Raw genomic sequence first — 57,050 nt, 5'->3', positions numbered from 1 at the left:
TCCCGTGCCCTACCGGCTTTCGCGATCACCCCAGCTGCGGAACGCCACGCGCGCGGGCGTCACCCCGGTATCGATCAGCGCTTCCTCCTCCAGCCGCACCGAATCGATGGAGACCACCTGATCCAGCAGGAACCAGCGGCTGCGCACCTGCACCTGGCCAAGCGGAAGCGCGCCCGTCGCACCGGACGCGGCCCCCAGCCGCGCAGTCGCTTCCGCCGCGCTGGCATAGCCCGCTGGCGGCCGTCCCACGACCAGCGCGCGGGCGCGATCGGGGGTAATCGTCGCGGGGGCAAGCATGGTCAGCAGGCGAATCTGGTCCAGCCGCAGCGTGTTGACATTGACCGGTGAAAGCTCCGCCGCTGGCAGCGCACAGAGCCAGGGCCGCAAGCGCTGGTAGAGCACCGGCGTCATCCCCCGCACCGCGCGCAGTTCGCTAACATCGCCGACCAGCCGGTTGGGCGTGCGGTACGGAACCGGCGCGGCGCGATAGACATCGTCCTCCGCCCCGTTCGGCGCGGGCCGCTCGTCGCTGTCGATCCAGTCCGCCATGGCATCGCTCAGGCGGACCGCCTCGTTCGCTGGCACGGCCAGCCCCGCCATCAGCGCCCGCAACTGCATGAGCGCCACGGGCCGCAGCGTGAACGTGCCGTCCACGCCCTGCTGGACCAGCGAATTGACGTTGAAGCAATTGCCCGCGTCGTCGATCCGCACGCGCGCCGCCCCTCGCGGCAGCGGCAACGGGAACTCTCGGCCCAGCAGTCCGATGCGGTCGACCGTGCGGCGATCGTCCGCATCGACCAGGGCCTTGAGCCGGGCCATGGCCACCGTTTCCGCGCTGGTGGCGGCAAGGCGCGCCTGAGTCATCGCCTGCCCGTTGCCGGCCAGCCGCGTTGCCAGGTTGAGCCGGTCGAGCATGACCGCCGCGATCACAGCCATGACCGCCACCAGCAGCAGCACCGACAATAGCGCCGCCCCACGTTCGTGAGGAGGACGATCCCGCCTCACTGGTAGTTCACCCCGACCAGCGAGACGATGCGCAACGGCTCGCCTCCCGGCTGTGGTAGCAGCACTTCGATCGCCACCGGCAATTCGCCCATGCGCTGCGGCTCCCACCGCCCCTGCCATTGCCCGTCACGGCCGCGGAAGCGCAAGGCCGGCGGCCCCGCCAGCGGCAGGACGGCGGCACCCGGCTCGGGCGCGGCGCCATCGGGGAACGGATAGCCGGCGCGGACCAGCGCCTTGCCGTCCCAGCGGTATTCCACCTTCTGCAGACTGGGCCGCGCCGCCCCGTCCGCGTTGGACCAGCCGCTGCGGGTGAAGCGCAGCACCATGCCGCCCGCTCCACCAGCTTCCAGCGCGGGATGAACCGCGCCGCTTTCGTCCCGCGCCAGACGCGGCGTGATCTGCGCCAGATCGGCTGTCCACACCGACAGGAAGCGCCGGCTGGCGGCGATGCGGTCAGTCCCGGCGCGGCTTGCCAGTTCGGCATCGACGCTGAAGCGCAGCAACGCCAGCGCGCCGCCGGCAATCATCGCGAAGATCAGCAACGCCACCAGCATTTCCACCAGCGTGAAGCCGTTTGCCGCATGCGGCCATTCACGATGATCGCGCACTGGCGTCATGACGCCGGCAACCGGGCAAAATCGAGCGTGATCGCCTGGCTGGCGCGGCCCGGCGTTACCTCGCGCACGGTCAGCGTGATGGCCAGTACGCCGAAGTCCGCCTGCGGCGCGACGTGCCGCGTCCATGCGAACTGCCGGCCGGCATTGCGGATCGTGCCATTGGCGTCGCCTATCGCGGGGGGCACGGGATCGGTCAGGATTTCCGCCGCCATGTTCTGCGCCACAATCTCGCGCAACAGGCGCTGGTCCAGATCGGCGGTGCGCGCGATGCTGGCGCCTTCCATCCTGAGCAGGGCCAGCGCCGCCAGCGCGAACACCGCCAGCGCGATCATCAGTTCCAGCAGGGTGAAGCCCGCTTCCTCGCCGCCGCCGTCACGCCGCATCGAGCGTGACCTTCCCATCGCGCGCGATGCGCAGGACCAGATGCCGGTCCCCGCGATCCAGCCGGACCGCGCCATCGCCGCTGGCAAGCCCCAGCGTATCGAACACGATGCGCCCCCGTCCGCCCGGCTGGGCGACCGTGGCCCACGTGCCCTGCTTCCACGCCGCCAGATCGAACCCCTTGCCGGGAAGCGCCTGCCACGCGCCGTCGACGCGGCGCTGGAAGTAGTACCCCGCCGGCCCCACCACCAGCACCACCGGCGCGCCGCCGACGATCGCTTCGTCCCGCGCCGCGATGGTGCGCGCGGCGAAGCGCTCCGCCTCGTTGCGCAGGATGCGCTCGTCGCCGGGCAGCGACAGCACCACCACCGCCGCCAGCAGGCCGATCACGAACAGCACCACCAGCATCTCGACCAGCGAGAAGCCGTTGGCACGCGCGGACGACGGTGCGCAAGGAGACGACGACGGAGCCATGCGATCCCGATAGCAGGCCGGACGCCCGCATCCTATGGCTGCCGACACATCGCGCACAGCCGATGTTGGCGTTCGGTGCCGGATCGGCTACCCAAATGATCATGGACGCACCCGTCAACGAAGCCTCGCTGGACCGGCTGCTCGCAACGCCGGGCCTCGTTCGCGTCCCCACCCCGCGCGCCGACATGGTGATCCTGCGCGATTTCCTGACAGCAGAGGAATGCGCGGCGCTGATCGCCCGGATCGAGGCGGATCGCCGGCCCTCGACCATCGCCGACCCCAACGGCGATCACTATTTCCGCACGAGCGAAACCTGCGATCTGCCGATGGCCGCGCCCGACGTGTTGGCGCTCGACGAACGTTTTTCCGCGCTGTGTGGCATCGACCGGCCGTTCGGTGAACCGATCCAGGGCCAGCGCTATGCCCCGGGACAGGAATTCAAGGCACACACCGACTATTTCGACGAACACGGCGCCGATTTCGACCGCTATTGCGCCGTTTCCGGGCAGCGCACCTGGACCTTCATGGTCTATCTCAACGCGGTGGAAGCCGGTGGCGCCACGCGGTTCAAGGTTCTCGACAAGCTGATCCATCCCGAACCGGGCAAGCTGGTGGGCTGGAACAACCGCCGGCGCGATGGCAGCGTCAACCCGGCGACGATCCATCACGCCATGAAAGTGCGTAAGGGGCTGAAATACGTGGTGACGAAATGGTATCGCGAACGCCCCTGGCAATAAGCTGGCCCTAGCTCAGCCCTCGGGTTCGGTACCAGTGCCGCGAATCGTCGGCAGGCATCGCAACAGCGTTTCCACTTCGCCCGCGGCAAGCTGGGTGACGAAGCGCGCTTCATGCGCCGCAATGCGCTGATTGGCTTCGTCCGCCATTTTGCGCCCCTGATCGGTCAGGGTGAGCGCGTGCGAGCGGCCGTCGGCCCGGGTGCGCGCAACAAAGCCCCGGTCCATCAGGCGCGCGATGATCGGCACCATGTTGGCGCGCTTGATGGCCAGCGCATGCCCCACCTCGGTTTGCGAGCAATCGGGGTTTTCGCCGATCACCAATAGCGTGGTCACTTCCGCAGGCCGCAGGTCAAGGTCCGCCAACTCGCGCGCGAGGTCGGCCATCATCACCGCGGAAGCGCGGCGCAACTGATAACCCAGGCGGCTTTCCAGCGCGTTGGTCAGGGTGGTCATGGCGATACTCTAGAACGGCTATCGCAGATAGCAATGCCACGCACCGATACGGACGGATCGCTGCGAAACGCTTTAACGAAAGGGCGAAAACGAAAAGGGCGGCCGAAGCCGCCCTGCCCGTCTGGCTTTTCGCGCGCGATCAACGCTTGAGCGAAAGACCGCCGAACCGCTTGTTGAACTGCGCAACGCGGCCGCCCTGATCCATCTGACGCGTGCCGCCGGTCCAGGCCGGGTGCGAGGTGGGATCGATGTCGAGCGCCAGCGTGTCGCCTTCCTTGCCCCAGGTGGAGCGGGTTTCGAACACGGTGCCGTCAGTCATCTGCACCTTGATCATGTGGTAGTCGGGGTGGATATTGGCCTTCATCGGTCTTGCTCCGCTTGGCGACCGGTTCCGACCGGTCTTCGGGAAACTGGAAAGCGGCGCCCCTAATGGATACCGCGCGATTTGTCGAGTCCCTGGTCGGACGCCCCCGGCATCCGTCGGGAGCCTGCTCAGCTGTCCGCGATCATCGCGGTGAAGCTGACCTCGCAGGTCACCTTGCCATCGACCATGGCCTTGCCCGCGAACTTGCAGACGCGCGCGCGCTTCTGCGTGAATTCGACGTGCAGGTGCAACAGGCAGCCAGGCTCCACCGGATTGCGGAACTTGGCGCCCTCGATCGCCATGAAATAGACGAGCTTGCCGGTGCCGGCGAGCCCAAGCGTTTCCACCGCGAGCACGCCGGCGGCCTGCGCCAGCGCCTCGATCTGGAGAACGCCGGGCATGATCGGCCGGCCGGGGAAGTGCCCCTGGAAGAACTGCTCGTTCATCGAGACAGCCTTGACCGCGTGGATCGATTCATCGGGCACAAGGCCCAGAACGCGATCGACCAGCAACAGGGGATAGCGGTGCGGAAGCGCCGCCATCACCTTGGTCACGTCATAGTCGAACGGTGCGGCACCCGCGCCGTCCGTCTGATCTTCCGCCATGCTGCCCCCGTATGCCCCTGTCCGACGCGGACGGCCTTAGCGGCCGACCGGCGCCTTCTTGTTGTCCGGCTGGGCGGCAGCGGCCTGCGCCGCCTGCTGCTGGGCCTGCTGTTCACGCTGCGCGCGCGGCAGCCAGCCGGCCGGCGGCACGAGCTGCGCCGAGGGGATCAGCGCGTTGAGTTCGGTCAGGATGTCCTGGTTCAGGTTGTACGCCTGGTCCGCCTTGATCACCGATTGCGAATCGAGGACCAGCGAAATCTTGCGCTTGGTCATCGCGCTCTGCGTGGCATCGTCCAGCTTGTCGCCGATCTGTTCGAGAACGTACTGTTCCGAAAGCTGCAGCGGCTCCAGGATTTGCTGGATTTCGCGCTGACCGGCCTGTTCGATCTGCTGGATCTGCGCGTACTGCTGGCGCAGCGCGGCCTGATCGGGCTTGGGCGCCTTCGAATCCGCTTCCAGCTTGGCGTACAGCGGCTGAAGCTGCGCGGTGATCTGGTTCTTGCGCGTGTTGGCCTGGTCGATCTGCGCCTTGTAGGTCACCGGGCGCTGCTGCTGCGCGGTCTGGTAGGCCGAGGACGAAGCGACGATCGCCGGGGGGTTGGCCACCGCGACGCCGGCGGCGACAACGCCACCGGTAGCGGCCGGAGCGGCCGGCGCGGCGGCCATGGCCTGCGGAGCAACCGAAACGAGAAGGCCCGCGACAAGGGCCGATGCAATGCGCGTGATCATCAGAACTGGGTTCCTACGTTGAAAGTGAATGCCTTGGGGTCGTCGCCTTCGACCTTGCTGAGGACTTTGGCGAAATCGATGCGGAAGGGACCGAACGGCGAGTTCCAGTTAACGCCGATACCAACCGAGATGCGCGGTTTGGGACTATCGCCCACGAAGACCTCGTCGTACTTCTGCGCAACTTGGTTAACCGCCCCGCTGGAATCCTTGCTGGAAGTGGTCAGCTTCTGGGTCAGGTTATCGAGATACAGCAACGTTCCTGCCCCCGTTGTCTGTGGATGCGCCACACCAAACACGGCGCCCGCGTCAACGAAGATCGAAGGCCGCAGCCCCATCTCACGTGCGCCCGAGCCCAGCGGAATCTCGACCTCGGCGTGGGCAAGGTAGTAATATTTGCCGCCCAGCGCGTCATCGACCCACTGGTTGCGATCGGTCGAAACCGTGCCACCCGCGCCGGTCTGCTGATCATACCCGGAATACTGCTTGCGCAGCACGCGGGGGCCGACGCCGCGAATGTCGAAGCCGCGGATCTGGGGTTCGCCCAGGAAGAAGCGGTCGGTCAGGCGCACGTCGTCGATCGACGGATCGTTGGAGCGGCTGCCCAGCGCCTTGATCGCGCCGCCTTCACCGCGCAGCGAGAAGATGAAGCCATGGCCCAGCGGTACATACTTCGAGGCGTTGGCCGTGAGGCGGGCATACTTCACCGAACCGCCAAGCCCGGCGATGTCACCACCCAGCACCAGCGAGGAGCCGCGCGTCGGCCGCAGGCGGTTGTCGCGCGTGTCATAGACTAGCGACACACCCAGGATCGAGCTGGTGCGCTTGCCGATGGCGTCGCACAGATACCGACCGGCCAGCAACGGGCTGCACTGGCCGTTGAGGTAGTAGGTATCCTTGTCGAGCGTCACGTTGTCGAAGTTGAGCGTGTAGCGCCCGATCAGCGAGGTATATTCGGTCAGCGCCACGCCGATGCGGGCCTGGAAGCCGGTGGTGGCCTGCCGGTAGGTCGTGTTGCGGTTGCTGTTGAAGTAGTTGAAGCTGTTGTAGTCGCGCCGATAGACGTCCATGCCGAACGACACGTTCCGGTCGAACAGGTAAGGCTCGGTAAAGCTCACCTGCACCGCGCGCGAATAGCGCGAATAGTCGACGCTGAGGCCGACGGTCTGGCCACGGCCGCGGAAGTTGTTCTGCTGGATCGAGGCCTGGAAGATGAAGCTTTCAAGGCTGGAGAAGCCGGCGGAAAGCTGGAGCTGGCCGGTCGGCTTTTCCTCGACGTTGGCTTCCAGCACGATGCGGTCGGCCGCGCTGCCGGGCTTCTGCTCGACCTCGAACTTTTCCTGGAAATAGCCCAGCGACTTGATGCGGTTGGTGGAGCGCTTGATCTGCAGGCTGTTGAAGGCGTCGCCCTCGCCCAGGCGGAACTCGCGGCGGACCACCTTGTCCTGCGTCAGCGTGTTGCCGTTGACGTCCACGCGCTCGACATAGACGCGTGGTGCTTCCGCCATGCGGAAGGTCACGCTCATCGTCAGGTCGTCCTTGTCGCGCTGGAAGTCGGGACGGACGTCGGCGAAGGCATAACCGAAGCTGCCGGCGGTTTCGGTGAGGCTGTCGACCGTGTCTTCAACGGCCTTGGCGTTGTACCACTGGCCCTTCTTGATGCTCAGCCGCTCGGCCAGCTTGTCGCCATCGAAGTCGCGCAGCTGGCTGTCCACCTTGACGTCGCCGAACTTGTAGCGCTTCCCCTCTTCCACCACGTAGGTGATGATGAAATCGCGCTTGTCGGGCGTCAGTTCGGCCACCGCCGAAACCACGCGGAAATCGGCATAGCCGTTGGTCAGGTAATACTGGCGCAGCTTCTGCTGGTCGAAGGCGAGGCGATCCGGATCGTAGCTGGTGCCCGAGCTGAACAGGCGGAAGAAGCGCGACTGCTTGGTCACCATCTGGCCGCGCAGTTCCCCGTCGGAGAACTTCTCGTTGCCGATGATGTTGATCTGGCGGACCTTGGACTTCGGCCCCTCGCTGATCTCGAACACGATATCGACGCGGTTCTGTTCGAGCATGACCATCTTCGGTTCGACCGAAGCGGCGAAGCGGCCCTGCCGCTTGTACAGCTCGATGATGCGGGCCACGTCCGCGCGCACCTTGGAACGGGTGAAGATCTGGCGCGCCGAAAGCTTGATTTCGGGCAGGATCTTGTCTTCCTTGAGGCGCTTGTTGCCCTCCAGGATGATACGGTTGACGACCGGGTTCTCCTTGACCTGGATCACCACGTCGCCGTTGTTGTTGCGCAGTTGCACGTCCGAGAACAGCTCGGTCGCGAACAGGTCCTTCAGCACCTGGTCAGCGGCGGCCTGGGTATAGCGATCGCCTTCGCGCAGGCGGATGTAGGAGCGGATGGTATCCGGCTCCAGCCGTTGCGCGCCATCGATCGTGATCGTCTTGACCGTGACTTCCGCAACCACTGGTGGCGCGGCGGGCGCCGGCGCAGGGGTGGCGGGAACCGGAACCGCGCTGGCCGGCGCGGCTTGCCGGGCATGTTTGCCGAACAGGGCCGAAGGCTTGCGCGCGGGCTTCTGATCCGCCTGGCTCTGCTGCGCCGCCGCCATTTCGGGCACGCCGGCCATGCAGGTGGTGACCATCAGGGCAATAGCCACCGACGACGCCCGTGGCGAGGCAGGAACGGTCCGGCCCGAGTTACGTCCAATCATCACCAAGCGCCATCCCGTGTGTTCTTGCGGCAAACCCTTTTCAAGGACCGGCCGCACCAGCAATCGCCGCCATCTGCCCGAAGCAGCCCCGCCAATCAAGCAAGCAGGCTGTCCAAGCGTTCGATCGCCCCGCAAATTGTGGAAAATCCGGCCCCCGCGACCGGATTGTATCCCCTACCCCCCGAACACTTTCAGCGACGCAACGTCATTGATCGTAACAAAGAGCATCAAACCGACAACAAACGCCAACCCGGTCCGGAACGCCCATTCCTGGCCGCGCCGGCTGACCGGCTTCCTGCGCACCGCCTCGGCGGCGTAGAAAGCGAGATGACCTCCGTCCAGCACCGGAATTGGCAGCAGGTTAATGAACCCCAAGTTAATCGAGATCAGCGCGACGAACCATGCGTAGTTGCGCCAGCCCGATACCAGTTGCTCGCCGGAATACTTGGCGATCTTGATCGGCCCACCAAGCTCCTTCACCTCGCGCCGGCCGGTCACGATCTGGCCGATGCCGGTCACCATCATCCCGATGATGTCGCGCGTCTGCCCCACCGCGTCGGCCACGGCATCCACCGGTCCGGCGCGCACCACGTCGAAACGGGCCGGGCCGATGCCCAGATAGCCGATACGCTGTTCGTTTCCGAAAGCATCGGACATCACCTTGGCTTCGGGCGTGACCTGCATGGGCAATTGCTTGCCATCGCGCTCGATTACCAGATCCAGCGGTTCGGCGGGGTGCTGCGACACTTCCATGCGGATTTGCAGGAAATCGTCGATGCGCGCACCTTGCAGCGACACCACGCGGTCGCCCGCGCGCAGCCCGGCCTTGTCGGCCACCGAGGTCGGCTGGACCACGCCCACCACCGGCGAGGCAACAACACGCCCATCGATCATGTTGAACGCCGCCAGGATCAGCACCGCGAAAACCAGATTGGTCACCGGCCCGGCCAGCACGATCAGCGCGCGTTGCCACAGCGGCTTGGCCTGGAACGTCCGCTCGCGTTCGGCGGCGGGCAGCGAAAGCCAAGCGGGATCGGGCTGGCTCGCCGGGTTCATGTCGCCCGCGAACTGGACGTAACCGCCCAGCGGCAGCATGGACAGCTTCCAGCGCGTGCCGCGCTTGTCGGTCCACCCCGCCAGTTCCTTGCCGAACCCGATCGAAAAGCTTTCCGCCTTCACGCCGAACAGGCGGCCGACAAGATAGTGCCCCAGTTCGTGGATGAACACGAGCGGCCCGAGCACGAGAACGAAGGCCAGCAAAGTCACCAGGATCCCCGGATCGTGCAGCGGTGGTGTGGGCATCAGTGCGCAAGCTCCATCGTTTCACGCGTTCTGGCCCGCGCGGCGCGGTCCACCAGAATAACATCATCCAGCGAGCCCGGGGCGGAAAAGTCGTTCATCGAATCGAGCACGCGCGCCGCATTCTCCGCAATATCGGTGAACGCGATCTGACCGGCCAGGAACGCGGCCACGGCGATCTCGTTGGCGGCATTGAGCACGGCCGGCGCGGAACCGCCCGCCGTCACCGCCTCGCGCGCCAGGCGGGTGGCGGGAAAGCGCGTTTCATCGGGCGCGCGGAACGTCAGTTCGCCAATGGCGGCAAGATCGAGCGGGGCGCAGGGCGTGTCCATCCGCGCGGGCCAGGCGAGCGCGGAGGCGATCGGCACGCGCATGTCCGAAGGGCCAAGCTGCGCCAGCGTGGACCCATCGCGGTATTCGACCATCGAATGCACGATCGACTGCGGGTGAACGATGATGCGCAGCCGCTCCACGCCCACGGGGAACAGGTGGAACGCCTCGATGAATTCCAGCCCCTTGTTCATCATCGTGGCCGAATCGACGCTGATCTTGGCGCCCATCGACCAGTTGGGGTGCTTCACCGCTTCGGCAGGGGTCGCGCGGGCCAGGCGTTCGGCGGGCCAATCGCGGAACGGGCCACCGCTGGCCGTCAGCGTGATCCAGCGGACGTTGGCGGCGTCGTTGCCCTGCAGGCACTGGAAGATCGCGTTGTGTTCGGAATCGACCGGCAGCAGCGTGGCCCCGGTCCGGGCGACCGCCGCGGTCATCACCTCACCAGCGGAAACCAGTGCTTCCTTGTTGGCCAGCGCGATCACCTTGCCCTGTTCGATCGCCGCCATGGTGGGGGCAAGACCCGCGCACCCAACGATCGCGGCCACGGTGATATCCGCGCCGCGCGCGGCTGCCTCGACCAGCGCCGCCGGGCCGCCCGCGGCTTCCACGCCCGATCCGGCCAGATGTTCGCGCAGCTCGGGCAGCCGCGCCTCGTCGGCCACGACCGCCACTTCCGCGCGGAATTCGCGCGCCAGCGCCGCCAGTTCCGCCGCCTGTGCGTTGGCCGTCAGCGCTACCACACGGAAGGCATCGGGATTGCGGCGGACGAGATCAAGGGTAGAGGCGCCGATCGAACCCGTCGCGCCCAGAACCGAAATCGTGCGTTGTCCGGTCATCTCAGGCTCCTCCGCCAAGTCCCATGGCCCAGGCCGTGCCCGCGACAATCGCCACCGGCAACAGGCCGTCCACGCGGTCCAACACGCCGCCGTGGCCGGGGATCAGGCGCGAACTGTCTTTCACGCCGGCCCGGCGCTTGAGCCAGCTTTCATAGAAATCGCCGGCCTGCGCCACCACCGCCAGCCCGGCGCCGGCCAGCGCCGCCATGCCGACGTTGGTTATCGCCAGCGCCTGCTTCAGGCTTGGCCCGGTCGGCCCGAGCGCCGACAGCATGTATCCGCCCGAAAGCGTGACCAGCGCCAGCCAGATGCCCGCCGCGGCCATGCCGCCGGCAAGGCCGGCCCAGGTCTTGGAGGGGCTGATTTTCGGCGCGATCTTGGGCCCACCCAGCGCGCGCCCGGTGAAGTAGGCTCCGGTATCGGTGCAGATCACCAACCCGATCACCGCGATCAACAGTGGCGTGGGCATGACGATCAGCGCGAGCGCTGCCCAGCCGATGTAGAACGCGCCGGTAATCGCCGCCGCTCCCAGACGCGCCGGGTCCGTCGCGATCCGGCTCGCCAGCATCACGTACTCGCCATAGGCGGCGAAGGCGACCAGCGCGATGAAGCAATCGAGCACCACCCCATCGCGCCATATGGCGAAGCCCGCGATGGCGAGCATGACCACGGCCGAGGCGACACGCACCGGAAGGTCGTTCCGCCGGGCCGGCGTGGCGGCGCCTTCGGCGGACGGATCAGCGACCGCCAAAGCGCCGCTCGCGAGTCGAGAACTGCTCCAGCGCCTGCCGCAGATGCTCGGGCGTAAAATCGGGCCACAGCACGTCGGTGAACCACATTTCGGCGTAGGCGGCCTGCCACAGCAGAAAATTGGAAAGCCGCACCTCACCCGAGGTACGGATCAGCAGATCGAGCGGGGGCAGATCGGCGGTATAGAGCTCGGCCTCGATCGCCTCCGGGGTGATCGCGCCCTTGGCGGCAGCCCGCGCCGCCGCGCGGGCGATCTCCTGTTGCGATCCATAGTTCAGCGCGATCGCCAGCGTGGTGCCGGTGTTCGCCGCCGTGCGCGCCATAGCATCTTCGATCAGATCCACGATATCGGGGGCAAGCCCATGATAATCGCCGATAATCCGGAGCCGCGCGTTGTTGTCGATCAATTCCTGCAGATCGCTGCGGATGAAGGCCTTGAGCAGCCCCATGAGGTCGGCGATCTCGTCCGCCGGGCGCTTCCAGTTCTCGGACGAGAAGGCATAGAGCGTCAGCGCTTCAAGCCCCATGTCGCGCGCGGCGCGCGCCACTTCGCGCACCGCGTCGACCCCGCGCTTGTGCCCGACGACGCGCGGCAGCAGGCGCTTCTTCGCCCAGCGCCCGTTGCCATCCATGATGATGGCGACGTGCCGCGCGACGCAACCGGTATCTCCCGACCCGTTTTTCGGGGCGACCGCCGCGCTCACTTGCCCAGGATTTCCTTTTCCTTCTGGGCGGCGGCTTCATCGGCCGCCTTGATGTAATCGTCGGTCAGTTTCTGGACGTCGGTTTCGGCGCGCTTGCGCTCGTCTTCCGAGATTTCCTTCTTGTTCTCGTCCGCCTTGAGCGCTTCCATGCCGTCGCGACGGACGTTGCGGATCGCGATGCGCGCCTTTTCGGCATACTGGCTGGCCAGCTTGGCCAGCTCCTTGCGGCGTTCCTCGGTCAGATCGGGAATCGGCAGGCGCAGGTTGTTGCCGTCGTTAATCGGATTGAGGCCGAGCCCCGCCGAACGGATCGCTTTTTCGACCGGCCCGATGTTCGACTTGTCCCAGACCTGCACCGACAGCAGGCGCGGTTCGGGTGCGGAAACGGTCGCGATCTGGTTGAGCGGCGTGTGCGCGCCATAGACTTCGACCGTGATAGGATCGAGCAGCGCGGTGTTGGCCCGGCCGGTGCGCAGGCCCGAAAGATCGCTCTTGAACGATTCAACCGCGCCCTTCATCCGGCGTTCGAGATCGGCCTTGTCATACTTGGCCATGGTCAGGCTTCCTTCTGCACGATGGTCTGCGTCCCCTCACCCGCCAGCACGCGGGCAAGATTGCCCTGCTCGCGGATCGAGAACACGACGATGGGAATGTGGTTATCGCGGCAAAGCGCCACCGCGCTGGCGTCCATCACCTGCAGGTTGGTTGCCAGGACGGTGTCGTAATCCACGGTTTCATAACGCTTTGCCGAAGGATTCTTCTTCGGATCGGCATCGTACACGCCGTCGACGCTGGTGCCCTTGAGCAGTGCGTCGCACTGCATTTCGGCCGCGCGCAACGCCGCGCCGCTGTCGGTGGTGAAATAGGGCGCGCCCACCCCGGCGGCGAAGATCACCACGCGGCCCTTTTCCAGGTGGCGTTCGGCGCGACGGCGGATCACCGGCTCGCACACCGCGTCCATCTGTATGGCGGACTGCACGCGCGTGTGCACGCCCAGCTTTTCGAGCGAGGACTGCATCGCCAGCGCGTTCATCACCGTGGCCAGCATACCCATGTAATCGGCCTGCGCCCGGTCCATGCCCTTGGCGGCCCCCGCCATGCCGCGAAAGATGTTGCCCCCGCCGATCACGAGGCACAGTTCGACGCCGGTATCCTTTACCGCCTTCACCTCGGCGGCCAGGCGATCGACGAAATCGGTATCGATGCCAAACTGCTGGTTCCCCATCAGCACCTCGCCCGAAAGCTTGAGCAGGATGCGCTTGAACTTGGGGAGGCTCATGGGAACGGGGTACTCGCAAACGGGGGTAAACGCGGCCCTTATACGCGGATGGACCGCGCTGCCAAGGGTGGCGTGGCCGGCCATGGTGGCGGCCGCATACAGCGATCCCCGCGCCGGCGGGGAGAACGAGCCGGAGCAATACCGGCAACGCCTCCCCCGCCCGCGCGGGGACGTGCTGTTCAGAACTTACTTGATGCCGGCAGCGGCGGCGACTTCGGCGGCGAAATCGCTTTCTTCCTTCTCGATGCCTTCACCAAGCTGGAAGCGCACATAATCCACCAGCGCGATCTTGGTGCCGGCGGCCTTGCCCGCCTGCTCCACCACCTGCGCGATCGGAGTCTTGTTGTCCATCACGAACAGCTGCGAAAGCAGCGCGTTTTCCTTGGCGTACTTCGAGACCGCGCCGTCGACCATCTTGGCCTGCACTTCGGCGGGCTTGCCGCTTTCAGCGGCCTTTTCGGCCGCGATCTTGCGTTCGCGGGCGATCAGTTCGGCGTCGAGATCGTCGGCGGTCAGCGCCAGCGGGAACGCGGCGGCGATGTGCATCGCGATCTGCTTGCCCAGCGGCTCCAGCACATCGGCGCCGGCTTCGGATTCGAGCGCGACGAGCACGCCGATCTTGCCAAGGTTCGGCGCGGCGGCGTTGTGCATGTAGGGCACGACCACGCCGTTCGCCACGGCGACGTGCTTGATGCGGCGCAGCTGCTGGTTCTCACCGATGGTGGCGACGTTGTTGGTCAGCTTGTCGGCAACCGTGCCGCCATCGGGATAGGCGGCGGCCTTCAGCGCCTCGACATCGGCAGCGGCGGTGTTCAGCGCCACTTCGGTGGCCTTGCGCACGAAGTCCTGGAACTGTTCGTTCTTGGCGACGAAATCAGTTTCCGAGTTGACTTCGACGGCCACGCCCTTGGTGCCGGCAACGGCCACGCCAACGAGACCTTCGGCGGCGGTGCGGCTGGACTTCTTGGCGGCGGCAGCCAGACCCTTGGCGCGCAGCGCGTCGACCGCGGCTTCGAAATCGCCGCCGGATTCGTCCAGCGCCTTCTTGCAGTCCATCATGCCGGCGCCAGTGCGCTCGCGCAGGTTCTTCACGTCAGCGGCGGTATAAGCCATCGCGTTGATCCTTCTGTTCTTCAAACGGGTGAGGCCGCAGCAATCCGCTGCGGCCCGTAAGTCTTGTCCGGGTCAATTCGGTGACGGCCCGGGCGGGCCGCCCCAATCATCGACCGGCGCCGCCGGGGCTCAGGCCTCGACAGCTTCCTCGGCCAGCGGCTCGGCCAGCGCGCCGAAATCCGCACCCGAAGCAATGGCGGCATCACGGCCACCCTTGGTGGCGGCGGCGGCCACCGCTTCGCAGTAGAGGCGGATCGCGCGGCTGGCGTCGTCGTTCGCCGGGATCGGGAAGGCGATGCCTTCGGGCGAGACATTCGAATCGAGAATGGCAACGACCGGAATGCCCAGCACGTTGGCTTCCTTGATCGCCAGTTCTTCCTTGTTGGCGTCGATCACGAACATCACGTCCGGAATGCCGCCCATGTCGCGGATGCCGCCCAGCGACAGTTCGAACTTGTCGCGTTCGCGGGTCAGCTGAAGGACTTCCTTCTTGGTCAGACCGGCGGTGTCGCCCGCAAGCTGTTCTTCCAGCGCCTTGAAACGCTTGATCGACTGGCTGATCGTCTTCCAGTTGGTGAGCATGCCGCCCAGCCAGCGGTGGTTGACGAAGTGCTGGCCCGAAGCGCGCGCGGCCTGCGCGATCTGCTCCTGCGCCTGGCGCTTGGTGCCGACGAACAGCACCTTGCCGCCGGCCTGCACGGTGGCCGAGATGAAATCGAGCGCGCGCGCGAACAGCGGCACGGTCTGCGACAGGTCAAGGATGTGGATGCCGTTGCGGGCGCCGAAGATGTACGGCTTCATCCGCGGATTCCAGCGGTGGGTCTGGTGGCCGAAGTGCGCACCGGCCTCGATAAGTTGCTGCATCGTGACGACAGGAGCCGCCATAGGTATTTCCTTTCCGGTTCAAGCCTCCGGGAAACTGGAACCAGGCGGAGATCCCGCCACGGCACCGGTATGTGCGTTTCCCGTGTGGATTACCGTCTCTCATGCAAGGGGCACCTGCCCCTGCACCGTCCGGCGCTGGCGCCCTTAGAGCAAGTGCGGAAAGAAATCCACCTCGAATTTGCTGGCGCGCGACCGGCCGGTTCCGACGGCGAGGACAGCGTCACGCCGACGATCTCGACTTCCGTCTGTCGCACGCAAAAAACGCCGCACGGCATTTTCCGCTTGAAGATACGGAACAAAAAGAGAACATAAGGGGCATTACGGCATCCGGTAAGGAACCGTTAACCATATTCCGAGTTATCCACATGATGTCCACAGGCTGTCAAGGCGAACCTTGGCCGGGGACACAGGGTCGAAAGGCTGGTTGTCATGCTTGGTGTTCTTGTCTCGCTGCTTTTTGCCGGTGCCGGCCTTCTGGCCATCGGTGCGATTGGGGCGACCGTAACCGCGCAAGCCGGTGCGGTGCGCGGCCTGTTGCGCCAATCGCGCGCCGGCGTGGCACACCGGGAATACTGCGTCAGCATCGTGTCGGACATGCCGGCAGTCGCGCCTGCGGCGGGATGCGGTCCGCGCCGCGCCCCAGTCCGCTCGATCAGGCGGACGGCGGAGCGGCGGATCGCCCCTGCCCGCCGCGCAGCCGCCTGACGCGCGCATAGCGCACCACGCCCACCGGCACGAGCGCGAGATAGATCCCGCAGATACCCACCAGCGTCAACCACGGTTCCGTCAGCAGCGCGGCAATCACCAGCCCGAACAGCGCGATCACTTCCAGGCGGATGGCGCGGCGCGGGCGCAACGCGGTCCAACCCAGAGTGGCCATGTTGGATATCATCAGGAACGCGATCAGCGCCGCCCATACTCCGACGAACATCGGATAGCGGAATTCCTCGCGCCCGCTGGCAATCCACAGGTACAGCGGCAGCATGGCCAGCCCCGCACCTACGGGCGCCGGCACACCCGTCAGGAAACCGGCTGATTTATGCGGTTGGTCCGCCATGTCGATCCGGGCGTTGAAGCGGGCCAGCCGCAACGCGCAGCACACCGCCAGCGCCAGAGCGGCGAACCAGCCGAAGCGCGGTTCGGTCTGCAACGACCACAGATACAGGATCAGGGCAGGCGCGACGCCGAACGAAATCGCGTCCGACAGGCTGTCCAGTTCAGCGCCGAAGCGCGACTGCGCCTTCATCATCCGCGCCACGCGCCCATCGATGCCATCGAGAATGCCGGCGATGATCACCGCCATCACCGCGCGTTCGAAATCGCCGTTGATGGCAAAGCGGATGCCGGTCAGCCCCGAACAGAGCGCGGCGGAGGTGATCGCGTTGGGCACCAGCGCGCGCAGGGTCAATCCGCGCGGAAGGCGGGTGCGGCCGAAGTCCTCGCCGTCCGGCAGAGCTTCGCCATTCACGTCAAACGTCTCTTCGGGCTCCGCCGACGGCGCAGGCCCGGAGGTCACTGGCTGACGCCCTCGATCATCGGCGCCTGCCCGATCTCGGCCAGCACGGTTTCGCCGGCGATCACCCGCTGCCCCATCAGCACCTTGGGTTCGGTGCCTTCGGGCAGATAGACATCGACGCGGCTGCCGAAGCGAATCAGGCCCACGCGCTGGCCGGCGGCAACGATGTCCCCGCCCTTCACGAACGGCACGATGCGCCGGGCGATCAGCCCCGCGATCTGTGTAAACCCGATCTGCACCCCATCGCTGCGCTCGACCAGGAAATGCTGGCGCTCGTTCTCCTCGCTGGCCTTGTCGAGATCGGCGTTGAGGAACTTACCGGGGATATAGACCACGCGGCGGATCGTGCCGCCAATCGGCGACCGGTTGATGTGGACGTCGAACACGCTCATGAAAATGGACACGCGGGTCACCGGCGTTTCCGCCATGCCCTTCGCACCCGATCCGTCATCGGCGGTCAATTCGCGCGGCGGCGGCACCTTCTGGATCAGCGTGATCAAGCCATCGGCGGGCGACACCACGAATCGGTCATCGCGCGGCGTAACGCGCAGCGGATCGCGAAAGAAGGCGAGGATGCCGACGGTGAGGAACGCCAGCGGCCAGGCCAGCGTCTCCCAGGCCATGACCGCGCTGCCTAAGCTCAGCGCAGCGGAAACAAGCGCGAACTTGCGTCCTTCGGGGTGAATGGCTGGCCAGCTCCAGCCGGCGCTGCCGCGACCGCGGTTGTCAAGAATATCTCCGGGCATGGGGCTCATCTACGGGTTGGCGCGCAAAGCGGCAAGGGCAGGTTCCGGACCGGCGGTCGCAACGGGGGCCTGCCTCGTGGAAAAAGCCCGACCTAATCGCCAACCGAACGGACAATCGAAAGACCGGTCGCGCGGACCGGCCACCGGCCTTCACGGCCAATGCGGCGAGAAGAAGCAGCGGTGGTGGACAGGGCTAGATTCGAACTAGCGTACGCTTGCGCGGGCAGATTTACAGTCTGCTGCCTTTAACCACTCGGCCACCTGTCCACACCAGTGCTGCCGGTGCGAGGGTTCCCCGGATAACGGGTCCGCCTCTGATTTGAGACCCCCGCGAAGGGGCCGTCCGGCCGAGAGGCGGCCCCTTTGGCGAAGCATCGCTTGCCTGTCAATGGGGCGACTGGCAGGAGGCGCACGATATTTTCGCATTCCAGCATAAAGGTACTCTCCATGGCCGCTCCCCACGATCATCGCGAAGCCCGGCAAGACGGACAGCGCAAGGGCCGCGCCCTACGCGGCCGCGCGGGGCGGATGCAGGGCGGACGGGGTAGCGGACGCGGCAGCCAGGGCACCGTGCGCCTGTGGGGCCGCCACGCTGTGGAAGCCGCACTGACGAATCCCGATCGCGTGGCCAAGAAACTGTGGGGCACGCGCGAAGCGATCCAGGCGATGCTCGACGATCACGACGCCGAACTGCCCGCGTCGCTGCCGGTGGAATACGCGCAGGCCGCCGATCTCGGCCGGCTGGTGGCGCGCGATGCGCCGCACCAGGGCCTTGTGCTCGAATGCCTGCCGCTGGACGACGTGGCGCTCGACGACGTGCTGGACGAAGCCGACGGCAAGACGCTGGTGCTGCTCGACCAGGTCACCGATCCGCACAACGTGGGCGCCATCCTGCGCAGTTGCGCGGCGTTCGGCGTGGCGGCGATCGTCACGCAGGATCGCCATGCCCCGCCCGAATCGGGCACGCTGGCGAAATCGGCCTCGGGCGCGCTCGAAACGGTGCCGTGGGTGCGCGTGGTAAACCTCGCCCGCGCGCTGGAGGACATCGCCGAGGCCGGATACTGGCGGATCGGCCTGGACGGCGATGGCAAGGATGCCTTCCCGCAGGCGGTGCCCTCCGGGCCGGTCGCGCTGGTGCTGGGGGCCGAGGGCGAAGGGCTTCGGCACAACGTGGCGCAGCATTGCGATTCGATCGCGCGCCTGCCGATCTCCTCGGCGATCGAAAGTCTCAACGTGTCCAACGCCGCCGCGATCGCGCTCTATGCGATCGCCACGCGTACGACCGACTGAACCGGAAGGAAGCACATCGTGAGCACAAAGCGCCTGTTCACCGGTACGCTGCTGGTGCTGGCATCGCTGGTACTGGCCGCCTGCATGTTGCTGCCCGGCAAGTTCGGATCGGATCTCACCCTGCACCGCGACGGCACGTTCAGCTTCACCTACAAGGGAGAGATTTTCCTGCTTCCGCTGTCGAAGCTGGCGCAGGACAAGCCGGTCGGCACGGGCGAGAAGAAGCCGTTCACCCCTTCTCCCTGCCGGGATGAAGGCAGCCAGGCCAGCCGGCCCTGCACCAAGGCCGAAGTCGACGCGCAGCGTGCCGCGTGGGACGTCGCGCAGCCCGGGGCATCGCAGCGCGACGCGGAGAACGAACGCATGGCCAAGGCCTGGCTCGGCGGGCTGGACCCGTCCGACCCGAAGGCGGCCGATGCGTTCGCGGAACGCCTGTCACGCCAGGCGGGCTGGAAATCGGTGATCAATCGCGGCGACGGACGGTTCGAAGTGGAATATGCCGTTAGCGGACGGCTCGACCACGATTTCAGCTTCCCGATGATCGAACGGATGCCGGCGGTAGTACCCTTCGTCACGATGATCCGCCGCGCCGATGGCAGCGTACGGATCGACGCCCCCGCCTTTGCCAGCAGCGCCTCGGCATCCCCGCTCATGGCGATGCTGGCGGAAGTGGCCAAGGACAAGGCCAAGGGCAGTGACGGCACCCTGCCGCAGATGGACGGCACGTTCACGCTGCATACCGACGGCGCGATCCTGGCCAACAACACCGACGAAGGCGCCCGGCCCGATCCAGCGGGGCAGCGGCTGGACTGGAAGATCGATGTCCGGACGGCCGCGATGCCAACGGCACTGATCCGGCTCGATCGATAAGCTTTACCCCAAAAAGAAAAACCGCGCCGATCGCATGACCGGCGCGGTTTTTCTGTGCTCGGACTTCCAGCAACGGCCGGGCTTCTGCCGGCGCGACCCGTTCGCGCCAGGCGGCCCGGCTCGTTATCAGTTCACCGCGTCCTTCAGGCCCTTGCCGGCCTTGAACTTCGGCTGCGACGAGGCCTTGATCGACATCGGCTCACCCGTGCGCGGGTTACGGCCGGTCGAAGCCTTGCGCTTGGCGACCGAGAACGTGCCAAAACCGACCAGACGCACTTCGTCGCCCTTCGAGAGCGCCCCAGAGATGGAATCGAAAACGGCTTCCACCGCCTTCGTGGCATCACCTTTCGAGAGGCCGCTGGCATCGGCGACAGCGCTGATCAAATCGTTTTTGTTCATTGCGGAACCCCCTACCTTTTCTTGGGAAAACTGCGGTTTCGGAATCGCCTTTCGGGTGCGCGGGAATTGAGCGGAGAAAGAATCCGCTGTCAAAGACAAAAGCAACGAGAAACGTTGAATTTGTCTCAAAAACCAACGCATTTCCCGCAAACGGAAAGGCGCACCCCCATGCGGAGATGCGCCCCCTGGTGATTGCGGCTTCGCGGACGTCCCGCGAAGGAGACCGTCAGTGCGCGGTGGTGGAGGCCGGCTGGCCTCCCACAGCGGCTCCAGGTTGGCTCGCCAGATCGTCCGCTTCGGTCCACTCGATCGGCTCCAGCGGCCCGGCCAGCGCCAGCGCGAGTACCTCGTCCACGTGCTTTACCGGAACGATCTCAAGCCCTTCACGGATGTTGGCCGGAATCTCGGCCAGATCCTTGCGGTTCTCTTCCGGGATCAGCACGGTCTTGATGCCACCGCGCAGCGCGGCGAGCAGCTTTTCCTTGAGGCCGCCGATCGCCAGCACGCGCCCGCGCAGCGTCACCTCGCCGGTCATCGCCACGTCCGCACGGACGGGGATGCCGGCCAGGGTCGAAACCATCGCGGTGACCATGCCGATGCCCGCGCTCGGCCCGTCCTTGGGCACGGCGCCTTCGGGCAAGTGGATGTGCAGGTCCTTGCGCGCGAAAATCGAAGGCTTGATGCCATAAGCCGGGCTGCGCGCCTTGACGAAGCTGAACGCCATCTGGACGCTTTCGCTCATGACCTCGCCCAGCTTGCCGGTCGTGCGCACGCCGCCCTTGCCGGGCACCGTCACGCTTTCGATCGTCAGCAGTTCGCCGCCCACTTCGGTCCATGCCAGCCCGGTTACCGCGCCAACCTGGTTTTCCTCGTCGGAAACGCCATGGCGGAACTTGCGCACACCGGCATAGTCGGCGAGGTTTTCGGGCGTCACGGAGACGGCCTTGGCCTTGCCTTCCAGAATCTGGCGCAGCGATTTGCGGGCCAGCCGGGCAATCTCGCGCTCCAGCGTGCGCACGCCGGCCTCGCGGGTGTAATAGCGGATCAGGTCGCGCAGCCCGGATTCGGTCAGTTCGAACTCGCCCTTCTTCAATCCGTGCGCCTCGACCTGCTTGCCCACCAGATGACGTTGCGCGATCTCGACCTTCTCGTCTTCGGTATACCCTTCGAGCCGGATGATCTCCATGCGATCGAGCAGCGGCTGCGGCAGGTTGAGGCTGTTCGCGGTGCAGACGAACATCACGTCCGACAGGTCCACGTCGAGTTCCAGGTAGTGATCCTGGAACTTGGCGTTCTGTTCGGGATCGAGCACTTCGAGCAGCGCGGACGCCGGATCGCCGCGGAAATCCTGCCCCAGCTTGTCGATCTCGTCGAGCAGGAACAGCGGGTTCGAGGTGCCCGCCTTGCGCAGGTTGGTCACGATCTTGCCCGGCAGCGAGCCAATGTAGGTGCGCCGGTGGCCGCGAATTTCCGCCTCGTCGCGCACGCCGCCCAACGACTGGCGCACGAACTGGCGCCCGGTGGCCTTGGCGATCGACTTGCCCAGCGAGGTCTTGCCCACGCCCGGAGGGCCGACGAGGCACAGGATCGGCCCCTTCAACTTGTTGGTGCGCGCCTGCACGGCCAGATACTCGACGATGCGGTCCTTGACCTTGTCGAGCGCGTAGTGGTCCGCATCGAGGACCGACTGCGCCGCCGCGATATCCTTCTTCAGCTTGCTGCGCTTGCCCCACGGCAGGCCCAGCAGCACGTCGAGGTAATTGCGGATGACCGTGGCCTCGGCGCTCATCGGCTGCATGGTCTTGAGCTTCTTCAGCTCCGCCTGCGCCTTGGCGCGCGCTTCCTTGGGAAGCTTGAGCCGGTCGATCTTGTCCTGCAGTTCCTGAATCTCGTTGGCTTCACCATCGTCGCTGCCGCCGAGTTCGGACTGGATCGCCTTCAACTGTTCGTTGAGGTAATATTCGCGCTGCGTCTTCTCCATCTGCCGCTTCACGCGGCCACGGATCTTCCTTTCGACCTGGAGCACGCCGAGTTCGCCTTCCATGAAGGAAAGCACCATCTCGAGCCGCTTGAGCGGATCGTTCTCGGACAGCAGCGCCTGCTTGTCGGACACCTTGGCCGCGATCTGACCGGCAACGGCGTCGGCAAGCGGGCCCGCTTCGGTGATCTCGCCAAGCTGGCCGGCGGCATCGGGCGAAAGCTTCTTCGACAGCTTGGCATATTCGCCAAACTGCTCGACGACCTGGCGCATCATCGCCTCGATCTCGGTGCTTTCGGCCTCGATCGCGTCGATCGTTTCCACCTGCGCCATCAGCACTTCGCCGTTGGCGCCGGTTTCGGGGGTCAGCGCTTCCAGCCGCGCGCGGCTTGTGCCTTCGACCAGCACGCGCACGGTGCCATCGGGCAGCTTCAGCAGCTGCAGCACCTTGGCGATGACGCCGGTATCGTACAGGTCATCCCGATCGGGATCGTCGCAGCCGGGATCGAGCTGGGCGAGCAGGAAAATATCGCGTTCGCCCGCCATCGCGGCTTCCAGCGCCGCGACCGACTTCGCGCGACCGACGAACAGGGGCACGACCATGCCCGGAAAGACAACAATGTCGCGCAGGGGAAGCAAGGGGTACAGATTCATCAGCAACTTTTCCGTCTGTCCCGGATCAGGGCGCCGGGCTTGAGCAGGATATGGGAGGGCATTCCCGCGCCCGCAATGGCAAAACGCATAACGGCTGTGGATCGGTGCTTTTCAGCCACTCCGCGCATTCCGTCCGCGCCAGCCCGCAATGACAAGGTCAAGGCGCTTCATCCCTCGGGCAGCAGCACCGCCGCGCCCTGCAGCGCGCCCGAACGCAGCCGGGCCAAAGCCTCATCGGCCTGCGCCAGCGGGAAGCTCTCGGTCACGGAACGGATACCGGCTTGCTCGGCAACCGCGAAGAACGAAACGCCATCCTCGCGCGTCAGGTTGGCGACGGACAGGATCTGCCGCTCCTCCCACAGGTCGGCATAGGGAAAGGCGGGAATGTCGCTCATGTGGATGCCAGCGCAGACCACGCGCCCGCCCTTTCGCACCGCCTTGAGCGCCTGCGGCACCAGATCGCCCACCGGCGCGAAGATCAGCGCGGCGTCGAGCGGTTCGGGCGGCATCTCGTCCGATCCGCCGGCCCAGACGCAGCCAAGCGAGCGGGCAAAGGCCTGCCCCGCCGCATCGTCGGGCTTGGTGAAGCCGTGGACCGTCCGCCCCTGCCAGACCGCCACTTGCGCCAGAATGTGCGCCGCCGCGCCGAAGCCGTAGAGGCCGATTACCTTGCCCTCGCCCGCCAGCCGCAACGCGCGCCAGCCGATCAGACCGGCGCACAGCAGCGGCGCGGCCTCGACGTCGGAAAAGCAATCGGGCAGCGCGAAGCAGAAATGCGCGTCCGCCACGGTATGCGTGGCGTAGCCTCCGTCGCGCGTGGCTCCGGTGAACGCGGGCGCATCGCACAGGTTCTCGCGCCCGCCGGTGCAATAGGGGCACGTTCCGCAGGTATGGCCAAGCCAGGGCACGCCCACGCGCTGGCCCACGGCAAAACCTGTCACGCCTTCGCCCAGCGCCAGAACGCGCCCAACGATCTCGTGCCCCGGGATGACCGGATAGCGCGCCTTCACCTCGCCATCGAGGACGTGAAGGTCCGTGCGGCACACGCCACAGGCGCTTACCGCGATCAGCAGTTCGTTCGGGCCGGGTGCGGGAACCGCCCGCTCTATGCGCCTGAGCGGACGGCCCGGCGCCTCGATCTCCATCGCGACCATGGTCTCAGACTTGTCCACGGGCTCATCCACAGGGTTATTCACAGGCGGACGGCTCGCAACGCAAAACCAGCGAGCAGCAGCATGAAGCCCTGCAGGAACAGGTCCACCGCCAATACCAGCCCCAGCACCCAGATCGTGTTCCACGGCCAGCCAAGTGCCAGCACCAGCGCCACGCCGATGCTGACGAGGCCGGAGAGTAGCAGCCAGCCCCACCCCCGCTCGCGCATGGCGAAGGCAACATAGGCGCGGACGAGTCCCGATGCGGCAAGGCTCGCCGCCAGCAGCAGGGTCAGCACGCCGGCCGCGAACAGCGGGTCGGCCAAGGTGACGAGCGCCGCGCCCATGTAGAGCAGGCCCGACAGCGCCCACCACCATGTCCGTCCCTGGCGCCGCACACCGAAGGCGTGGACAAGCTGGAACACGCCGCCCGCAAACATCATGACGCCCACGGTGATGGTCGCGGCCAGCGTCGCGAACATAAGATTGGCCGACGCGAGCGCGCCAAGCATGGCCAGCGCCACGCCCACACCCACAAACCATCCCCAGGCCCGGCCAGGGCGGTCATCGACAATCAGACTGCTGCCTATGATCTGTGTCATCCAAAGCGGCTCCCGATGCGGTGATACGGCGAATCCGAAGGCTCCACCCTAGCATCTTTTGCCCCGGTGGCGTTGGCATCGATCAAAAGGGCGGCAGCCATGCCGCGAGCGCCTGCGCGGAAACGAAAGCGGCGGGTTGTCTGGCCTGCCCGCCGGTGGCATCGTTGCCCCGCCATGCAGCGCATCACCATATCCGTCGACGAAACCCTTGCCACCTCGCTGGACAGCATGGCGCGCGAGAAAGGCTATTCCAGCCGTTCGGAAGCGGTGCGCGATCTGGTGCGCGGCGGACTGGAACAATGGCACAGCGAAGCGCACGCGGGCGAGCATTGCGTTGCCAACCTGTCCTATGTGGTCGAGCATCGCGTCCGCGCGCTGCCACAGCGGCTGGCGGAGATGCAGCACGCCCACCACGATATCGTGGCCGCGCGCACGGCGGTGGTCCTCGATCACTATCACAGCCTGGAAAGCGTGATCCTGAAAGGCCCGACGCACGCGGTGCGGGCCTTCGCCGATGCGGTCCGGTCGGAACGCGGCGTGCGGTTCGGCGCGGTCAACCTGCTGCGCGTGCAGCCCGACGATAGCCATGACCATGCGGACGATCACGTCCACCATGGCCACAACCACCTGTCGCCCACGCTTTAGCACCCCGACCGCGCCGACAAATCCGGCGCTCGACCACGCAGCGGCTCAACGCCGCGCGCGCCCTTTGCGCAGCGCGGCCAGAACATCGCGCCAGGATACCAGCTTGAAGTTCTGCGGCGCCGGCTGGTTGTGCCCGTCCTGCGCCACGAACAGCCCGGCGGGGTAGTCCTTGCCGAAACTGCCCGGCATCACGGCGATGCCATCGGTTTCCTCGGTGCCACCGAACCGCCCCGCCACCACGCGGAAACGCCCCGCCGGCTTCATCGACGGCAGCGCGAACAGGGCATAGGCATTGTCGCCCTGGCTCGACGCGATCAGCCAGCCGCCGTTGCGGCCCACCGGCATCAGCGCCAGGCCCTCCACATCGTCGAACAGGTGCGCGCGGTCGACGGTCGCGACCAGCGTGGCTTCGGCGGGGCGATCCTCGCGCGCATCGAACGCCCAGACGCCCCGGTCTTCCTCGCCCACATAGAGCGTGCCCGTGCGCGGATCGGCAACGCAGCCCTCGGTCTGGGTCGGCAACTGCATGGTCCGCACGATCCGCCCCGTCGGCGCCGCGCCGTCGAGCACGATCCGCACCTGCACGATCGCCCCGTGCTTGAGCACGGAGAACGCGGTCAGCCCGGCCGCATCGCGCAGCAGGCATACGCCATAAGCCTCGCCCGCGCCGCCCGTCACCGCGCCCAGCGGCTGCAGCTTCGCCGCCGCGGTATCGAGCCGCCAGACCTGCAGCTTCGCCTGCGCCTCGTCGTTGCGATCGCTGGCGACGACGATCACGCCCGCCGTGCCCATGTCGATCAGATCGACGTTGTTGAGCCGCCCGGCCGCCGCGAAATCGCGCACCTTGCCGTCCAGGCCATAGACGTAGAGCCCGGCCTTCTTGTCGGTGCCGACGATCAGGCTTTCCCCCGGCCGCGCCGGGTTGCGCCAGATCGCCGGATCATCGGCCGCATCGCCCTGCGCCGTCGCCACCGGCGCGGTTTCCCCGCGCGCGGTGACTTCGACGGTGGGGACCGACGGCGGCGCGGCTGCTGCCAGCGCGGCCGCGCTCCAGATCGTCAGCAGCATCAGAACGTCACCCGGATACCGCCGCTGTAACGACGGCCGAAGCGTTCCCATTCGATCGTGTAGTTCTCGATCGCGCCATTGGTCTTGATCCCCTTGGCGTTGAGAATGCCCGAAGGATCGACGAACCGGCGGCCCGGCTGGTTGAGCAGGTTCTGCGCGTCGAAATAAATCTCGACATGCTTGTTCACGGCATAGCGCGCCGAGAAATCCATCTCGTCGTCCGCCGCCCAATAGGCATCGCCCGCGTCGGTCAGGGTATCGGCGATGCCATCCAGCCACTTGCTGCGCCGCTGGTACTGCAGCCGCAAGGAGAAGCCGTACTTTTCGTAGTAACCGCCGACGTTGTACACGAGGTCCGAGGTGTTCGGCAGGCGCACCTTGCGGCTCGCCACCTGCAGCGCGCCGGCCGTGTCATAGACCGCCGGTTTGCTGACCTTGCTGTTGTTCACGGTGACGTTGGCGCTGATGCCGAAGCCGCCCATCCACGAAGGGATGCCGAGCTGTTCCGCCCAGGGTTCGAGCTGGAACTGCGCTGCCGCTTCCATGCCATAAATCCGGCCGCTGCCGCCGTTGGTGATGCCCGAGAAGATATAGCCCGAACGGTCGAACGCAGCGGTGTTCAGCGCGTTGGAGCCGAACGTGCGCCGCTGGGTGTACAGCACGTCGGTCACATGCTTGTAGAACACGCCGACCATCAGGTAGCCCTGCGGCTTCACGTACCATTCGAAATAGCCGTCCAGACCCCAGGCGCGCTCCGGCTTCACCGCCGGGTTGCCGCCGGAAATCGTCTCGTTGGTATCGTTGATGACCACGTTCGGACGCAGCAGATCGTAGTCGGCGCGGGCAGCGCCGGTATTGAGCGACAGGCGCACCTTCTTGGTATCGTCGAGGTTGTAATTGACGTGCAGGCTCGGGAACACCAGCATCTGCTCAGCCTCCGCCGTGATGCCGGTGGCGATGCCGCGGTTCTTGACGTGCTCCACCCGCGCGCCGCCGACGATCGAACCCCAGTCGTAGCGCAGCGTGCCCATCAGGTAGCCGGCGAATACCTGCTCGCGCACGTTGTAGATATTGGCGATCTGCGGCACGAACGTGCCGACCTTGCGCGCCGCCGCCGAAGCCGCGCGCATCTTCGCGGTATCGAAATAGCGGAACGTGTAGCCCGGCTGGATCTTGCCCATGAACGCCGTGTCGAGCGAGAACTGATTATAGTCCGTGGGAATGCCGGCGGCGGAGAACTGCGCCGCCGTGTCCAGCGTCAGCAGGTTCTCGTCCACCACCTTGGTCCGCTGGTCGAACTGGAAGCCCGCCTTGAACGTGGCGTCGGCGCCCAGGAACCGCGTCTCGCGCGACAGCACCAGCCGGCCGGTATAGGCCTTGGTGGTGTCCACCGCGTCCAGCACCGTGAACGTGGCCAGCGGCTTGGTGAAAGTATCGATCGCCGTCACCTGCGTTCCCGCCGTATAGCGCGTCGGGCCGGAAAGCTGGGTGGTGGTGTACAGCGTCAGCGGCGAAAGGTTGGGATCGGTGAAATCGTAGGCCACGGTGGGGCGCAGGTTGCGCGTGCTGGGGCTGTTCCATGACGCTTCGCCCACCACCGAACGGTCATCCTTGGATTCGGTGTAGTTGCCCAGCCAGTCCAGCGTCCAGCCCTCGCCGAACTTGTGCGTGCCCTGCAGCGTGTTGGTGAAGATCGACTGCTTGAATGCGCGCAGTGTCGACCGCTGGCGGATGTCGATGCCATAGATGGTGCCCTTCAGCGGCGTGTTGCCGATGCACACGTCGGCATAACCCGAGGTCGTCGGCGCGGTGTTCACGGTGGCGTTGCACGCCGCGCTGTTGGCGACCAGATCGCCCTGCCGGTCATCCATGTCGAAGCGATAGTTGTCGCGCGCCTCGTCGTCGGTGAAGATCGTGTAAATCGACCGCAGCGAAATGGTGTTGTTGTCGTCCGGCTTCCAGTCGAGCCGGCCGGAGACCGACCAGTTCTTGCGCGTCAGGCGGTAGAGCTTGTTTTCGGTCTCGTGCGTCCAGAAGCGGGTTTCGTAGCCCGGCCGCACGTCCTGGCTCACCTGTTCCCAGTCGTGCTCGAAATTGTCGGTGATCATCCGGCGCTCGTAGTACGAGCCGGACACCAGCACGCCGATCTCGCCACCGCCCACGTTGAAGCGGTCGGAAAGCACCAGCGATCCTTCGTACTGCGGACGGCTGCCGTATTCGGCCACGCCCGCGCCGGCCTTGCCCGCGATGTGGAAGCCGGAATAATCGAACGCCGAACGGGTGATGATGTTGACGTTGCCCGCCACGGTCTCGCCGGGCATGTCGGGCGTCACCGCCTTCGACACGATGATCTTGCCGGCGATGGCGGACGGGATCGAGTCAAAGCGGGCGTTACGCCCTTCGGGGCTGACCACGTTGATCCCGTCGAACGACAGCGTGGTCCAGTTCTTCGGCGCGCCGCGCAGGCTGATATAGCGCGCCTGCCCCTGATCGCGCTCCACCGCGATGCCCGGCAGGCGGCTGGCCGCCTGGGCGATGTTCTGGTCGGGCAAGCGCCCCACGCTGTCGGATGCGGCCACGGCCACCAGCGAATCCGACATCTTCTGCACCTGCAGCGCGGCTTCTTCGGATTCGACGATCGGGCGCGATCCGTTGACGACGATCTGCTCGCCCGCTTCCTCCTCGCCGGGGACGGCCGGCGCCTCCTGCGCAACGGCGGGTGACACGAACAGGCCACCACAGGCGCTGGTCATCAGGATGGCACGATAGAACGCCCGGCGCGCCGCGCCGGGTTGCGTGATCGAAAGCATGAACGGTCCCCACTTCTTTGACGGTCGGGGCCGCGCCTAGGGCGTTGATTTGACGGATTCGCGACGAAGATTACCGATCCGTAATGATCCTTTCACAAATCAGTCATCCATTCGCTGAAAGGTAAAGTTTGTCATTGCAAAGCCAGGCTTCTAAAGGCGGGCGAATGACCCAGACCGCCCCGCATTCATCACTTCCCCCGGCCGAAACCCTCTCGCCGGAAGCTCTGCGCGCCTGGACGCTGGAAGCGGTGCGGCGGATCGATGCCGATTTCACCCGCTCGGCCGAAACCCATCTGGTGCGCGTGGAACTGCCCCGCTTTCCCGGCATCACGCTCTATCTCAAGGATGAATCAAGCCACCCGACCGGCAGCCTCAAGCACCGCCTCGCCCGTTCGCTGATCCTCTATGCGCTGTGCAACCAGCAGATCGGCCCCGGCACCCCGCTGATCGATGCGACCAGCGGATCGACCGCCGTTTCCGAAGCCTATTTCGCCCGGCTTATCGGCCTGCCGTTCATCGCGGTGGTGCCGCACGGCACCTCGCCCGCCAAGATCGAGGCGATCCGCTTCCATGGCGGGGACGTCCATTTCGTCCAGAACGCCGGCGAAGTGACCGATGCCGCCCGCGTACTGGCGCTGGAGACGGGCGGCCATTTCCTAGACCAGTTCACCAACGCCGAACGCGCGACCGACTGGCGCGGCAACAACAACATCGCCGACACCATCTTCCGCCAGATGCGCAACGAGGAACATCCGGTGCCCACGTGGATCGTCTGCGGCGCGGGCACCGGCGGCACCTCCGCCACGATCGGCCGCTACATCCGCTACGCGCGGCACGGCACGCGGTTGTGCGTGGCGGACCCCCAAGGATCGGTGTTCCACCGCCATTTCGCCGACCGCTCGATCCGCGACCTCGGCTGCGGCAAGTGCTCGTGCATCGAAGGCATCGGCCGCCCGAGGGTAGAGCCGTCTTTCATGCCGCAGGTAGTCGACCGGATGATGGCCATTCCCGATGCCGGATCGATCGGCGCCATGCGCGCGCTCTCGCGCCGGCTCGGCCGCCGCGTTGGCGGATCAACTGGAACCAACATCCACGCCTGCGCGGCGCTGATCGGGGAAATGGCCGCCGCCGGACAAGCCGGATCGATCGTGTCCATCCTGTGCGATTCCGGCGAGCGCTACGCCGGAACGTATTACGACGACGCCTGGCTCGACGCGAACGGCATCGCCTGGCAAGCCGAGGACGAGCGCATCTACGCGCTGTTGAGCTAACGCCCCAGCCGTTCGATCAGCACGTCCGCCGCCGCGCTCACGTCGGCCCAGGCGCGCTCGAAGTCCTCGGCGTCCCCGTAATAGGGATCGACCACCGCCGTCCCTTCGCGGCCGGGCACGAGGTCCATCAGCAGTTCCAGCCGGGCGAGATGCCGGCGCGGGGCGATGGCCTGCAAATCGCGCAGGTTCTGCGGATCGAGCGCGAAGATGTGGCTGAAGCGCAGGAAATCCTCCGCCTTCGCCTGCCGCGCGCGATAGCCTGATATGTCGATACCATGGTGCCCCGCCTCGATGATCGCGCGGCGATCGGGCGGGCGGCCGACATGCCAGTTTCCGGTGCCGGCGGAATCGACCGTTACCGCGATCCCGGCTTCCACGGCCCGCGCGCGCAGCGCAGCCTCGGCCATCGGTGAACGGCAGATGTTCCCGAGGCACACGAACAGCACGGATGGCTGGTTCACAAGACTGTTTTCATCAGACGACGTACTCCCGCTGGCCGGGTCTCCCCATGCCTATCAGGGTCGCATCCTCTCCTTGGCGCGATGAAAACGCATCCTTGCTGCCGATGTCCAGCCAATTCAACGCCACAAGCACCTGCCCGATCGCACCGCCCAGCGTTTCGCCCGGCCCCAGCAGGACGATCCGGTCCGGCGCGAACTCGCGAATGGCCACGGTCATCGCGGTGGTGAAATCATAGGGAGCGAGGATCTGGTGGCCGAAGGTGTAGTCCCACAGGCTTTCCGCATCGCTTTCGAACCGCCGCCATATCTTGCCGCGCCCGTCGATCAGCGGCACCTCGGGCCGGCCGAACCAGGTGGCCGGCAGGCTGGCCCGCGCCGCGTTGGCGCTTTCCGCCATCAGCGGCGTGTGGAACGGGCCGTGGCCAGCAAGGCGCAGGGGCGGACGCGACAGGCCGGGCAGGTCCTTTTCCAGCGCATCCAGCGCGGCCTTGCTTCCCGCCACCACCAGCATCCCGCCGAGATGGATCGAGGGCAGCACGCCATGGCGCGCCATCGCCGCGTCGACTGCCCGGCGCAGCGCGGGGTCGACGCGCCAGTCCTCGCCCGCCAGCACCAGCACCGCCTGCCCGCCGGGCGCGTGCTTCTGCGAATTGACGCCCATGGCATCGGCGATGGCAAAGCCATGCTCGCCCGAAACCGCCCCCGCGCACGCCAGCGCGGTGTACCAGCCCATCGAATTGCCGGTCACCGCCACCACCTCGAACCGGTCGCGGTCGATGCTCAGGAAATCGAGATAGGACGCGGCGTAAATCAGCGGCGCCGCGATATCGCCGCGCGTGTGGAGCGCAGGGCTGAACTTAGCCGCCCCGTCCAGTTCGCTCAGCGTCGGCGCGCCACGCCCCGCGCGCAGGGCATCGAACGCGGCGAGTTCCGCCCGGCCGCCATGGTGCCGCGCCAGATAGCCCAGTTCCGGTGCGTTGTAGGTGCCGCGCCCCGGACAGACGACAAGGATGGACTGCTTAGCCACGCACCATCTCCCGCGCCTTCGCTACGATCATGTCGCGGCTGGGCAGCGTATAGGTCGCCGCGCGGGCGAGCGGGATGAAGCTGTCGGTCGCGGCGATCCGCGCCGTGGACTTGCCGCCCGCACGTTCGGCGAACAGCGCCATCAACGCCTCGCTCTGCGATCCGGTTTCGCGGCATTCATCGACGATCAGCACCTTGCCGCACGGCGCGACCGCTTCGAGCAGCGCATCCTCCGCCAGCGGCGCGATCCAGCGCAGATCGATCACCCGCACGGCAATGCCCTGTTCCGCCAGCAGCTTCTGCGCCTGAAGCGAGAGATAGACCCCGTTGCCATAGGTCACCACGGCCAGATCGGCGCCATCGCCGTGCACACCGATCTCGCCCAGCCGCACCGCGCCTTCGCCCGGTGCCTGATAGACGCTGGTCCACAGGCCATCGCCCTCGGCATGAAGATCGCGCGTCATGTAGAGCGCGATCGGCTCCACGAACACCACCACGCGCTGTTCCTCGTGCGCCAGTCGCACGCATTCGCGCAGCATCGCCACGGCATCGCGCCCGTTCGAGGGCACGGCCAGCACCACGCCGGGAATGTCGCGGAACACGGCCAGCGAGTTGTCGTTGTGGAAATGGCCGCCAAAGCCCTTCTGGTAGGGCAGCCCCGCGATCCGCACGACCATGGGATTGGTGTATTGCCCGTTCGAGAAGAACGAGAGCGTGGCCGCCTCGCCCCGGATCTGGTCCTCGGCATTGTGGACATAGGCCAGGAATTGGATTTCCGGCATCGGCAGCAGGCCGTTGTGCGCCGCGCCGATGGCAAGACCCAGGATCGCCTGTTCGTCCAGCAGCGTGTTGATCACGCGCGCCGAACCGAAACGCTGATGCAGCTTGGCCGTGCAGTTATAGACGCCGCCCTTCGGCCCCACGTCCTCGCCGCAGACGATGGCGTTGGGATATTGCAGCAGCAGGTCCGCCATTGCCCACGACAGCAGGCGCGCCATGTGCTGCGGCTTTTCCATCTGCGCGGCATCGTCGGCAAACAAAGCCGCGCGGGCCTCCGCTGCTGGAACTGGACGCTCCACGCCCTCGCGCTTCGGCGGCACGATGCTGGCCAACACGGCGGCCGCGTCCTTCAGCTTGGGCCGCCGGATCGCCAGTTCCACCTGCCGCAGCAGCGATGCCTCGATCGCTTCGTATTCGCGCCGCACGTCGGCGGCAGTCATCACGCCTTCCTCGATCAGCAGCGCCGCGCTCGCCAGCAGCGGATCGCGCTCCTCGTCGCGGCGGATGTCGTCCTTGGAAAGATAGACAAGCTGCACGTCGTTGCCGGCATGGCCATAGAGCCGCACCGTGCGCATGTGCAGGAACACCGGCTTGCGATGGCGGCGGGCATAATCGACCGCTTCACGCGCCCCGCGCCAGGCGTCCACCAGATCGCTGCCGTCACACTGGATATAGTGCAGCCCGGCGCGGCCGGAAAAGTTCGCCTCGATCCACCCTTTCGGCGTGCGCGTGGAAATGCCGATGCCGTTGTCCTCGCACAGGAACACCAGCGGCAGTGGCGTGCCCTGGAACGCGGCCCAGGCGGCGGTGTTGATCGCCCCTTGCGCGGTCGAATGGTTGGCCGATGCATCGCCGAAGCTGCACAGCACCACGCCATCCGGCGCCAGTGGCGTATCCTCCAGCCCGATCCGGCGGGCGATGCCGATCGAAAAGGCCGCGCCCACCGCCTTGGGCAAGTGGCTGGCGATCGTGCTGGTCTGCGGCGGAATGGCCAGCCGCTTCGATCCCAGCACCTTGTGCCGCCCGCCCGAGATCGGGTCTTCCGCCGAGGCGGTAAACGAAAGCAGCATGTCCCACGCCGGATTTTCACCCGGCACCCGCCCGGCGCGGTGAATCTGGAACGCGGCGTCGCGGTAGTGGAGGAAAGCGATGTCGTCCGTGCGCAGCGCTTCGGCCAGCGTGGCATTGCCTTCGTGGCCGGACGATCCGATGGTGTAGAACCCCTCGCCCCGCGCCTGCAGCTTGCGCGAAAGCCGGTCGAGCTGACGGCTGAGCATCTGGCTGTGGAGCAGCGCGGCGGCGCGTTCGGGCGCCAGCCCCACGTCGGCCAATCCCAGGTTGGAACGCCGGCGCAGCCCGCCGCCATCGAGCGCGGCAAGGAACTGCTGGTGGACCTGCTCGGCGGCGTCCATCAGCGCCACCTGGTTTCAAATGCGATCATTTCCCTTGCGTAGCGCAAGGAAAATCGGGCGTCACCCCCCTATCGCGACACATTCAATGCGCGATAGCCAAGCGCGGGATCATCGGTGAAGAACCCATCCAGACCGGTTTGCAGATAACGCCGGATCTCGCGCACGCTGCCTTCCGGATTGCGCGCCTTCGCATCGCCGCGATCACGGAAATCGCCCGCGAGGAACGTGTTCTCCGGCCGGAACGTCCACGTGCCCACGAGCAGGCCCGCCTTGTGCGCGTCCGCCACCAGCGACGTCGGTGCCCCCAGCCTGCCATCGGCGCCGAGCGGAATGATCCGGCGCGTGGCCGGAGCTACCCAGTCGGCATAGCCGGCGATCTCGGCCAGCCCCGCCAGCGTCAGCATCGCACCATAGGTCAGCGCGCCATCCACCGCCGCCACGTCGGCCGGACGCTGCGCATCGTCATCGATCAGCTGCATCAGCTGGACGTTGGCCATGCCCGCCAGCATCGTGCGCAGCCGCTTGAGATTGGCGATCTCGAACGACTGGACGATCATCGGCATCGTGGCCAGCACCCGGCTGGCTTTCACCCGCGCCAGAAACAGATCCTCCACCGGCAGGCCGATGGCGTTGAAATACGTCGAATGCTTGATCTCGGGAATGATCCCGATCGTTCGTCCGCGCGCCGCCGCTTCGGCCGCGACGAAACCGATCACCTCCTCGAAGGTGACGATCTGGAACTGCCCGTCATAGCTCATGCTTTCCGGTCGCAGCGCGCCCAGCCGCTCCTTCGCGCGCAGCGTCTTCAATTCGGCAAGCGTGAAATCCTCGGTGAACCAGCCTTCCAGCTTTTCGCCGTCGATCACCTTCGCAGCCTTGCGCGCGGCGAATTCGGGATGGGCGGCGACGTCGGTGGTTTCGGCGATGTTGTTCTCGTGCCGCGCCACCAGCACGCCATCCTTCGTGGCCACGAGGTCCGGCTCGATGAAGTCGGCGCCGTCGGCGATCGCCTTGGCGTAGGAGGCCAGCGTGTGTTCCGGCCGCAGCGCCGAACAGCCGCGATGCGCCATGAGCAGCGGCTTTGCGGGACGAGGACGCCCGGCGGCCAGCGCAGAGCCTCCGGCCAGCACCGCCATACCCAGACCCGCTCCCATCGCCATCATGCCCCGCCGCGAAAATCCCGCCGTCATGGCCCGTCTCCTCATTCCGAAGACCGCGCTAGGATCGTCGCACGACAGCAATGTGACAAGCGCCTACAACAGCGAGACGATCTCGACCGCCGGCAGTGCCGCTTGCGCGCCCGGTTGCTCGGTCCAGTGCCGCGCGTTCAGCACGCCGCCATCCGCCCGCAGGTCCGCCACGCGCGCCGTGTCGATATCGGCGAAGACCCAGCCGGCCGCGTTCTCGCTGCCGATGGCCAGCACGCCGTCGGCGGGCATTTCCCGGTCGGGCGGGCCATAGACCGCCGCCGCGCCGCGGTTGACGTCCACCGCCGGGGACCATACCGCCTCGCCCACCGTGGGCGATTGTACGGCATAGCACTGGCCTTCCAGCGCCCGCGCCTGCGCGCCGATCCGCACACGCCAGTATCCGTGCAGCGAATCCGTGCAGGAAGGCACGAGGATCACCTCTGCCCCCGCTTCCACCACCGCCCGCGCCAACAGCGGAAATTCGCTGTCATAGCAGATGTTTACCGCAATCTTGCCAAGCGCGGTCTCGAACAGCTTGAGCCCCGCGCCCGCCGCGATGCCCCACTCCTCGCGCTCGAAGCGGGTCATCACCAGCTTGTCCTGCACGCCCATCCGCCCGTTCGGCGCGAACAGCCGCGCGGTGTTGCGGAAGCGCCCGTCGGCATCCTTGCGCGGTGCGCTGGCGGCCAGGATGTGCGTCCCGTGCCGCGCGGCCAGTTCGGCATGAAGCGCATCGACGCGCGGCAGCAGCGCCGAAACCGTCTCGATCGATCCCGCCAGATCGCCCATCGTCGCCGGATCGAGCGAAGCGAGCTCCATCGCGCCATATTCGGGAAACACCGCCAGCGCCGCGCCCCCGTCCGCCGCCTGCGCCACCCATTTTGCCACCTTGGCGGCATAGGCGTCCCAGTCGGCAAGCTGGTCGATCGGATACTGCGCCGCTGCGACGCGCCAGCTCACCATTGCCGCAGCCAATACTGCATGGGCTTCACGCTTTCCCCGTCCTCGCCATGTTCCTTCCAGCCGAGTTCGGTCACCAGCCCTTCGATCGGCGCGTAGCCGCGCTTGGTCCAGAACGCATCAAGCGGGGTATAGCCCGCCGGCCGCGCCGGATGGTCGCCGGGGCGGATCACCGCCGCGAAGCAGGCGGCATCCGCGCCGCAGCGCCGCGCCTGCGCCTCGCGATGGTCGAAGAAGGCGTGGCCAATGCCGTGGCCCCGGTATTCAGGCAGCAGGACGCTTTCGCCGAAGTAGAACAGCCGCGCCACGTCCAGCCCGCGCGCCTCGAACGGGGCGCGAAACTCCGCCTTCTGGTGCAGCATCGGCGCTGCCGTGGCCGCGCCGACCACGCGATCCCCGTCGAACGCCGCGACCAGCACCGCATCGGGCGCCGCAGCATATTCGCGCAGGTATTCCGCCTCGTAGGCCGCGTCCCCATCGTAGAGATAGGGATACGCCGCAAAGACGCGGATGCGCAGGTCGGCCAGATCGCCCAGCACGGCAGCGATCTCCTCCCCGGTCAGCGGGCGGATGGCGATCCCGCTCTGTGGGCGGTCAGCGCTGGCCATCAGCCGACCACTTGCGCCGTCCAATCGGCCAGATTGTAATACATCGTCAGCCGCGTGATCCGGCCATCGGCGATGGTGAGGAAAGCGCCCGCCGGCAGCACATAAGTCTGGCCATTCGCTTCGGGCAGCCCCTCGTCCGTGGCGAGGTATTCGCCATGCACCACGAATTCCGCCGCAGCGCGCGTACCGTCCTCGTTGGCCATCAGCACGATGTCGTCCAGCCGCTCGCGATAGCAGCGTTCCATGTGCGCGATGAAGGCGCGGAAGGTGTCCTTGCCTACCTGCCGCTCGCCCTGGTTGATGTCGTGCGCCACGTCGTCCGACAGGCAGGCCAGCATCCCTTCCCAGTTCCCGGCGTTGAACGCGCCGTAGTAGGTTTCGAGAAGGGCAAGCGTTGCGGCACGGCTCATCGGCAGGTCTCCTTTGCGTCCCTGACTAGCCAATCCGCCGTTGCGGGACCAGAGCCGCGCCGGGAAAGCTGTGCTGCACCGGTGCAACAATCCGCCGCCGTGCCCGGCCAAAAGGACGTTGCGGACCGCGCCGCGCGCGGCCACAACCGGCGTCCTACGCAACGCCCTGTTCCGGACCGGAGAACCCGATGCGCGCTCGTATTCTCGCCCTGACCGCCACCGTAGCCATGGCCGCTGCCATCGCTCCCGCCCCGCTGCTGGCGCAGGACGCGCCAAAGCCCGCCACCATCGCCGTCGACGGCGCGCCGCCGGTGCCGATGGCAGTGGTCGATGCCACGCGGCCCTACATGGAATACCGCACCGCCGCTTTCCTCGATTGGAATCCGGCCACGCGCAACATGCTGATTTCCACGCGCTTCGCCAGCGTGCCGCAGCTTCACACCGTGGCCGGCCCCGGCATGGCGCGCCAGCAGATCAGCTTCGAAGCGGAGCCGCTGGCCGGCTGGTACGCGCCCAACGATGGCACGCTGGTGGTGCGCAAGGACAAGGGCGGAGACGAATTCTTCCAGCTCTACACGCTGAAGAACGGGCACCTGACGATGCTGACCGATGGCAAGAGCCGCAACGAATTCAACGCCTTCAGCCATGACGGCCAATGGATCGCCTACAGCTCCACGCGCCGTAACGGCGTCGATTCCGATCTCTACGTGGTGAACCCGCGCGATCCGGCGTCCAACCGCCTTGTCGCGCAGGTCAAGGGCGGTGGCTGGTCGGTCGCCGGCTTCACGCCCGACAGCAAGGGCGCGGTGGTGCGCGAATATGTCTCGATCCAGAAGAGCAACCTGTGGTGGCTGGATATCGCCAGCGGCAAGCTCACGCCGATCGGCGATCACACCAAGCCGATCGCCTATGCCGCCGCCGATATCGCGCCGGACGGCACGCTATGGGTCACCAGCGACGAAGGCTCGGACTACCAGCGGCTCGGCACGCTCGATCCGCGGACGGGCAAGTTCACGCCCCGCGCGCCCGAAGCCAGGGGCGATATCGAGGAATTCTCGATCGCCGATGACGGCAGCTTCATCGCCTATGCCGTCAACGAAACCGGCATCTCGAAGCTGCGCCTGCTCGACCCGAAGACCGGCGCGGTTCGCGATGTCACCGCGCTGCCGGCCGGCGTGATCTCCACGCTCAAGGTCGCGCCATGGGGCACGATCGGGCTTACCCTGTCTTCGGCCAAGGTGCCGGCGGACGCCTTCGCCGTCGATCCGAAGACGCTGGCGGCCACGCGCTGGACCACCAGCGAGACCGGCGGCCTCGATCCTGCCGCCAACGTCGATCCCGAACTGGTGCAGGTGAAAAGCTTCGATGGCGAAACCGTCACCGGCTTCCTCTACCGCCCCGATCCCGCCAAGTTCCCCGGCAAGCGGCCCCTGATCGTCAACATCCACGGCGGGCCGGAAGGGCAGACCACGCCCGGTTTCAAGGGGCGCGCCAACTACCTTATCAACGAACTCGGCATCGCGGTGTTCTATCCCAACGTGCGCGGATCGTCGGGCTTCGGCAAGCGTTTCGTCGGGTTGGACAACGGCCCGTTCCGGCGCGAGGATTCGGTGAAGGACATTGGCCCGCTGCTCGACCGGCTCCAGTCCGATCCGGCGATCGATCCGGCGCGGATGGCGGTCACCGGCGGCTCCTATGGCGGCTACATGTGCTATGCCTCCGCGATCCGCTATGGCGACCGGCTGAAGGCGGCGGACTGCATCGTCGCGATCAGTAATTTCGTCACGTTCCTCGAAAACACGCAAGGCTATCGCCGTGACCTGCGCCGCGCCGAATATGGCGACGAGCGCGATCCGAAGCAGCGCGCGCAACTGACCGCGATCTCCCCGCTGACCAGCGTGGACCGCCTGACCATTCCGCTGATGGTGGTGACCGGCGCCAACGATCCGCGCGTGCCCAAGAGCGAGGCTGACCAGATGGTGGCCGCCGTCCGCGCCAAGGGTCGCCCGGCCTGGCACATCGTGGGGCTCAACGAAGGCCACGGCTTCGCCAAGAAGGAAAACGCCGACTACCAGTTCTGGACCGAGATCGGCTTCTGGAAGGCGAACCTGCTGGGCGGGAAGTAGGGGGGCATTGTCGGGCGGAGACAACTGACCAGACGAAAATGCACTCAGGCTGCTTGCAAGTGCGTCGCGCTGAAAGCCCACCCCGCTGCGACTAACGCCACCTGCGGCGACGCAAGTCTCGCTCCCCTCCCGCTTGCGGGAGGGGCTGGGGGTGGGAAACACCCCACCGTCCAAAAAACAAAAAGGCCGCAGACACGAAGTCTGCGGCCTCTTCAGGGTCAGATCGGCACGCTGTATGCCCGCGCATAAGAGGGGGGGGGCTGGCGCGGGCGCGGACCGATCCTTGAGGGGGAACGGGCTTTAGCCGAACAGCTTGTTGGCGGTTTCGGCTACGCGCTTTCCGAGATAACGCGCTCCATCCAGTTCGGTTCCACTCGGCTGACGGCTTCCGTCGCCACCGGCGATCGTCGTCGCGCCATAGGGGGCGCCGCCGGTGACTTCGTCATGGCCAAGCTGGCCCTGGAAACCATAGTCGAGGCCGACGATGGTCAGACCGAAGTGCAGCAGGTTGGTGATGATCGAGAACAGCGTCGTTTCCTGACCGCCGTGCTGGCTGCCGGTGGACGTGAACGCCGCGCCGACCTTGCCGTTCAGCGCGCCGCGCGCCCACAGGCCGCCGGCCTGGTCGAGGAACGCCGCCAGCTGCGAGCTGATGCGGCCGAAGCGGGTGCCGGTGCCGACGATAATCGCGTCGTAGTTTTCGAGTTCGGCCACCGTCGCCACGGGCGCGGCCTGATCGAGCTTGAAATGCGCGCCCTGCGCGATTTCCAGCGGAACGGTTTCGGGAACGCGCTTCACGTCCACTTCCGCGCCAGTCGCACGGGCACCTTCGGCAATGGCGTTGGCCAGCGTTTCGAGGTGGCCATAGCTGGAATAGTAGAGAACCAGGACCTTGCTCATCGTTTTCATCCTTGCTGGTGGCGGGGGCGGCCCCGCTTGAACACCCAACCCTTATGCCGCGATTCCCGCAATCAGGTCATCCGGATAAACTGGCAGAAACCGTTCCAAAATCTTGAACAACGCGCACACCGCCCGAACCACAGCCCGTACAGGACACGGGCAATCCGGCGTGGAATTGCGCACCTTGCGATTTTCCATTATGGGCGCTGCGACGCCCCGGCTTCCGCGATAGGGTCGCTTTTCGCGACTCACCTCGCCACGCCGGGGTTTTTGATTTCCCGCGAAGACCAGAAAACTTCGCACGCTTGAGGAAGACCCGCCCATGTCCCGTCGCCGCCAGATTTACGAAGGCAAGGCCAAGATTCTCTACGAAGGCCCGGAACCCGGCACGCTGATCCAGTATTTCAAGGACGATGCCACCGCGTTCAACGCGCAGAAGCGCGGCACGATCAACGGCAAGGGCGTGATCAACAACCGCATCAGCGAATACGTGTTCACGCGCCTTTCGCACATCGGCATCCCCACGCACTTCATCCGCCGCCTCAACATGCGCGAACAGCTGGTGCGGCAGGTGGAAATCATCCCGATCGAAGTGGTGGTGCGCAATGTCGCCGCCGGTTCGATCAGCAAGCGCCTGGGCCTGCCCGAAGGCGAGCCGCTGCCCCACACCCTGCTCGAATACTACTACAAGGACGATGCGCTGGGCGATCCGCTGATCGCCGAAGAGCACATCGCCTGCTTCGGCTGGGCCTCGAACGAGGAAATGCAGGACATTTCCTCGATGGCGATCCGCGTGAACGATTTCCTGGTCGGCATGTTCGCGGCGATCAACATCCGCCTCGTCGATTTCAAGCTGGAATTCGGCCGCATCTGGGATGGCGACTACAGCCGCGTGATCCTGGCGGATGAAATCAGCCCCGACGGTTGCCGCCTGTGGGACATGACCACCGGCGAAAAGCTCGACAAGGACCGTTTCCGCCGCGATCTGGGTGGCGAAGAAGAAGCCTACCAGGAAGTCGCCCGCCGGCTGGGCCTGCTCGAAAACGACGGCGGTCCGAGCGAGGTGTTCGACCTCGGCGCGCACCGCAGCAAGCTGCGCAACAAGAAGTAGGGTTGCTTCCCCCTTCCCGCTGCTGCGGGAGGGGGGAATGCCTGCCCCCGCCATTCCGGCGCACATCCCTCATTGCCCGTTAAGCCGACTCGCGGCAGGATCGGCGCCGAGATGATGCCGCGCCGTTCCCTGTTCCTGCTGGCCGCCGGCCTGTTGCTTGACGCAACGCCCGCGCTGGCCCATTCTTCCAAGCACGTCGCCCCCAAGCCCGATTGGGCCTTCCAGCAAAGCGATCTCGCGCCCGAAGCCGGCTATCGCTTCGGCAAGCTGCCCAACGGCATGCGCTATGTGATCCGGCGCAACGCCACGCCCGCCGGCACCGCGCTGGTACGGATGGACGTGGCTACCGGATCGCTGGACGAAGGCCCGCAGGAACGCGGCTTTGCCCATTTCGTCGAACACATGGCCTTCAACGGCAGCACCCACGTTCCCGAAGGCGAGATGATCCGCCTGCTCGAACGCAACGGCCTGTCGTTCGGAGCGGACACCAACGCGCAGACCGGGTTCGAACAGACGCTCTACATGCTCGATCTGCCACGCGCCGATCCCGCCCTGCTCGACACCGCGCTGATGCTCATGCGCGAGACCGCGAGCGAGCTGACCTTCACGCCAGAAGCCGTGGCGCGCGAACGCGGGGTCGTCCTGTCGGAACTGCGCGACGGGCAAGGTTACCAGCGGGCCAATCTCGAAGACCAGCTTGCCTTCCTCTACCCCCACGCCACTTATCCCGCCCGGCTGCCGATCGGCACCGTGGCCACGCTCGATGCCGCCACGGCCGATGCGCTGCGCTCGTTCTGGGCGCGGCACTACGTTCCCGCCAACGCCACGCTGATCGTGATCGGCGATTTCGATGCCGATGCCGTCGAAGCCGCGATCCAGGCCCGCTTCGCCAGTTGGCAGCCCGCGCCCGTCCCTCCCCGGCCGGACCAGGGCAAGGTTGATCGCGCACAGAAGGGCAGGACCGAGGTCTGGCTCGATCCGGCGCTGTCCGAACGCGTCACCGCGTCGCGCCATGGCCCCTGGCTCGACGAACCGGACACGATCGCCAGCCGCCGCACGAATCTGCTGCGCCAGATCGGCTATGGCGTGATCAACCGGCGCTTCCAGCGGATGAGCCGCAAGGTCGATCCGCCGTTCCGGGGCGCGGGCTTCGGCACCGGCGACGTGTTCCGCATCGGGCGCACCACCAATCTGGTGGTCGATACGGTGGACGGCGGCTGGCAGCGCGGGCTTGCCGCCGCGACCACGGCCCTGCGGCAGGCACTCGACGCGGGCTTCACGCCTGCGGAGATCGACGAACAGGTCGCCAATATCCGCACCGGCATCGAGAACGCGGCGGCCAGCGCCGATACGCGCGGTAACGGCACGCTGGTGCAGGCCGCGCTGGGCCTTGTCCGCGACGAGACGGTGCCCACCGATCCCGCCGGTGCGTTGGCCCGCTTCAACGCCTTCGCGCCGCGGATCACGCCCCGGGCGGTGCTGGCCGCGCTCAAGCGCGAAGCGCTGCCGCTCGACGATCCGCTGATCCGCTTCCAGGGCCGCACCGCGCCATCCGGCGGCGACAAGGCGGTGCGGCTGGCATGGAACACCGCGATCCGCGCGCGCGCCGGCCTGCCGGAAACCGGGCCTTCCGGGGCTTTCGCCTATACCGATTTCGGCGCGCCGGGCGCGGTAGTTGCCGACAGCACGGAGCCCGCCTTCGGCATCCGCGAGATCCGCTTCGCCAACGACGTGCGCCTCAACCTCAAGCGCACCTCGCTGGAGACCGACCGCATCCAGGTGCGCCTTTCGATCGACGGGGGCGAGATGCTCGACACCCGCGACAACCCGCTAGCGACCGAGATGATGGCGATGTTCTCCGCCGGTGGCCTCGGCAAGCACAGCCAGGACGATCTCCAGACACTGCTGGCCGGGCGCTCAATCGGCGGCGGCATCGCCACCGGCGGCGATACGTTCTATTCGGGCGTCACCACCACGCGGCGCGATCTGGAAGCGCAGCTCCAGTACCTTGCCGCCCAAGTCACCGATCCCGGATACCGCCCCGAAGGCGAGGTGCTCTACCGGCAGAACATCGCCAATTTCTTCGCGCGCTACCGCGCCACGCCGTCGGCCGCGCTGGCCAACACGCTGGGCGGGCTGCTTTCGGACGACGATCCGCGCTTCACCCTGCAAGCTCCCGCAGCCTACCAGAAGCTCAGCTTCGCCGACTTGCGCCGCACCGTGTCCGACCGGCTGGCGAACGGCGCGATGGAAATCGCGCTGGTCGGCGATTTCGACGAAGCGCAGGCGATCGCGCTCGTCGCCCGGACCTTCGGCGCCCTGCCCGCGCGCGAAGCCGAATTCCGCGGCTGGGACGTGCAACGCCAGCGCCCCTTCACCACCACGCGCGGGCTGCGCGTAATCCGGCATCAAGGGCAGGCGAACCAGGCGATCGTGCGTTATGTGTGGCCCACGCGCGACGACCGCGATCCCGACGAGGCCATGGCTATCGATCTGCTGGACGAGGTGACTGGTATCGAGGTGCTCGACACCGTGCGCGAAAAGCTGGGCAAGTCGTATTCGCCCGGCGCGCAATCCAGCCTTTCTCACGTGTGGCGTGGCTATGGCACCTTCGCGATCCAGGCGTCGGTCGATGTGGCCGCCATCGCCGCCACCCGTGCGGCGCTGGCTGAAACCGTCCGCCAGCTCACCTCCACGCCGGTCGATGCCGACGTGCTCCGCCGCGCCCGCGCGCCCATGCTGGAGCGCATCGACAACGCGCTCAAGACCAACGGCGGCTGGATGGCGCTGACCGAGCGCGCGCAAAGCGAACCGGAGCGCTTCGAGCGCTTCCGCAAAGCCAAAGCCCGTCTGGAAGCGCTGACCCCGGCCGACCTGCTGGCCGTGGCGCGCCGCTATCTGGCGCTGGACAAGGCAGTGCAGGTGCTGGTCCTGCCCGAAGGCGTGGACGCCCCGCCCGCCTAAGCCCCCCTCCTGTCACCGACCGGTCATGCGCCGCGCCTAACGCGCGCGCAGCACGCCGTCGCAACAGGAAAGGCAGCCATGATCCGCTTCCGCACGCTTTCGAGCCTCACCGCGCTGGCGGCCGTGGCCCTGGCCGCCCCCGTGCTGGCCCAGACCGGCCAGCCCGTCGAGGTCATCCGTACAGCTCCGACCTCGGTGGATGTGCGCTGGTCCGGGATCAAGGCGGCCGACGTGTTCCGCGCGGATACGCCCGATACCACCGTCGCCACCGCCACGCCGGTGTCCGCCAACGATCGCGACGGCCATGAAACCGTCACGATGCCCGCCGGCGCGCGCGGCTGGTTCCTGGTGCGCGATCGCGCCACCGGCACCGTAACCCGCGCGGTCGAACGCGTCGTGCCGCTCGAACAGGGTTCCAATTTCCGCGACATCGGCGGCTATCCGGCGGCCGGCGGCAAAACGGTGCGCTGGGGCATGATCTACCGCGCGGGCGCGACCCCCCTTCTGAGCGACGCCGACCTCGCCACGATCGGCACGCTGCGCCTGAACGCGATGGTGGACCTGCGCTCGGACGAGGAACGCCAGCTTGCCCCCACCCGGATCGACGGCGTGCGCTACACCGCCGTTGGCTACAGCATGAAACGGCTGATGGCGGCTTCCGGCGCCCCCCCCACCAACGGCAGCGCGGTCTATCGGGGGATGCCGGTGCTGCTGACCCCGCAACTGCGGCTGGTGTTCGACCTGCTCAAGCGCAACGAAGGCCCGATCGAATACAACTGCTCGGCCGGACAGGACCGCACCGGCTTCGTTACCGCGATCGTGCTGTCCGCGCTGGGCACCCCGCGCGAGGTGATCGTGAAGGACTATCTCGCTTCCACCGCCCTGCGCCGCCCAGAATACGAAATGCCCCGTTTCGATCCGGCCGCTTTCCCGGATAACTACGCGGCGAAGCTGTTCTCCTATTACCAGTCGAAGCCCGAACTGGCGAAGCCGCAGCCGCTGATGGAAGCGGACGGCACGCCATTCCTCCTGGCCGCGCTCGATGAAGTGGAGAAGCGCTGGGGTTCGGTCGATGGCTATCTGAAGCAGGAAATCGGCCTGTCGGACGCCGACATTGCTACCCTGCGCGCCCATTATACCGAATAAATCTAATATTATCATTTGGATGAATGATAAAACCCCGGCCGGCGACCCCGGTCTGCCGGGGCGCCGCGCGTTCCTGATCGCCGCGATCGGTGCGGCAGATTGGCCACACCTTTTCCATAGTTTGTCTGGCCGCCATACAAAACAATTGGCACGCCTACCTCGCACTTGTATGCCTTCCATACAAACCAGCTGCCACGAGACAGCGCGCGAGGGATTGAAGGATGCCAGGCAGATCCGCCGCCAAAACGGAAGCCATTCCTGATGCCAACCCCGGGACCGGGCTCTTCGGCGATATCGGCGAGCGCCTTGGCTACCAGTTGCACGCGACCGACGTTCTCGCGATGGACTTGATCCGGGGCATGCTGGCCGAACTGGGCCTGACTGCCACGCGCGCCACGGCGCTGGCTTACATTCGCACCCATCCTGGATGCCGGCAGGCCGAACTGGGCCGCGCGCTCAGCATCAATCGCGCCAGCGCGATGGAAGTCGTCAACGCCCTCACCGCGCTGGGCGCGGTCGCGCCGCGCCAGCAAGGCGTTTCTCGGCGCGGCGGCATCCACCTGACGCTGCGCGGCGAGACGCTCTATGAGGAATTCCGCATGGCATCGCTGCGCGCCGATGCGGTCTCGTTCGGCGGCCTTAGCGAAACCGAGCGGGAAACGCTGCGCGTCCTGCTCGCCCGGGTGCGGGCCAGCACTCTTGATTTCACTACCAACTCCAACACCAAAGAGGGGATCTGACAATGCGCAAGGTCGCATGGAAACTGATGACGGGCGCGGCGCTTCTCGCCACCCCGTTCACCGTACAGGCACAAACTGCCCAGGCATCGGGTGAAGGCCAGTCGGCCGAAGCCGGCGCCAGCGATGCCGGCACCAACGACATCATCGTCACCGCCCGCCGCACCAACGAACGCCTCCAGGACGTGCCCGTCGCCGTGACGGCGTTCGGCAGCGATGCGCTCGCCGCCCGCAACGTCGACACGCTGGACCAGGTCGCGCGCTTCACGCCGAACATCCGTTTCGATGGCGCCGCCGCGCTTTCGGGCGGCAACTACAACGCCACTGTCTTCATCCGCGGCGTGGGCCAGAACGACTTCGCGATCTTCTCCGATCCGGGCGTCGGCTTCTATGTCGATGACGTGTACTACGCCCGCTCAATCGGCGGCGTTATGGATGCGGTGGACATCGCCTCGGTGCAGGTGCTGCGCGGCCCGCAGGGCACGCTGTTCGGCAAGAACACCATCGGCGGCGCCATGGTCATCACCACCGCACGCCCCAAGCTCGACGTGTTCGAAGGCAAGCTCGAAGCGACCTATGGCAGCTTCGACCGCATCGACGTGAAGGGCGCGGTCAACATCCCGCTGGTCGAAGGCAAGGTGGCGCTGCGCCTTTCGGGCGCGACGCTCAACCGCGATGGCTATGTGAAGCGCCTCTATGATGGCGGCACGCAGGGCAACCGCAACGCCCAGATGGTGCGCGGCACGCTGCGTCTCGCGCCCACCGACACGCTGACGATCGACATCGGCGGAGACTATACCCGCGCGCGCGAAAACTCGGCACCTTCGGATCTGCTGGCTGTGGCCAACGTCCCCGGCATCACCGGCACGCCGTTCCTCACCAACTACAACCGCTTCGTTGCGCCCACGCTGGGCATCACCGCGCCGAACGGGCAGAACACGCTGAACGCCAGCTACATCACCGCCAGCCCGTTCGAAACCTGGGCCGGTGGCCCGAACCGCAACGATCTGGACCTGTGGGGCACGCAGGGCACCGTGGCGCTCGAACTCGGCCAGGTCACGCTGAAGTCGATCACCGCCTACCGCGACATGAAGGCCTACTTCACGCGCGATGGTGACAACACGCCGTTCACCTTCCGCCAGACCACCAACCGCGACAAGCAGTGGCAGTTCAGCCAGGAGCTTCAGGCCAGCGGCAAGGTGCTGGACGACAAGTTGAGCTTCGTCGTCGGCGGCTATTACTTCAAGGAAAAGGGCAGCGACATCGCCACGGCGGACCTCGCCATCGGCCTGTGGCCCCCGCTCGCCGCCACCCCGCCCTATTCGCCGGCGGTGTTCATCCAGAACTATACCAACAACCGCAGCATCGCGTTCTACGGTCAGGCCGATTTCGAGATCGTCCCCCGTCTGTCGGTCACGGTCGGCGCGCGCTACACCTCGGACAAGAAGGTCTTCACCTCGATCAACGTGCGCCAGCGCGACAACGTGAAGTTCGTGGACGTGACCAAGGAAGCCACGTTCAACAAGTTCACGCCGCGCTTCGGCCTGAACTTCAAGGCCACCGACGACATCCTGCTCTACGCCTCGTTCTCGCGCGGGTTCAAGCAGGGCGGGTTCAACGGCCGTCCGCTCGACAGCGCGGCGGAAGTGACCCAGTATGCGCCGGAAACGCTCGACACCTATGAAGGCGGCGTGAAGGCCAAGTGGCTGGACGGCGCGCTGACCACCAACCTTGCGGTGTTCCATTCTCTGTACAAGAACATCCAGCTGACCGTGAACCAGACGCCACAGAACTTCGTGGCGAACGCGGCTTCGGGCAAGATCGACGGCTTCGAGCTGGAAACCGTGATGCGCCCGGCCAACTGGTTCAGCGCCAACCTGGCGGTGGGCTACACCCACGCCCGCTACACCAGTGTCGGCCAGGGCCTTGGCCCGACGCAGGTCCTGCCGATCACGGTCAACAGCAAGTTCGTGAAGACGCCCGAATGGACCGTTTCGGCCGGCGCCGAAGTCAGCCACGGCTTCAACGACGGATCGGACGCGCGCCTGCGCGTGGACTACACGATGTACAGCCGCATCTACAACGACGTGGCCAACACGCCGATCATCACGCAGGGGGGCTATGGCCTGCTGAACGCGCGCTTCAGCTATACCTTCGCCAACGATGCGCTGACGTTCTCGGCGTTCGGCACGAACCTCACCAACACGCTCTATCTGCTGTCGGGCAACGCCTCTTCCGGTTTCGGCCTGGCCGAAGGCGCCTATGGCCGCCCGCGCGAATGGGGCATCTCGGCCGGATACAAGTTCTGATGGCCTGACGGCTGTCCCACGGGACAACGCCAAGAATACGGGTGTCGGCATGATTGCCGGCACCCGTTTTCTTTGCCCGGACCGCGCACCGGCTGTTTCCGTCCCCACGCACCGCCATCCGGACCTTGCCCTTCGCGCCGTGCGGGGGCATAGGCGCGGACGAGTCCCAATCCCTCCGTTTGATGCGAAAGGCCCGCCGCCGATGAAGGTCCGCGTTTATGTCAGCCTGAAGAACGGCGTGCTCGATCCGCAGGGCCGCGCGATCCATCATGCGCTGGAAGGCCTCGGCTTCTCGGGCGTCAACGATGTCCGCGCCGGCCGCATGATCGAACTCGATGTCGACGCAACCGTCACCGACGAAGCGCTCGACGACATGGCGCGCAAGCTGCTCGCCAACATGGTGATCGAGAACTACCGGATCGAAAGGGTCGCCTGATGTCCTTCACGGCCGCCGTCATCACCTTCCCCGGATCGAACTGCGATCGCGACATGGCGGTCGCCATCGAGGAGATCAGCGGCGGCACCGTCCACCGCGTGTGGCACGGTGATGCCGATCTGCCCGATGGTCTTGACTTCATCGCCCTGCCCGGCGGTTTTTCCTATGGCGACTATCTGCGCTCCGGTGCGATGGCCGCGCGGTCGCCGGTGATGCAGGCGGTGGTCCGCGCCGCCGAACGCGGCGTGGCGGTGCTGGGCGTGTGCAACGGCTTCCAGGTGCTGACCGAAGCCGGCCTGCTGCCCGGCGCGCTGATGCGCAATGCCGGCATCCGCTTCGTCTGCCGCGAAGTGGCGCTGAAAGTCGAAACCAGCCAGTCGCTGTTCACCTCCGGCTACGATGCAGGCGAGCGGATTCATATCCCGGTCGCGCATCATGACGGCAACTATTACGCCGATGCCGAAACGCTTGACCGGCTGGAAGGCGAAGGCCGCGTGGCGTTCCGTTATGCCGAACCGGTCAACGGTTCGCAGCGCGATATCGCCGGCGTGCTCAACGATCGCGGCAACGTGCTGGGCATGATGCCCCACCCCGAACGCATGATCGAAGCGGCGCAGGGTGGCACGGATGGCCGCGTGCTGTTCGAAAGCGTGGTGCGGGGGCTGGTCACCGCCTGACGGCTGCTCTGGCAGGCTGGTTCAAGTCGCCTGCCTCAAGTAGGCTGGCTCAGGCGGCCGCGCCACCGCTGTGCTGCTGGTATGCGGGCGCGAACAGAGCGCGCGCATCTTCCGCCGGCATCGGGCGGCCGAAATAATACCCCTGGATTTTCTTGCAGCCCAGCGCGCGGATTACCGCCAGTTGCTCCTCGGTCTCCACGCCTTCGGCCGTGGTCGACATTTCCAGGCTGTCCGCCATGGCCACCACGGCGCGCACGATCGCCAGGCTTTCCGCGTTCTTCCGCGCCGCGCCCTGCACGAAGATGCGATCGACCTTGATTGTCGAGAACCGCATCTGCCGCAGGTATCCGAGCGAGGAATAGCCGGTACCGAAGTCATCCAGCGCCACGCCGCAGCCCAGCGCCATGATCCGCTGCAGGGTCGCCTGCGCGGTCGTGCCATCGCGCACGAAGATGCTTTCGGTGACTTCGATCTCCAGCCGGTGCGGCGGCAGCCCGCTGGCGGAAAGCGCGCTGACCACCGTGTCCGCAAAGGCCGGATCGAGCAGCTGCTCGCCCGACACGTTCACCGCGATCTTGATCGGATCGGGCCAGCGCGCCGCTTCGAGGCAGGCCATGCGCAGCACCCATTCGCCGATCGGTACGATCAGCCGCGTGTCCTCGGCCAGCGGAATGAACTTGGCCGGGCTGATCATGCCGTGTTCGGCACTGTTCCAGCGCAGCAGCGCCTCGAAGCTCACCAGCTGTTCGCTCGTGGCATCAACCACGGGCTGATAGGTCAGGTGCAGTTCGTTCCGTTCCAGCGCGCGGCGCAGCGCGAATTCCAGCTGCCGGCGTTCCTCGGCATGGGCATGAAGCGCGGGTTCGTAGTTGCAATGCGTCCCCCCGCCGCTGTCCTTGGCCCGGTAGAGCGCCAGATCGGCGTTGCGCATCAGCGTTTCCACGGTCGCCCCGTCGCGCGGTCCGATGGCGGAACCCACGCTCGCCCCCACATAAAGGGTGTGGCTGTCTACCTGATACGGCTGCGATAGCGCATGAATCACCGCCTGGGCGACATGGGCGATGCGATCCGTATCCGAAGCGTCGCGAAGGACGATGGCGAACTCGTCGCCGCCCAGCCGGCCGCACAGTTCGTTGTCGGTCATCAGCTTGCGCAACCGTTCGGAAACGAGCGCGAGCAACTGGTCGCCCACAAGATGCCCCAGCGTATCGTTGACGGCCTTGAAACGATCGAGGTCGATCATCAGGAACGCGCAACGCGTGCGCCACTTGTCGGCGTCCGCCATCGCTTCGCCCAGCGTGTCGGTCACCATCATCCGGTTGGGCAGACCTGTCAGCGTATCGTAGCTGGCGAGATAGGCGATCTTCTCGGAGCTTTCGCGCTGTTCGGTCACGTCGGAACCCACGCCGCGGAAGCCGGCAAAGCCACCATTCTCGTCGACCTTGGGGGATGCCGACAGCTCCCACCACCGGTGGCCACCATCGATGGTGACGCGGACTATGAGGTTGGAGAAGCTTTCGCGCCGCTTCAGGCGTTCCGCCAGATCGTGCAGGCTGGAATGGAATTGCCCGCTATCCCACGAAGGTCCGGCGATCAGCTGGATCAGAGGCTTGCCATCTGCCTCGTCCGGCTCGCAGCCGAGCGCGAAGGCAAATCGCGGCGATGCGGCGCGGACCCGGCGGGCCGTATCGATCTGCCACAGCCAGTCCGCCCCGCCTTCCTCGAATTCGCGCAGCAGAAGCGAAACCACCTCGCCCTTTTCGGCCATGCCTGCTTCGGCCACGCGCGCGTTCAGGAACGCACGTGCCGCCTCGATCCTGCCGGCGGAAACGATCGTCACGAACGCCAGCGCCAGCCCGCCATTCACGACCTGACCGGACCACACGAACATAACCGCGCCGGTAATGCCCACGATGCCGCCAAATAGCAGCGGCGCCAGCGGCACCGCGGCCAGCGCATAGGCCATGCCGGCAATGATCACCGTCATCACCATCCACAGGGCCAGCCGGTCCACATGTCCGAACAGGGGAAACACAACCAGCGGCAGCGTCCAGATCAAGGCCAGCGCCACGATCCATAGCGCGTGGCGGACGATTTCCGGCCTGGTCAAACGGCGGCGGTCGGCGTCGGCCAGCCCCCGATCCAGGCGCATGCCCTGAAGCAGCACAGCGGCCAGGAGAACCATCCAGCCAAGGATGAAGAGAGGAGGCGTTGCCCCGAAACTCACGAAGGCAAGGAATAGCGCCGCCAGCACATTCATGCCGACTTTCAGATACATACGACGGAATGCGCTGAAATACTGATAGCCACGCAGCCTTGCCCAATCGCCTTCGACCGGTTCGTCAAGGCCAAGAACGGCCATGACCGGCAGACTGCGGGGCAGTGTCTGAATCGAGAGCGACGGCGGCATTTGCACGCCTTCGCCTTACCGCGCAAACCTTGAACAATGGTAAGCGGGTGTTGAGCGACAATCGGGATTTTCGGATGTCTCGCAGAGACACGAGGAAACGGCTCTGCGATGAGACGACAGACGTCCTTGAACCGCGCCGGGTCTGCGGCTGCCATCGCGCGCGTGGTGGCGGCAGTATAACATTGATCTTCGGCTTCGGCAGGCGCGATGTTGCCGAGCCTGCGGCAAAGCCGGCGCGGTTCAGCCTGCCCTAATTCGTTTCGGTGAAGTCGAAGGAGCCGCGACCGACAGCGATCAAGGCCTCCATGTCGGCCATGTGACTCGTCGCCGGGGCCGCGCTCGGCAGAGCCCCGTCCGTGGTGACTACCTGCGCTCCGCGCATGAGCGTGCGATGGACGGGGCAGTGATCGGCAATCTCCAGGAGCCGGGCTTTCCTGGCCGGATCAATGTCGGCATCGAACTCGATCCTGCGCGTGAAAATATCCGGTGGGTTCGACGCCTCATCGCGGCGATGGCCGACAGCGGTGCACCTTACTTTGACATCCCAGCCTTTGCGCTCGGAATAGAGCTGTAGCGTCATCGTTGTGCAGGCCGCGAGCGCCGACGCCAGCAGTTGGTAGGGGCTTGGCCCGGATCCCAGGCCGCCAACCTCCACCGGCTCATCTGCCATGAAATGCGCGCCGCCGGCCGTGATCGCCAGCTGAAACCGCCCGCTGCCTGTCTTCTCCGCAATGGCTTCGTCGCGCTTCTCGTCAATCCTCATCACTCACCCTTTCGAACTCCAGGTTCCTGCGTGCTCTGCATCGAGAATCTCGCCAACTACTGTCATCGAGTTGCTACTCCGAGCTCGCCTTGGCTTGCTTCCCGTCCACATCATGAAACGGGTCCCCGGGTAGCACGCCTCCCATGCATGCTGACCACCCAGCTTCTTACAGACAGCCTGGATGATGTGCGAACCCAGTCCGCGCTCTCCGCCATTGAGGTGACCAATGCCAACACCATCGTCCTCGACCGCCAGACGCCAGTCTCCGGATGGCGTTGCGTCGAAAAGGATGCGTACCTCGCCGGGATCTTCCACGCGGTAGGCGTGCTTGCAGGCATTTCCTACCAGCTCGCTCACCATGATCGCGAAAGCGGCGGCATGTTCGTTGGGAAGGTCAAAGTCGTCGGCTTTGACCGTGATTGTCCGGCGGTCCCGGCCATCGGACACCAGGGCGCGGAGGGAATCGCCCAGTTCATCGAGGAAAACGCCGAGATTGACGGTCTCCGCCAGGGGTTCGCGGTACAGCGCCCGGTGGACGCTGGCCACGGCGTGAATCCTGCGCTGCGTTGCCGCCAACACGATCGCTGCCTGCGGGTCGGAGACGGTGCGCCCATCGAGTTCGACGATCGCGGCGATGAGCGCGAGATTGTTCGCGATCCGATGGTTCATCTCGGAATCCGCCAGGACCTCCCCCGAAGGATGCAGCATGCTCGGGTTCATTGTGCGTTCCTCCACTCTCGCCCGCACCACGGGTCGAGGACCTGGCGAGGACGGTTTGCCTCCGGCGATCCGAAAACTTCGTGTCGCTGGCGCTACCTTTCCCGTGCGGGTGGTGCTCACTGCAAGCAATGTAGCCGCGAAGGGGAAGCGATGGGACCGCCCTACCGGATCAGGGCGCTCATACATTGGTATTGCGAACTTCGCGTCCTGACTCTAGCGACCGAGGCTCGGATTGAGAAAGTCCCAGACCTGGGAGATCACCACCGATCCCTCGCCCACCGAAGACGCGACACGTTTGACCGAGCGGGCCCGCACGTCGCCTACGGCAAAGATGCCCGGACAGGAGGTCGCGTAGGACGATGCGGCGCCAGCGGCATCGCCCGTGACGACGAAACCTTTGTCATCGAGTGACACCAGCCCCGACAGCCAGTCCGTGTTGGGCGCAGCTCCGACCATCACGAAGAGCGAGCAAGCATCCACCACCCTCTCATCCCCGCTGACGACATCCCGTATAGAAATTCTCTCCAGACGCTCGTCCCCTTCGAGGGAGACGACCTCGGCTTGGTAATCGATCGTGATCGCCGGATCCGCCTCCAGCCTGCTCGACAGATAGCTGGACATGGACGCCGCAAGCGAGCTTCCGCGGACCAGCACCCTCACGCTGCGCGCCGAACGGCTGAGATACATGGCGGCCTGTCCGGCGGAATTTCCCCCACCGATCACGACGACGTCACCGCCATGACAGCTGCGCGCCTCGTTCTCCGTCGCCGCATAGTAGACGCCGGCTCCCTCGAGTTGGGCGAGACCGCGGATTGGGAGGCGTCGATACTGTACGCCGGTCGCGACCACTACCGCCCTCGCGCGGACAGCTTGCCCGCTGTCGAACGTGGCGCAGAAGTCGCCGTCGTCGAGACGCTCGAGAAGGGATACGCGCCTTGGAACAACGAAGCGGGTTCCGAACTTCATCGCCTGGACTTCGCCACGCCAGACAAGGTCTGCGCCCGAAATCCCGGTCGGGAACCCCATGTAGTTCTCGATGCGGCTGGAGGTGCCGGCCTGCCCCCCGACCGCGGTGTCCTCGACCACCAGGGCGCTCAGACCCTCCGCGCCAGCATAGACACCCGCCGCGACGCCGGCAGGCCCACCCCCGATGATGACGACGTCGAACACCTCGTCATCGACCAGTTCACGGCCGATACCGAGTAGGCGAGCGACACGTTCTGGCGTCGGATCCTCGATGACTGTCCGCCCGAATATCACCATCGGCTCCGTTGAGGTGCTCGAACAGCTGCGTGCCGCCAGGACCGCTTCGTCGCTGCCGGGCACGAGCGAGGTGAAAGGGATGCGATTCCGGCTCGCGAAGTCCGCGATCCTGCGGATCGCCCGGTCCCTGTCTTCCCCGATGAGAATGAGAGCGCCATCCCGGGTGTCGAGCTGACGGCGGCGTCGCGCGGCGAAAACCGTGATGATGATGTCCGACATCTCCGGGATGTGCGCCATCAGGCCCAGCATCGTCTGCCGATCGACTTCGATGACCCGTGTCGGCTGCGCGGTCCTCAACAGCATCGACCAGTTGCCGCCGTCCAGAAACGCGATCTCGCCCATGAACTGTGTCGGGCCGAGTGTGGATGGAAGGTGGCGCTCATCGGTGAGCGGGTTGACCACCTCGATCTCGCCCTCAAGGACATAGATGAAACGGTCCGCGGGTTCACCGGGCCGCGCGACGAAGACACCCGTCGGATACTCCCTCACCACTCCCGATTTGCGGAGAGCCTCTACATGAGCAGCCAGAAGCGGCGTCCGCTGCATCTCCTGCAGATCTCTTCCGATTGTCTCCATGATGATTCAATTCCACGTTGAGAAAGGGACACCCAATGGCGATTACCCTACAAGTCGCCTGCCAGGATACGCTCGATGCAGTCGATCAACTCGTCTGGGTCGAATGGCTTTCGCATGAAGCAACGGACGCCTTGCGCGATCGCTTGCTGCTTCACCTCCGGGCTCGGAAACGCCGTGATCAGTATCAGCGGCACGGCCTCTTTACGGAGTATTTTCGCCAGCTCCAGACCGCTTGTCCCCGGCATCTGTACATCACTGATAACGAGATCGAACCGCCGATCTCGGTCAGCAAGAAAGATATCCGCAGAGCCGAAGGTCATGGCGTGGATGCCCATGCTCTCGATGAGACTTCCGAGCGCCGACGAAACGTCCTCGTCATCATCGACGACCGCTATCAACCGCGGCGACCCATTGGGCGGTGACGATTCAACCAAAAGACGGTCTCCCTTTATACTCGACCATCTCATGCCGGATCGAATCGACAAGAAGCACTGCGCCGGCGTCAGCCGTCGTCATCCAAGCATCGTACAACGCCTGGCCCGTTCAGTTGAACCATACCGTGGTATTGGCGCCACGGTGGCACCGGTCAGGGGATCCCCGTTCAGCCTTGCTTTCACGACTTATGCGCGTGGCGAAATTCCGATGGTGTCATTCCAACTTCGCGTCTGAAGCTCGTCGAGAAATGCTGTGCGTGGCTGAATCCGCAGGCGAGCGCCACCTCTGTTATCGAAACGTGCGCGTGGGCGAGCATCTCCTTCGCGCGGGATATGCGGCGCTCCTGAACGAAGCGAGCCGGCGTCTTTCCGGTTGAGGTTTGAAAGGCACGGGCGAAGTGCCGAATACTCAGCCCGACGATGCCAGCGAGTTCGTTGAGACTGATGATCTCATGAAGCCGGCTGTGGACGTATTCCTCGACTCGCCGGAGCGCTGGCGCCGGGATACCGCCCTTGACGATTGTCGGCTTGTGGACACCGTCCATTATGCGACGAATGCGAGCGACAGCCTGCAGCGCCCACCCCTCCGCCATCAGGCTGTAGGTTGCATCGTCACGCCAACCAAACAGTTCCTTCACGCTCCTCTCCAAGGGTTGGTCCGTGAAGCTGGCAAGCGGTTGAGAGAGCGTGAAGCGGCCTCTGTCCTCGAACAGGGACAAGTCGATGAAGGCAGCGCGGTACTGCGTCGTCGGGTGGCAATAGAATTCGCCGGAAGCCTTCAGTTCCGGGGGGATGAGAGTGAGACTCCCGGAAGCTCGCTCGGTCTCGACCCGCGAGCCTCCGATATCGAGCGCGTAACGCTGAAAGCCCGCATCCCAACAATATAGAGCGACACGGGGCTGCCGGAGCAGCCAGCTTATCGGTTCCCGGGAATGGCGTGTCAGTGATTCGATGCGAACCGATGGCGAATCCTTGGGCACCAGAGACACGGTTCCGCTGACATCGCGATAGTAGTCGCTTCCCCCGGCGTTGTGGATGCTGTCCTCAGAAGACCTTGATGAGCCCGCGCTGTCAGTCACCGCAGACAACCTGTTGGCGATCGCCACTCGGTCCGCTCCGCGCTTTCTGTCCGTTTCGCGTATGTCGTGTCCTTGTTCTGCAATTCGCTCGCCAAGGGGGATGCTATCCAGACAGTCGAAACAAGGAGACCACGACGATGGAAATGATAGCCCTGTCAACGCCGACCGAAGATTCCCCAGAAGTGCCGATGTAAAATTCCCCAGTCCAGGCTTTCGGTGATCAACCGTATCGGTGATCGAGGGGGCGCTCCTTTGGTGGCCTTCCGCGCCGGCGTGGCGG

General features: G+C 65.9%; 52 protein-coding genes and 1 tRNA gene. 13 read left to right on the top strand and 40 right to left on the bottom strand.

Annotated features, from left to right (window positions below; all coding sequences use genetic code 11):
- Window positions 1-9 precede the first annotated feature (9 nt).
- The 4 genes from gspK to EH199_RS16330 are packed head-to-tail and all read right to left on the bottom strand — an operon-like array spanning window position 10 to window position 2,477.
- Window positions 10-1,005: a type II secretion system minor pseudopilin GspK gene (gene gspK / locus EH199_RS16345; protein ID WP_223806727.1), complete on the bottom strand. Its 996-nt coding sequence runs from the start codon at window positions 1,003-1,005 to the stop codon at window positions 10-12.
- Window positions 1,002-1,622, bottom strand: a complete 621-nt coding sequence (gene gspJ, locus EH199_RS16340) for a type II secretion system minor pseudopilin GspJ (protein WP_190287304.1) — start codon at window positions 1,620-1,622, stop codon at window positions 1,002-1,004. The genes gspK and gspJ overlap by 4 nt, the downstream gene beginning before the upstream one ends.
- A complete protein-coding gene (gene gspI / locus EH199_RS16335) occupies window positions 1,619-2,005 on the bottom strand; it encodes a type II secretion system minor pseudopilin GspI (protein ID WP_124810320.1) in 387 nt (128 codons plus the stop codon). The genes gspJ and gspI overlap by 4 nt, the downstream gene beginning before the upstream one ends.
- The gene (locus tag EH199_RS16330; protein ID WP_124810319.1) at window positions 1,995-2,477 is read right to left on the bottom strand and encodes a GspH/FimT family pseudopilin; all 483 of its coding nucleotides are present in this window, start codon (window positions 2,475-2,477) and stop codon (window positions 1,995-1,997) included. Before EH199_RS16330 ends, gspI begins: the two co-directional genes overlap by 11 nt.
- A gap of 101 nt (window positions 2,478-2,578) precedes the next feature.
- Between EH199_RS16330 and EH199_RS16325 the strand changes: the two genes are divergently transcribed.
- On the top strand, window positions 2,579-3,214 hold the full coding sequence (locus EH199_RS16325) for a 2OG-Fe(II) oxygenase (protein WP_124810337.1): 636 nt from the start codon (window positions 2,579-2,581) through the stop codon (window positions 3,212-3,214).
- A gap of 12 nt (window positions 3,215-3,226) precedes the next feature.
- Here EH199_RS16325 and EH199_RS16320 read toward each other — a convergent pair whose 3' ends face one another.
- The 16 genes from EH199_RS16320 to EH199_RS16245 form a co-directional block, all read right to left on the bottom strand.
- Window positions 3,227-3,667, bottom strand: a complete 441-nt coding sequence (locus EH199_RS16320; RefSeq protein WP_124810318.1) for a MarR family winged helix-turn-helix transcriptional regulator — start codon at window positions 3,665-3,667, stop codon at window positions 3,227-3,229.
- A 139-nt stretch (window positions 3,668-3,806) separates the two neighbouring features.
- Window positions 3,807-4,031 carry a 50S ribosomal protein L31 gene (gene rpmE, locus EH199_RS16315; RefSeq protein WP_124810317.1) on the bottom strand — a complete coding sequence of 75 codons (225 nt, stop codon included), beginning with the start codon at window positions 4,029-4,031 and terminating at the stop codon, window positions 3,807-3,809.
- A gap of 128 nt (window positions 4,032-4,159) precedes the next feature.
- A complete protein-coding gene (gene fabZ, locus EH199_RS16310; RefSeq protein WP_124810316.1) occupies window positions 4,160-4,636 on the bottom strand; it encodes a 3-hydroxyacyl-ACP dehydratase FabZ in 477 nt (158 codons plus the stop codon).
- A gap of 36 nt (window positions 4,637-4,672) precedes the next feature.
- Window positions 4,673-5,365 carry an OmpH family outer membrane protein gene (locus EH199_RS16305; protein ID WP_190287303.1) on the bottom strand — a complete coding sequence of 231 codons (693 nt, stop codon included), beginning with the start codon at window positions 5,363-5,365 and terminating at the stop codon, window positions 4,673-4,675.
- Window positions 5,365-8,073 carry an outer membrane protein assembly factor BamA gene (gene bamA, locus EH199_RS16300; RefSeq protein ID WP_223806726.1) on the bottom strand — a complete coding sequence of 903 codons (2,709 nt, stop codon included), beginning with the start codon at window positions 8,071-8,073 and terminating at the stop codon, window positions 5,365-5,367. Before bamA ends, EH199_RS16305 begins: the two co-directional genes overlap by 1 nt.
- 174 nt (window positions 8,074-8,247) lie before the next feature.
- Window positions 8,248-9,375 carry an RIP metalloprotease RseP gene (gene rseP / locus EH199_RS16295; protein WP_125955966.1) on the bottom strand — a complete coding sequence of 376 codons (1,128 nt, stop codon included), beginning with the start codon at window positions 9,373-9,375 and terminating at the stop codon, window positions 8,248-8,250.
- Entirely contained in the window at window positions 9,375-10,541 is a 1,167-nt protein-coding gene (locus EH199_RS16290; protein WP_124810314.1) for a 1-deoxy-D-xylulose-5-phosphate reductoisomerase, read from the bottom strand. Before EH199_RS16290 ends, rseP begins: the two co-directional genes overlap by 1 nt.
- 1 nt (window position 10,542) lies before the next feature.
- On the bottom strand, window positions 10,543-11,292 hold the full coding sequence (locus EH199_RS16285) for a phosphatidate cytidylyltransferase (protein ID WP_223806725.1): 750 nt from the start codon (window positions 11,290-11,292) through the stop codon (window positions 10,543-10,545).
- A complete protein-coding gene (uppS, locus tag EH199_RS16280) occupies window positions 11,279-11,923 on the bottom strand; it encodes a polyprenyl diphosphate synthase (RefSeq protein WP_124810333.1) in 645 nt (214 codons plus the stop codon). The genes EH199_RS16285 and uppS overlap by 14 nt, the downstream gene beginning before the upstream one ends.
- Window positions 11,924-11,991: 68 nt before the next feature.
- On the bottom strand, window positions 11,992-12,549 hold the full coding sequence (frr, locus tag EH199_RS16275; RefSeq protein WP_124810313.1) for a ribosome recycling factor: 558 nt from the start codon (window positions 12,547-12,549) through the stop codon (window positions 11,992-11,994).
- A 2-nt stretch (window positions 12,550-12,551) separates the two neighbouring features.
- Window positions 12,552-13,274 (bottom strand): UMP kinase, encoded by a 723-nt coding sequence (pyrH, locus tag EH199_RS16270; RefSeq protein ID WP_124810312.1) that lies wholly within the window; start codon window positions 13,272-13,274, stop codon window positions 12,552-12,554.
- 186 nt (window positions 13,275-13,460) lie between these two features.
- Window positions 13,461-14,387 carry a translation elongation factor Ts gene (gene tsf, locus EH199_RS16265; RefSeq protein ID WP_124810311.1) on the bottom strand — a complete coding sequence of 309 codons (927 nt, stop codon included), beginning with the start codon at window positions 14,385-14,387 and terminating at the stop codon, window positions 13,461-13,463.
- A gap of 129 nt (window positions 14,388-14,516) precedes the next feature.
- Entirely contained in the window at window positions 14,517-15,272 is a 756-nt protein-coding gene (rpsB, locus tag EH199_RS16260) for a 30S ribosomal protein S2 (RefSeq protein ID WP_124810310.1), read from the bottom strand.
- Window positions 15,273-15,924: 652 nt separating this feature from the next.
- Window positions 15,925-16,740, bottom strand: coding sequence for a phosphatidylcholine/phosphatidylserine synthase (locus EH199_RS16255; RefSeq protein ID WP_190287302.1), 816 nt, complete (start codon window positions 16,738-16,740; stop codon window positions 15,925-15,927).
- Between the two features lie 44 nt (window positions 16,741-16,784).
- Entirely contained in the window at window positions 16,785-17,534 is a 750-nt protein-coding gene (locus tag EH199_RS16250) for a phosphatidylserine decarboxylase (protein ID WP_124810308.1), read from the bottom strand.
- A 181-nt stretch (window positions 17,535-17,715) separates the two neighbouring features.
- Window positions 17,716-17,801, bottom strand: a tRNA-Tyr gene (locus EH199_RS16245).
- A gap of 180 nt (window positions 17,802-17,981) precedes the next feature.
- Between EH199_RS16245 and rlmB the strand changes: the two genes are divergently transcribed.
- Entirely contained in the window at window positions 17,982-18,824 is an 843-nt protein-coding gene (rlmB, locus tag EH199_RS16240; RefSeq protein WP_124810307.1) for a 23S rRNA (guanosine(2251)-2'-O)-methyltransferase RlmB, read from the top strand.
- A gap of 18 nt (window positions 18,825-18,842) precedes the next feature.
- Window positions 18,843-19,694, top strand: coding sequence for a hypothetical protein (locus EH199_RS16235; protein ID WP_124810306.1), 852 nt, complete (start codon window positions 18,843-18,845; stop codon window positions 19,692-19,694).
- Between the two features lie 126 nt (window positions 19,695-19,820).
- On the opposite strand, the gene EH199_RS16230 is transcribed toward EH199_RS16235, so the two are convergent.
- The 4 genes from EH199_RS16230 to EH199_RS16215 all read right to left on the bottom strand — a co-directional run bounded on the left by EH199_RS16230 (window position 19,821) and on the right by EH199_RS16215 (window position 24,478).
- Window positions 19,821-20,234, bottom strand: coding sequence for an HU family DNA-binding protein (locus tag EH199_RS16230; protein WP_255352115.1), 414 nt, complete (start codon window positions 20,232-20,234; stop codon window positions 19,821-19,823).
- Between the two features lie 85 nt (window positions 20,235-20,319).
- Window positions 20,320-22,725, bottom strand: coding sequence for an endopeptidase La (lon, locus tag EH199_RS16225; protein ID WP_124810305.1), 2,406 nt, complete (start codon window positions 22,723-22,725; stop codon window positions 20,320-20,322).
- 167 nt (window positions 22,726-22,892) lie between these two features.
- Window positions 22,893-23,897 (bottom strand): zinc-dependent alcohol dehydrogenase family protein, encoded by a 1,005-nt coding sequence (locus tag EH199_RS16220; protein ID WP_370449693.1) that lies wholly within the window; start codon window positions 23,895-23,897, stop codon window positions 22,893-22,895.
- Between the two features lie 20 nt (window positions 23,898-23,917).
- Entirely contained in the window at window positions 23,918-24,478 is a 561-nt protein-coding gene (locus tag EH199_RS16215; RefSeq protein WP_124810304.1) for an HdeD family acid-resistance protein, read from the bottom strand.
- Between the two features lie 174 nt (window positions 24,479-24,652).
- On the opposite strand from EH199_RS16215, the gene nikR reads away from it, so the two are divergent.
- Window positions 24,653-25,123, top strand: a complete 471-nt coding sequence (gene nikR / locus EH199_RS16210; RefSeq protein WP_124810303.1) for a nickel-responsive transcriptional regulator NikR — start codon at window positions 24,653-24,655, stop codon at window positions 25,121-25,123.
- A gap of 45 nt (window positions 25,124-25,168) precedes the next feature.
- On the opposite strand, the gene EH199_RS16205 is transcribed toward nikR, so the two are convergent.
- Complete coding sequence (locus EH199_RS16205; RefSeq protein ID WP_223806723.1) at window positions 25,169-26,191, bottom strand: phytase; 1,023 nt, start codon at window positions 26,189-26,191, stop codon at window positions 25,169-25,171.
- Window positions 26,191-29,001 (bottom strand): TonB-dependent receptor, encoded by a 2,811-nt coding sequence (locus tag EH199_RS16200; RefSeq protein ID WP_223806722.1) that lies wholly within the window; start codon window positions 28,999-29,001, stop codon window positions 26,191-26,193. The genes EH199_RS16205 and EH199_RS16200 overlap by 1 nt, the downstream gene beginning before the upstream one ends.
- A gap of 164 nt (window positions 29,002-29,165) precedes the next feature.
- Between EH199_RS16200 and EH199_RS16195 the strand changes: the two genes are divergently transcribed.
- Window positions 29,166-30,272, top strand: a complete 1,107-nt coding sequence (locus tag EH199_RS16195; RefSeq protein WP_124810301.1) for a PLP-dependent cysteine synthase family protein — start codon at window positions 29,166-29,168, stop codon at window positions 30,270-30,272.
- Here EH199_RS16195 and EH199_RS16190 read toward each other — a convergent pair.
- The 7 genes from EH199_RS16190 to EH199_RS16160 form a co-directional block, all read right to left on the bottom strand.
- Complete coding sequence (locus EH199_RS16190; protein WP_124810300.1) at window positions 30,269-30,733, bottom strand: low molecular weight protein-tyrosine-phosphatase; 465 nt, start codon at window positions 30,731-30,733, stop codon at window positions 30,269-30,271. The genes EH199_RS16195 and EH199_RS16190 overlap by 4 nt on opposite strands.
- Window positions 30,734-30,746: 13 nt before the next feature.
- Window positions 30,747-31,760, bottom strand: a complete 1,014-nt coding sequence (locus EH199_RS16185) for an ACP S-malonyltransferase (RefSeq protein ID WP_124810299.1) — start codon at window positions 31,758-31,760, stop codon at window positions 30,747-30,749.
- On the bottom strand, window positions 31,753-33,951 hold the full coding sequence (locus EH199_RS16180) for an alpha-ketoacid dehydrogenase subunit alpha/beta (RefSeq protein ID WP_124810298.1): 2,199 nt from the start codon (window positions 33,949-33,951) through the stop codon (window positions 31,753-31,755). Before EH199_RS16180 ends, EH199_RS16185 begins: the two co-directional genes overlap by 8 nt.
- A gap of 68 nt (window positions 33,952-34,019) precedes the next feature.
- On the bottom strand, window positions 34,020-35,141 hold the full coding sequence (locus tag EH199_RS16175) for a glycerophosphodiester phosphodiesterase (protein WP_124810297.1): 1,122 nt from the start codon (window positions 35,139-35,141) through the stop codon (window positions 34,020-34,022).
- A gap of 63 nt (window positions 35,142-35,204) precedes the next feature.
- Window positions 35,205-36,104, bottom strand: coding sequence for a carbon-nitrogen hydrolase family protein (locus EH199_RS16170; RefSeq protein ID WP_124810296.1), 900 nt, complete (start codon window positions 36,102-36,104; stop codon window positions 35,205-35,207).
- Window positions 36,098-36,709, bottom strand: a complete 612-nt coding sequence (locus EH199_RS16165) for a GNAT family N-acetyltransferase (RefSeq protein ID WP_124810295.1) — start codon at window positions 36,707-36,709, stop codon at window positions 36,098-36,100. The genes EH199_RS16170 and EH199_RS16165 overlap by 7 nt, the downstream gene beginning before the upstream one ends.
- Window positions 36,709-37,119 carry a ketosteroid isomerase-related protein gene (locus tag EH199_RS16160; protein ID WP_124810294.1) on the bottom strand — a complete coding sequence of 137 codons (411 nt, stop codon included), beginning with the start codon at window positions 37,117-37,119 and terminating at the stop codon, window positions 36,709-36,711. Before EH199_RS16160 ends, EH199_RS16165 begins: the two co-directional genes overlap by 1 nt.
- A 188-nt stretch (window positions 37,120-37,307) precedes the next feature.
- Here EH199_RS16160 and EH199_RS16155 point away from each other — a divergent pair, with 188 nt between their 5' ends.
- On the top strand, window positions 37,308-39,245 hold the full coding sequence (locus EH199_RS16155; RefSeq protein ID WP_124810293.1) for a prolyl oligopeptidase family serine peptidase: 1,938 nt from the start codon (window positions 37,308-37,310) through the stop codon (window positions 39,243-39,245).
- Between the two features lie 300 nt (window positions 39,246-39,545).
- Here the strand turns inward: EH199_RS16155 and wrbA are convergent, their stop codons facing one another.
- Window positions 39,546-40,145 (bottom strand): NAD(P)H:quinone oxidoreductase, encoded by a 600-nt coding sequence (gene wrbA / locus EH199_RS16150; RefSeq protein WP_124810292.1) that lies wholly within the window; start codon window positions 40,143-40,145, stop codon window positions 39,546-39,548.
- A gap of 322 nt (window positions 40,146-40,467) precedes the next feature.
- Here wrbA and purC point away from each other — a divergent pair, with 322 nt between their 5' ends.
- The 7 genes from purC (at window position 40,468) to purQ (ending at window position 49,525) form a co-directional block, all read left to right on the top strand.
- Window positions 40,468-41,256 carry a phosphoribosylaminoimidazolesuccinocarboxamide synthase gene (purC, locus tag EH199_RS16145; protein ID WP_124810291.1) on the top strand — a complete coding sequence of 263 codons (789 nt, stop codon included), beginning with the start codon at window positions 40,468-40,470 and terminating at the stop codon, window positions 41,254-41,256.
- Window positions 41,257-41,367: 111 nt separating this feature from the next.
- A complete protein-coding gene (locus EH199_RS16140) occupies window positions 41,368-44,220 on the top strand; it encodes a pitrilysin family protein (RefSeq protein ID WP_124810290.1) in 2,853 nt (950 codons plus the stop codon).
- 78 nt (window positions 44,221-44,298) lie between these two features.
- Complete coding sequence (locus EH199_RS16135; RefSeq protein WP_124810289.1) at window positions 44,299-45,366, top strand: tyrosine-protein phosphatase; 1,068 nt, start codon at window positions 44,299-44,301, stop codon at window positions 45,364-45,366.
- A gap of 221 nt (window positions 45,367-45,587) precedes the next feature.
- Window positions 45,588-46,106, top strand: a complete 519-nt coding sequence (locus tag EH199_RS16130) for a MarR family winged helix-turn-helix transcriptional regulator (protein WP_223806721.1) — start codon at window positions 45,588-45,590, stop codon at window positions 46,104-46,106.
- 2 nt (window positions 46,107-46,108) lie between these two features.
- A complete protein-coding gene (locus EH199_RS16125; RefSeq protein ID WP_124810288.1) occupies window positions 46,109-48,412 on the top strand; it encodes a TonB-dependent receptor in 2,304 nt (767 codons plus the stop codon).
- 202 nt (window positions 48,413-48,614) lie between these two features.
- A complete protein-coding gene (gene purS / locus EH199_RS16120) occupies window positions 48,615-48,848 on the top strand; it encodes a phosphoribosylformylglycinamidine synthase subunit PurS (protein WP_124810287.1) in 234 nt (77 codons plus the stop codon).
- On the top strand, window positions 48,848-49,525 hold the full coding sequence (purQ, locus tag EH199_RS16115; protein WP_124810286.1) for a phosphoribosylformylglycinamidine synthase subunit PurQ: 678 nt from the start codon (window positions 48,848-48,850) through the stop codon (window positions 49,523-49,525). Before purS ends, purQ begins: the two co-directional genes overlap by 1 nt.
- 49 nt (window positions 49,526-49,574) lie before the next feature.
- Here purQ and EH199_RS16110 read toward each other — a convergent pair whose 3' ends face one another.
- The 6 genes from EH199_RS16110 to EH199_RS16085 form a co-directional block, all read right to left on the bottom strand.
- Entirely contained in the window at window positions 49,575-51,935 is a 2,361-nt protein-coding gene (locus tag EH199_RS16110; protein WP_223806720.1) for a bifunctional diguanylate cyclase/phosphodiesterase, read from the bottom strand.
- A gap of 250 nt (window positions 51,936-52,185) precedes the next feature.
- On the bottom strand, window positions 52,186-52,698 hold the full coding sequence (locus tag EH199_RS16105) for an OsmC family protein (protein WP_124810285.1): 513 nt from the start codon (window positions 52,696-52,698) through the stop codon (window positions 52,186-52,188).
- Between the two features lie 3 nt (window positions 52,699-52,701).
- Window positions 52,702-53,418, bottom strand: coding sequence for a sensor histidine kinase (locus tag EH199_RS16100; RefSeq protein WP_190287301.1), 717 nt, complete (start codon window positions 53,416-53,418; stop codon window positions 52,702-52,704).
- A 213-nt stretch (window positions 53,419-53,631) separates the two neighbouring features.
- Window positions 53,632-55,257, bottom strand: a complete 1,626-nt coding sequence (locus tag EH199_RS16095; protein WP_124810283.1) for an FAD-dependent oxidoreductase — start codon at window positions 55,255-55,257, stop codon at window positions 53,632-53,634.
- 47 nt (window positions 55,258-55,304) lie between these two features.
- Complete coding sequence (locus EH199_RS16090) at window positions 55,305-55,691, bottom strand: response regulator (protein ID WP_206694604.1); 387 nt, start codon at window positions 55,689-55,691, stop codon at window positions 55,305-55,307.
- 179 nt (window positions 55,692-55,870) lie between these two features.
- Window positions 55,871-56,797 (bottom strand): helix-turn-helix domain-containing protein, encoded by a 927-nt coding sequence (locus EH199_RS16085; protein ID WP_124810282.1) that lies wholly within the window; start codon window positions 56,795-56,797, stop codon window positions 55,871-55,873.
- Between the last annotated feature and the right edge of the window lie 253 nt (window positions 56,798-57,050).

It is taken from the genome of Novosphingobium sp. LASN5T (assembly GCF_003856955.1).
In the GTDB taxonomy this organism is placed as follows: Bacteria; Pseudomonadota; Alphaproteobacteria; order Sphingomonadales; family Sphingomonadaceae; genus Novosphingobium.
The sequence above is the reverse complement of the archived record's forward strand: the minus strand, read 5'-3'. Positions and strand labels throughout refer to the sequence as shown.

Excerpts from the sequence above, each read along its gene's own strand:
- EH199_RS16200 (WP_223806722.1), bottom strand. The coding sequence starts at position 29,001 with ATGCTTTCGATCACGCAACCCGGCGCGGCGCGCCGGGCGTTCTATCGT.
- EH199_RS16305 (WP_190287303.1), bottom strand. The coding sequence starts at position 5,365 with ATGATCACGCGCATTGCATCGGCCCTTGTCGCGGGCCTTCTCGTTTCG.
- nikR (WP_124810303.1), top strand. The coding sequence starts at position 24,653 with ATGCAGCGCATCACCATATCCGTCGACGAAACCCTTGCCACCTCGCTG.
- EH199_RS16110 (WP_223806720.1), bottom strand. The coding sequence starts at position 51,935 with ATGCCGCCGTCGCTCTCGATTCAGACACTGCCCCGCAGTCTGCCGGTC.
- EH199_RS16180 (WP_124810298.1), bottom strand. The coding sequence starts at position 33,951 with ATGGACGCCGCCGAGCAGGTCCACCAGCAGTTCCTTGCCGCGCTCGAT.
- EH199_RS16205 (WP_223806723.1), bottom strand. The coding sequence starts at position 26,191 with ATGCTGCTGACGATCTGGAGCGCGGCCGCGCTGGCAGCAGCCGCGCCG.
- bamA (WP_223806726.1), bottom strand. The coding sequence starts at position 8,073 with ATGATTGGACGTAACTCGGGCCGGACCGTTCCTGCCTCGCCACGGGCG.
- EH199_RS16100 (WP_190287301.1), bottom strand. The coding sequence starts at position 53,418 with ATGAACCCGAGCATGCTGCATCCTTCGGGGGAGGTCCTGGCGGATTCC.
- EH199_RS16165 (WP_124810295.1), bottom strand. The coding sequence starts at position 36,709 with ATGGCCAGCGCTGACCGCCCACAGAGCGGGATCGCCATCCGCCCGCTG.
- fabZ (WP_124810316.1), bottom strand. The coding sequence starts at position 4,636 with ATGGCGGAAGATCAGACGGACGGCGCGGGTGCCGCACCGTTCGACTAT.
- purC (WP_124810291.1), top strand. The coding sequence starts at position 40,468 with ATGTCCCGTCGCCGCCAGATTTACGAAGGCAAGGCCAAGATTCTCTAC.
- frr (WP_124810313.1), bottom strand. The coding sequence starts at position 12,549 with ATGGCCAAGTATGACAAGGCCGATCTCGAACGCCGGATGAAGGGCGCG.
- lon (WP_124810305.1), bottom strand. The coding sequence starts at position 22,725 with ATGAATCTGTACCCCTTGCTTCCCCTGCGCGACATTGTTGTCTTTCCG.
- EH199_RS16130 (WP_223806721.1), top strand. The coding sequence starts at position 45,588 with ATGCCAGGCAGATCCGCCGCCAAAACGGAAGCCATTCCTGATGCCAAC.
- rlmB (WP_124810307.1), top strand. The coding sequence starts at position 17,982 with ATGGCCGCTCCCCACGATCATCGCGAAGCCCGGCAAGACGGACAGCGC.
- EH199_RS16175 (WP_124810297.1), bottom strand. The coding sequence starts at position 35,141 with ATGACGGCGGGATTTTCGCGGCGGGGCATGATGGCGATGGGAGCGGGT.
- EH199_RS16230 (WP_255352115.1), bottom strand. The coding sequence starts at position 20,234 with ATGCGTTGGTTTTTGAGACAAATTCAACGTTTCTCGTTGCTTTTGTCT.
- EH199_RS16135 (WP_124810289.1), top strand. The coding sequence starts at position 44,299 with ATGATCCGCTTCCGCACGCTTTCGAGCCTCACCGCGCTGGCGGCCGTG.
- EH199_RS16250 (WP_124810308.1), bottom strand. The coding sequence starts at position 17,534 with ATGCCCGGAGATATTCTTGACAACCGCGGTCGCGGCAGCGCCGGCTGG.
- rpsB (WP_124810310.1), bottom strand. The coding sequence starts at position 15,272 with ATGGCGGCTCCTGTCGTCACGATGCAGCAACTTATCGAGGCCGGTGCG.
- EH199_RS16215 (WP_124810304.1), bottom strand. The coding sequence starts at position 24,478 with ATGACACAGATCATAGGCAGCAGTCTGATTGTCGATGACCGCCCTGGC.
- purQ (WP_124810286.1), top strand. The coding sequence starts at position 48,848 with ATGTCCTTCACGGCCGCCGTCATCACCTTCCCCGGATCGAACTGCGAT.
- EH199_RS16320 (WP_124810318.1), bottom strand. The coding sequence starts at position 3,667 with ATGACCACCCTGACCAACGCGCTGGAAAGCCGCCTGGGTTATCAGTTG.
- uppS (WP_124810333.1), bottom strand. The coding sequence starts at position 11,923 with ATGGATGGCAACGGGCGCTGGGCGAAGAAGCGCCTGCTGCCGCGCGTC.
- pyrH (WP_124810312.1), bottom strand. The coding sequence starts at position 13,274 with ATGAGCCTCCCCAAGTTCAAGCGCATCCTGCTCAAGCTTTCGGGCGAG.
- EH199_RS16155 (WP_124810293.1), top strand. The coding sequence starts at position 37,308 with ATGCGCGCTCGTATTCTCGCCCTGACCGCCACCGTAGCCATGGCCGCT.
- rpmE (WP_124810317.1), bottom strand. The coding sequence starts at position 4,031 with ATGAAGGCCAATATCCACCCCGACTACCACATGATCAAGGTGCAGATG.
- EH199_RS16105 (WP_124810285.1), bottom strand. The coding sequence starts at position 52,698 with ATGAGGATTGACGAGAAGCGCGACGAAGCCATTGCGGAGAAGACAGGC.
- gspI (WP_124810320.1), bottom strand. The coding sequence starts at position 2,005 with ATGCGGCGTGACGGCGGCGGCGAGGAAGCGGGCTTCACCCTGCTGGAA.
- purS (WP_124810287.1), top strand. The coding sequence starts at position 48,615 with ATGAAGGTCCGCGTTTATGTCAGCCTGAAGAACGGCGTGCTCGATCCG.
- rseP (WP_125955966.1), bottom strand. The coding sequence starts at position 9,375 with ATGCCCACACCACCGCTGCACGATCCGGGGATCCTGGTGACTTTGCTG.
- EH199_RS16290 (WP_124810314.1), bottom strand. The coding sequence starts at position 10,541 with ATGACCGGACAACGCACGATTTCGGTTCTGGGCGCGACGGGTTCGATC.
- wrbA (WP_124810292.1), bottom strand. The coding sequence starts at position 40,145 with ATGAGCAAGGTCCTGGTTCTCTACTATTCCAGCTATGGCCACCTCGAA.
- EH199_RS16140 (WP_124810290.1), top strand. The coding sequence starts at position 41,368 with ATGATGCCGCGCCGTTCCCTGTTCCTGCTGGCCGCCGGCCTGTTGCTT.
- EH199_RS16330 (WP_124810319.1), bottom strand. The coding sequence starts at position 2,477 with ATGGCTCCGTCGTCGTCTCCTTGCGCACCGTCGTCCGCGCGTGCCAAC.
- EH199_RS16095 (WP_124810283.1), bottom strand. The coding sequence starts at position 55,257 with ATGGAGACAATCGGAAGAGATCTGCAGGAGATGCAGCGGACGCCGCTT.
- gspJ (WP_190287304.1), bottom strand. The coding sequence starts at position 1,622 with ATGACGCCAGTGCGCGATCATCGTGAATGGCCGCATGCGGCAAACGGC.
- EH199_RS16160 (WP_124810294.1), bottom strand. The coding sequence starts at position 37,119 with ATGAGCCGTGCCGCAACGCTTGCCCTTCTCGAAACCTACTACGGCGCG.
- EH199_RS16325 (WP_124810337.1), top strand. The coding sequence starts at position 2,579 with ATGGACGCACCCGTCAACGAAGCCTCGCTGGACCGGCTGCTCGCAACG.
- EH199_RS16195 (WP_124810301.1), top strand. The coding sequence starts at position 29,166 with ATGACCCAGACCGCCCCGCATTCATCACTTCCCCCGGCCGAAACCCTC.
- tsf (WP_124810311.1), bottom strand. The coding sequence starts at position 14,387 with ATGGCTTATACCGCCGCTGACGTGAAGAACCTGCGCGAGCGCACTGGC.
- EH199_RS16125 (WP_124810288.1), top strand. The coding sequence starts at position 46,109 with ATGCGCAAGGTCGCATGGAAACTGATGACGGGCGCGGCGCTTCTCGCC.
- EH199_RS16170 (WP_124810296.1), bottom strand. The coding sequence starts at position 36,104 with ATGGTGAGCTGGCGCGTCGCAGCGGCGCAGTATCCGATCGACCAGCTT.